The 57671-nt window shown below is 60.3% G+C and carries 42 protein-coding genes and 1 pseudogene (1 of these 43 running past the window's edge); 11 read left to right on the top strand and 32 right to left on the bottom strand.

All coding sequences use genetic code 11. The annotated features are described in order from the left end of the window. Positions 1–343 precede the first annotated feature (343 nt). From istB to QEN71_RS35650, 4 genes are all read right to left on the bottom strand, one after another. The gene (gene istB / locus QEN71_RS35665) at positions 344–1132 is read right to left on the bottom strand and encodes an IS21-like element helper ATPase IstB (protein ID WP_201662941.1); all 789 of its coding nucleotides are present in this window, start codon (positions 1130–1132) and stop codon (positions 344–346) included. Between the two features lie 6 nt (positions 1133–1138). After that, entirely contained in the window at positions 1139–2662 is a 1524-nt protein-coding gene (gene istA / locus QEN71_RS35660) for an IS21 family transposase (protein WP_201662938.1), read from the bottom strand. A gap of 351 nt (positions 2663–3013) precedes the next feature. Then, positions 3014–4327: a fumarylacetoacetase gene (gene fahA, locus QEN71_RS35655; RefSeq protein WP_201651737.1), complete on the bottom strand. Its 1314-nt coding sequence runs from the start codon at positions 4325–4327 to the stop codon at positions 3014–3016. 25 nt (positions 4328–4352) lie between these two features. After that, on the bottom strand, positions 4353–5159 hold the full coding sequence (locus QEN71_RS35650; RefSeq protein ID WP_201651739.1) for a cyclase family protein: 807 nt from the start codon (positions 5157–5159) through the stop codon (positions 4353–4355). 253 nt (positions 5160–5412) lie between these two features. Here QEN71_RS35650 and QEN71_RS35645 point away from each other — a divergent pair, with 253 nt between their 5' ends. Continuing rightward, positions 5413–6093 carry a TetR/AcrR family transcriptional regulator gene (locus QEN71_RS35645; RefSeq protein WP_201651741.1) on the top strand — a complete coding sequence of 227 codons (681 nt, stop codon included), beginning with the start codon at positions 5413–5415 and terminating at the stop codon, positions 6091–6093. A 2-nt stretch (positions 6094–6095) separates the two neighbouring features. Next, positions 6096–7178, top strand: a complete 1083-nt coding sequence (locus QEN71_RS35640; protein WP_201651743.1) for an HNH endonuclease — start codon at positions 6096–6098, stop codon at positions 7176–7178. Between the two features lie 374 nt (positions 7179–7552). Here QEN71_RS35640 and QEN71_RS35635 read toward each other — a convergent pair whose 3' ends face one another. Next, complete coding sequence (locus QEN71_RS35635) at positions 7553–8551, bottom strand: helix-turn-helix domain-containing protein (RefSeq protein ID WP_201651745.1); 999 nt, start codon at positions 8549–8551, stop codon at positions 7553–7555. A gap of 230 nt (positions 8552–8781) precedes the next feature. Between QEN71_RS35635 and QEN71_RS35630 the strand changes: the two genes are divergently transcribed. Further along, positions 8782–9558, top strand: coding sequence for an SDR family NAD(P)-dependent oxidoreductase (locus QEN71_RS35630; RefSeq protein ID WP_201651747.1), 777 nt, complete (start codon positions 8782–8784; stop codon positions 9556–9558). Positions 9559–9625: 67 nt separating this feature from the next. Then, positions 9626–11155 (top strand): amino acid permease, encoded by a 1530-nt coding sequence (locus QEN71_RS35625; RefSeq protein ID WP_201651749.1) that lies wholly within the window; start codon positions 9626–9628, stop codon positions 11153–11155. Between the two features lie 166 nt (positions 11156–11321). On the opposite strand, the gene QEN71_RS35620 is transcribed toward QEN71_RS35625, so the two are convergent. The 5 genes from QEN71_RS35620 to QEN71_RS35600 form a co-directional block, all read right to left on the bottom strand. Next, a complete protein-coding gene (locus QEN71_RS35620) occupies positions 11322–12203 on the bottom strand; it encodes an HNH endonuclease (protein ID WP_201651751.1) in 882 nt (293 codons plus the stop codon). A gap of 161 nt (positions 12204–12364) precedes the next feature. Further along, positions 12365–14263 (bottom strand): DUF4209 domain-containing protein, encoded by a 1899-nt coding sequence (locus tag QEN71_RS35615; protein WP_201651753.1) that lies wholly within the window; start codon positions 14261–14263, stop codon positions 12365–12367. Positions 14264–14484: 221 nt separating this feature from the next. Then, positions 14485–15315 (bottom strand): DUF2262 domain-containing protein, encoded by an 831-nt coding sequence (locus QEN71_RS35610; protein ID WP_201651755.1) that lies wholly within the window; start codon positions 15313–15315, stop codon positions 14485–14487. 130 nt (positions 15316–15445) lie between these two features. Beyond that, complete coding sequence (locus QEN71_RS35605) at positions 15446–15670, bottom strand: DUF6434 domain-containing protein (RefSeq protein WP_233471891.1); 225 nt, start codon at positions 15668–15670, stop codon at positions 15446–15448. A gap of 165 nt (positions 15671–15835) precedes the next feature. Continuing rightward, positions 15836–16948, bottom strand: coding sequence for a hypothetical protein (locus QEN71_RS35600; protein ID WP_201651757.1), 1113 nt, complete (start codon positions 16946–16948; stop codon positions 15836–15838). 696 nt (positions 16949–17644) lie between these two features. On the opposite strand from QEN71_RS35600, the gene QEN71_RS35595 reads away from it, so the two are divergent. Continuing rightward, complete coding sequence (locus tag QEN71_RS35595) at positions 17645–17980, top strand: hypothetical protein (protein WP_290468260.1); 336 nt, start codon at positions 17645–17647, stop codon at positions 17978–17980. Next, positions 17970–18743, top strand: coding sequence for a hypothetical protein (locus QEN71_RS35590; RefSeq protein ID WP_201651761.1), 774 nt, complete (start codon positions 17970–17972; stop codon positions 18741–18743). Before QEN71_RS35595 ends, QEN71_RS35590 begins: the two co-directional genes overlap by 11 nt. Positions 18744–18928: 185 nt before the next feature. Here QEN71_RS35590 and QEN71_RS35585 read toward each other — a convergent pair whose 3' ends face one another. The 5 genes from QEN71_RS35585 to QEN71_RS35565 form a co-directional block, all read right to left on the bottom strand. Beyond that, a complete protein-coding gene (locus tag QEN71_RS35585; protein WP_201651763.1) occupies positions 18929–19510 on the bottom strand; it encodes a hypothetical protein in 582 nt (193 codons plus the stop codon). A 653-nt stretch (positions 19511–20163) separates the two neighbouring features. Next, the gene (locus QEN71_RS35580) at positions 20164–21459 is read right to left on the bottom strand and encodes an NAD(P)/FAD-dependent oxidoreductase (RefSeq protein ID WP_201651765.1); all 1296 of its coding nucleotides are present in this window, start codon (positions 21457–21459) and stop codon (positions 20164–20166) included. 2 nt (positions 21460–21461) lie between these two features. Beyond that, positions 21462–22220: an amino acid ABC transporter ATP-binding protein gene (locus QEN71_RS35575; RefSeq protein ID WP_201651767.1), complete on the bottom strand. Its 759-nt coding sequence runs from the start codon at positions 22218–22220 to the stop codon at positions 21462–21464. Continuing rightward, positions 22217–22873, bottom strand: coding sequence for an amino acid ABC transporter permease (locus tag QEN71_RS35570; RefSeq protein ID WP_201651769.1), 657 nt, complete (start codon positions 22871–22873; stop codon positions 22217–22219). The genes QEN71_RS35575 and QEN71_RS35570 overlap by 4 nt, the downstream gene beginning before the upstream one ends. An 82-nt stretch (positions 22874–22955) precedes the next feature. Next, positions 22956–23726, bottom strand: coding sequence for an ABC transporter substrate-binding protein (locus QEN71_RS35565; protein WP_201651771.1), 771 nt, complete (start codon positions 23724–23726; stop codon positions 22956–22958). A gap of 164 nt (positions 23727–23890) precedes the next feature. Here QEN71_RS35565 and QEN71_RS35560 point away from each other — a divergent pair, with 164 nt between their 5' ends. Beyond that, a complete protein-coding gene (locus QEN71_RS35560) occupies positions 23891–24697 on the top strand; it encodes an IclR family transcriptional regulator (RefSeq protein ID WP_201651773.1) in 807 nt (268 codons plus the stop codon). Positions 24698–24847: 150 nt separating this feature from the next. Here QEN71_RS35560 and QEN71_RS35555 read toward each other — a convergent pair whose 3' ends face one another. The 6 genes from QEN71_RS35555 to QEN71_RS35530 form a co-directional block, all read right to left on the bottom strand. Beyond that, complete coding sequence (locus tag QEN71_RS35555; RefSeq protein ID WP_201651775.1) at positions 24848–25567, bottom strand: winged helix-turn-helix domain-containing protein; 720 nt, start codon at positions 25565–25567, stop codon at positions 24848–24850. A gap of 496 nt (positions 25568–26063) precedes the next feature. Then, a complete protein-coding gene (locus QEN71_RS35550) occupies positions 26064–26540 on the bottom strand; it encodes a VOC family protein (RefSeq protein WP_201651777.1) in 477 nt (158 codons plus the stop codon). A gap of 573 nt (positions 26541–27113) precedes the next feature. After that, on the bottom strand, positions 27114–33005 hold the full coding sequence (locus tag QEN71_RS35545; RefSeq protein ID WP_201651779.1) for a DEAD/DEAH box helicase: 5892 nt from the start codon (positions 33003–33005) through the stop codon (positions 27114–27116). A 26-nt stretch (positions 33006–33031) separates the two neighbouring features. After that, positions 33032–35104: a hypothetical protein gene (locus QEN71_RS35540; protein ID WP_201651781.1), complete on the bottom strand. Its 2073-nt coding sequence runs from the start codon at positions 35102–35104 to the stop codon at positions 33032–33034. Positions 35105–35114: 10 nt separating this feature from the next. After that, a complete protein-coding gene (locus QEN71_RS35535) occupies positions 35115–37658 on the bottom strand; it encodes a hypothetical protein (protein ID WP_201651783.1) in 2544 nt (847 codons plus the stop codon). Positions 37659–37679: 21 nt separating this feature from the next. Beyond that, positions 37680–38957 (bottom strand): DNA cytosine methyltransferase, encoded by a 1278-nt coding sequence (locus QEN71_RS35530; protein ID WP_201651785.1) that lies wholly within the window; start codon positions 38955–38957, stop codon positions 37680–37682. Here QEN71_RS35530 and QEN71_RS35525 point away from each other — a divergent pair. Next, positions 38956–39357, top strand: coding sequence for a very short patch repair endonuclease (locus QEN71_RS35525; protein WP_233471893.1), 402 nt, complete (start codon positions 38956–38958; stop codon positions 39355–39357). The genes QEN71_RS35530 and QEN71_RS35525 overlap by 2 nt on opposite strands. A 463-nt stretch (positions 39358–39820) precedes the next feature. On the opposite strand, the gene QEN71_RS35520 is transcribed toward QEN71_RS35525, so the two are convergent. From QEN71_RS35520 to QEN71_RS35495, 6 genes are all read right to left on the bottom strand, one after another. Continuing rightward, complete coding sequence (locus tag QEN71_RS35520; RefSeq protein ID WP_201651787.1) at positions 39821–41170, bottom strand: serine hydroxymethyltransferase; 1350 nt, start codon at positions 41168–41170, stop codon at positions 39821–39823. After that, positions 41160–41924: an aspartate/glutamate racemase family protein gene (locus tag QEN71_RS35515; RefSeq protein ID WP_201651789.1), complete on the bottom strand. Its 765-nt coding sequence runs from the start codon at positions 41922–41924 to the stop codon at positions 41160–41162. Before QEN71_RS35515 ends, QEN71_RS35520 begins: the two co-directional genes overlap by 11 nt. Before the next feature lie 52 nt (positions 41925–41976). Continuing rightward, the gene (locus QEN71_RS35510; protein ID WP_201651791.1) at positions 41977–42891 is read right to left on the bottom strand and encodes a DMT family transporter; all 915 of its coding nucleotides are present in this window, start codon (positions 42889–42891) and stop codon (positions 41977–41979) included. Between the two features lie 27 nt (positions 42892–42918). After that, positions 42919–44238 (bottom strand): peptide ligase PGM1-related protein, encoded by a 1320-nt coding sequence (locus QEN71_RS35505; protein ID WP_201651793.1) that lies wholly within the window; start codon positions 44236–44238, stop codon positions 42919–42921. 496 nt (positions 44239–44734) lie between these two features. Beyond that, a complete protein-coding gene (locus QEN71_RS35500) occupies positions 44735–48811 on the bottom strand; it encodes a KAP family P-loop NTPase fold protein (RefSeq protein WP_233471895.1) in 4077 nt (1358 codons plus the stop codon). A 551-nt stretch (positions 48812–49362) separates the two neighbouring features. Then, positions 49363–50391 carry a DNA-binding protein gene (locus QEN71_RS35495; RefSeq protein ID WP_201651797.1) on the bottom strand — a complete coding sequence of 343 codons (1029 nt, stop codon included), beginning with the start codon at positions 50389–50391 and terminating at the stop codon, positions 49363–49365. Between the two features lie 344 nt (positions 50392–50735). Here QEN71_RS35495 and QEN71_RS35490 point away from each other — a divergent pair, with 344 nt between their 5' ends. Then, positions 50736–52004 carry a tyrosine-type recombinase/integrase gene (locus QEN71_RS35490; RefSeq protein WP_201651799.1) on the top strand — a complete coding sequence of 423 codons (1269 nt, stop codon included), beginning with the start codon at positions 50736–50738 and terminating at the stop codon, positions 52002–52004. 149 nt (positions 52005–52153) lie between these two features. Here QEN71_RS35490 and QEN71_RS35485 read toward each other — a convergent pair whose 3' ends face one another. From QEN71_RS35485 to QEN71_RS35470, 5 genes and pseudogenes are all read right to left on the bottom strand, one after another. After that, positions 52154–52807 carry a PoNe immunity protein domain-containing protein gene (locus tag QEN71_RS35485; RefSeq protein WP_233471896.1) on the bottom strand — a complete coding sequence of 218 codons (654 nt, stop codon included), beginning with the start codon at positions 52805–52807 and terminating at the stop codon, positions 52154–52156. 50 nt (positions 52808–52857) lie between these two features. Continuing rightward, a pseudogene (locus QEN71_RS35480) lies at positions 52858–53040 on the bottom strand (hypothetical protein); the annotation flags it as partial. A 326-nt stretch (positions 53041–53366) separates the two neighbouring features. After that, the gene (locus QEN71_RS35475; RefSeq protein ID WP_290468259.1) at positions 53367–53756 is read right to left on the bottom strand and encodes an SMI1/KNR4 family protein; all 390 of its coding nucleotides are present in this window, start codon (positions 53754–53756) and stop codon (positions 53367–53369) included. A gap of 128 nt (positions 53757–53884) precedes the next feature. Further along, positions 53885–54280, bottom strand: coding sequence for an HNH endonuclease (locus tag QEN71_RS44845; RefSeq protein WP_201651803.1), 396 nt, complete (start codon positions 54278–54280; stop codon positions 53885–53887). Between the two features lie 45 nt (positions 54281–54325). After that, entirely contained in the window at positions 54326–55033 is a 708-nt protein-coding gene (locus tag QEN71_RS35470) for an NUDIX hydrolase (protein ID WP_223962953.1), read from the bottom strand. A 126-nt stretch (positions 55034–55159) separates the two neighbouring features. On the opposite strand from QEN71_RS35470, the gene prs reads away from it, so the two are divergent. Continuing rightward, on the top strand, positions 55160–55975 hold the full coding sequence (prs, locus tag QEN71_RS35465; protein ID WP_201651807.1) for a ribose-phosphate diphosphokinase: 816 nt from the start codon (positions 55160–55162) through the stop codon (positions 55973–55975). Positions 55976–56001: 26 nt separating this feature from the next. Continuing rightward, positions 56002–57671 carry the 5' portion of a nicotinate phosphoribosyltransferase gene (locus tag QEN71_RS35460; RefSeq protein ID WP_201651809.1) on the top strand. The gene runs 52 nt beyond the window's last position, so the window shows 1670 of its 1722 coding nt (coding positions 1–1670); the start codon lies at positions 56002–56004; the stop codon falls past the right edge of the window.

Raw genomic sequence — 57671 nt, 5'->3', positions numbered from 1 at the left:
GGGCGTTATGCGTGTGTTACCGCAGACAACGGAACAGGCTCGAAGGAGATGTTCTTCTTTCGCCATCGAGATGGAAACTGGTGTGTCTTTCCATCGGGACCGGAACGACCGGCCATGCGGATTCCAGACTATTCTTAACTAAAACCATTGCGGCTGCATCGAGGCCGGGCCAAATTAGCCGACGGCTCGACGACTATTGATTGACGCTCGAACGCCCAGACGTGGACTCCGCGCAGCTCACCTGAAAACCTCCCTTGCTGTCACGGATCGGCGTAATCGAGCCGGGGATGATCGGCGTAATGAGGCCACCTGGAATGGCCCCGAAACGCGATTTCGAAGGGACTCAAGAATGCGTTTTTTTGCCTGATTTTGCAACCACGTTTTCGCCGTTTTCGGGCATCGGTTTCGGCTTGCGGAAGCTCTCACCCTCAATGACGACACGGTAGGCGCCGTGCCGTAGCCGATCGAGCGTGGCAGCACCGAGGATGCGGTTGTCGGGGAATGCGTCGCCCCATTCGCTGAAGTCGAGATTCGACGTCAGGATAGTTGCCGCGCGCTCATACCTGGCGGCGATCAGGTCGTGGAAGTCTTCGTCGTGGGGCGCACGCAGGGGTTTGAGTGCAAAGTCATCGACGATCAGCACCGGAACGCGCACGAACTGCTGCAACTTGCGTTCATAGAGCTCAGTCGCCCGTGCTGCATGCAGCTTCTTGAGCAATTCGGTTTGCGTGATGAACAGGACATCGCGGCCCTGGCGTGCGGCGCAGTGGCCCAGGGCCTGCGCGAGATGCGACTTGCCGACGCCGGTTTGGCCGACCATCAGCACGCAGACCTTCTCGTCGATATAGCGGCCGGCGGCGAGATCATAGATGTGAGCGCGGTTGAGTTTGGGCACGCGGTCGAAGTCGAAGTTCTCGAGCGTCTTGCCTAGGGAGAAGCCAGCGCGGGCGAGCCGCACGCCGAGCTTCTTCTGCTCTCGCCGCGCGACCTCGTCGTGCAGAAGCGTGGCGAGGAACTCCGTGTAGGCAAGTTGCCCGTCGATGGCTTGACGGTTGCGTTGCTCGAGCGAGTCGAGGATGCCCGAGAGGCGCAACTGCTTGAGGATCGTGTTCAGTTCTGGACTGGGATGCATAGGCGTTCAATGGATCAGAAGGGAATGGAGGTCACGGCCGAAGCGGCCGCCGTTCAGATAGGTGTCGGCAGGCGCCGGCGTCGGCGCTGGTGCTGCGGTGGGCTGGCTGTCCAGCCCCTTGTCGAGGATCGCCTTGACAGTGCGGTACTTGGGGCTGGCGAACACGAGCGCACGCTCGCACGCAGCCTCCAGCCGTTGATCGCCGACCTTCTCGCGAAGCCTCAAGACGCCCTGCGCGCCGCGCAGGTTGACGAGCACCTTGTCGTTGAACATCGCGAGAACGAGCGCGTGGCAGGCTGGCCCGATATCCTTTGCCCGCGCCAGGCACCACTGTGGATCGTGCTCGAGCCACGCTTGCGCTTCAGGCGGCTGGTGGTCACGCACCGTGTGGCGATCGCCGGGCTTGCGCAGGCGCGGATGGGTCGCGACGAGCTCATGGCGGTGGAACACCTGCACGACCGTGTCGGTCGCCTTCAGCCACAGCTGCTTGCCAACGAGCGTGAACGGCACCGAATACAGTGCCTTCTTGTAGACGACGTGCCCGTCGGTATGGACCTTGACCTCGCACCATACGGCCAGCACTGGCGGCACATCGGGCAGTCTGGCGAGCAGTGGCTTCTCGATGGCGAAACGTGCAAGCGGCTGCTCGCGCGTCGTGCCGTGCTCGCGCGTGCCGGCCTGCTGCATCACCCAGTCGCGCAATTGACGGTTGGCGTCGGCGAGATCGCGGAATTCGCGCAGCGGCACGAAGGATCGTTTGATGTATTTGACTCCGGCCTCAACGACGCCCTTCTTCGCAGGATCGTGTGGAGGGCATGCATCGATCCGGAAGCCGTACCCCTCGGCCAGCGCGGCGTACGAGCGCTGTACCTCGGGGTCGTACATGCACGCCTTTGTGATCGCGCACTTGGCGTTGTCGATGATCACGCGTTCGACGCGGCCACCGAACCATTCGAAGGCGCGCCGGTGACAGGCCAGCCACGTCTCGACCGTCTGATCCAGCACGACCTCGGCGTATTGATGACGCGACCAGCACAGCGTCATCACGAAGAACCATGTCTTGAGCAGAACCCCGGACTCATGCGTGAGCACCGGACCGGCGCCGAAGTCGACCTGTGCGGCCTCGGCCGGTGCGAACTCCAGGATCGTCGTCGCTCTCGCGCCGCGCTCGGCCTTCAGGTGCAGCAGGAAGCGCCGCACTGCCGAATAGCTGCCCGTATAGCCGTGGTTGCGCTGAAGCGCGTTGAAGATCGTCGTGCCCTGCACGTCGGCGTCATACCAGCCGCGCACCAGATCGCGAAACGGTTCAATCGTGGAGACGCAGCTACGCGGCAGCTTCGGATTGCGTCCGAAGATCGCTGCCAGTTCGGCGTCGTCCGGCAAGGGCCGACCGGGATCGAGCCAGCCCCGAGCGAGCGCGACCTGCCTGACGGTCTTCAGCTTCCCACGCCCCATCAGGCGTGCGCTGGCAATGTCACGGTCGGAATCGCCCTGACGCATGCGCGCCAGAACCTGTCGATACTCAAACACTTCGAACCTCCTTCGACTCATCGGCCCTCCGGGCAAAAAGCCTGAAGGTACCGGGTTGTGGAAATTCGAAATGCGTTTCGGGCTGCCGCCCGACAGAACACTGAGCCCGCTACGTGGCTCGATTACGCCGATCCTGCGGTGGCTCTAATACGCCGATCATCGAGTGGCCCGATTGCGCCGATCATGCACTGGCTCGATTGCGGCGATCATCCGGTGGCTCGATTACGCCGATCCCGGAATGGCTCGAATATGCCGGTCAGTGACACTTGCTTCGGGATGTGCGAGTATTGATGTTACTCCCCGCTGAGCAGGGGTCTCGCCAGCGGGAAGTAATCAAACGGGAACTTAACGTCAGTCGCAAACCGGCGACGGCAGCACGGTACCATAGTTGGTCCCGAAACCGATGCGGGCGTATCCTTCTCGCTCACACCACCCGCGAAAGATTACGGTGTCACCGTCCTCGAGGAAACGGCGTGTCTCACCATGACCGATATCCACCGGCTTGGCTCCGCCTTCCGTCAATTCAATCAACGCACCGGCTTCGCCTTCCGACGGGCCGGAGATTGTTCCGCTCCCGATCAAATCGCCACTTTGGAGATTGCAACCGCCGATGGTGTGGTGCGCAATCATCTGCCCCAGCGTCCAGTACTGGTGTCGAAAACTGGTGCGAGTCAGGGAACGAGGCTGGAGCCCTTTCGCCAGTTGCTGCGCGCCGAGAATTGACACTTCCAGGTTGATGTCGAAAGCACCCCACGCGCGGTTGAAAGGTGAACACAGATACGCTAACGGTTGCGGCCGTGCAGCAACGCGCGACCATGCCTCGCGGTAGGGTAACAACGCCTCCGTCGTTACGATCCAAGGGGATACAGTCGTCGCGAAATTCTTGGAGAGGAAAGGCCCAAGCGGCTGCATCTCCCAAGCCTGGACATCGCGGGCCGACCAGTCGTTAAGCAGGCAAAGCCCAAAAATGTGCTCTTGTGCTTCGGCAAGCGGAATAGGCGTCCCACGAGAATTTCCTGTGCCGATTATCGCGCCGATCTCCAACTCGTAGTCAAGCCGCTGGCATGCGCCAAAGACGGGCACCGACGCCCCATTACTCACGTACTGTCCCATCGGTCGGTAGACTTGCTGACCGCTAACGTCAATCGACGACACCCGACCGTGGTAAGCGATAGGCAGCCAATCAAAATTTGCGCCAACAGTTGTCCCGAGAGGGCGACTGCAATTCAGCGCGTGGTCCAACGAAGTATAGAAGTCTGTATAGTCACCAATATTGAGAGGGACTGTGTATTCGGCTTCTCCCTGTGCCACGAGCGTTGCCCGCACTGTTGCCTCATCCGTGCAGCCTACCTCAAGAAGCGCAAAGAGCGAGTGACGTAACGCTCGCCACGCATTCGGCCCCAGATCCAACAATCCATTAAGTTTCGGCGCGGCCGCAGCCTCTATTGCTTTCGCGGCCTCTCCCCGCGAACAGTTCGTCTGCGCCAAGGCTGCGAGGTCAACAATTTGATCACCAATCGCCACGCCCCCACGCCAAGGCTCCGCGCTGTTCCGGCGGCGAAAGACGCTCAGGGGCAGGTTTTGCAAGGGGAAATCGGTGCCCACTTCATTTGCTGACGCCAACCAACTGCGTCGTGACAACTCGTGCGTGTGATTCAAATTCATGATGCTCCCGCAGCGTTAGGTTGGCTCAGACATCAGCATTGAGCGCGTCGTCAAAGATCGCAACTGCGCGGGTCCAGCCTGCGGAGCCACCCCTGATTTTATGCGGAAAGCATGAGATAAAGAAGCCGTCAGGCGGTAGCGACTCAAGGTTATGGAGCTTCTCCAGATGGCAATACCCGATATTTCGCCCTGCCTTGTGACCCTCCCAGATCAATGATGCATCGTGAGTCGCGGCAAATTGCTTAGCTGTGTGCACAAAAGGCGCGTCCCAGCTCCACGCGTCTGTTCCCGTCAAACGGACACCCCGCTCCAGCAGGTACATCGTCGCCTCTAGCCCCATACCGCAACCACTCGAAACGTAGTCGGGATGCCCGTATCGCGATCCAGCTCGCGTGTTGACCACGACGATTTCGAATGGCTTAAGTTCGTGACCGATCCGCGCAAGCTCGGCCTCGACATCCATCGCACTAACGACGTACCCGTCGTCAAACGCGGTGAAATCCAGCTTCACACCCGGCTGGAAGCACCACTCCAGGGGCACCTCATCGATGGTGATCGACCGTTCACGCTTCCCCGTCGCTTCATTCATCGTGCTGTGAAAATGGTATGGAGCATCAAGATGTGTGCCGTTGTGGGTACTTAGCCGAACGTTTTCGATCGCCCACCCTTCGCTGTCAGGCAGATCGGATGGCCGCAGTCCTGGAAAGAAGTCGGCGACGTCCTTTGCTGTGGCCTCATGAGTCAGATACTCGATTTTCGGCCCGTAGCCCGGCGGGTCGGAAATGACGTCGTTTTCCAGAAAAATTGAGAGATCGACGAATTTTCGTGCCATGTTTTGCCGCTCCTGATGTGCATGACCAACTTGAAGGCCTTGCTGCCTCGAGGATTGCCGCGTGCCGCGGCGTTGAAATCGCATGCCAGCGAGGCTCGATTTAAGGTCCGGGAGGAAGGCAAAGTCATGCTTACCCCCAGCTCATAACTGACTGTACGATCGTACAGCATAGGGTGAATGGTGTAAACTGCCGGGGGTACTGAGCGGAGCTTCATTCATCGGTACAATCGAGGCACACCAACGCGGAGACGCCATGCGGTCAAACGAAGCACCAGGAAAAGAGATCAGTCGGAAAAAGACCGCACAAACTCCACCGAAAGCTGTCGAGGTGTCCAAACGCGAGCGGATACTTGACGTAGCCGAGCGCCTTTTCGCCGAAGGTGGCTTCGATGGCGTATCGATGCGCGATATTGCATCGGCTGCCGAGGTCGGCTTGCCTCTAATCGTCTATCATTTTGAGACTAAGCTGAACTTGTACCGTGCCTTGTTCGAGCGCAGGAAAACGGTGCTCGATTCCCGGCTAACGATGCTTCACGCGCCGCTGACGAGAGGAGAAGATCTGCTGGAGCACATCGTTCGAGCGTTCGTGCTGCCGGTAATGGAAAATCAGAATACAGCAGCAGGACTGGCGTACGCGAAGCTTGTTGCGCGTGAGGCGTCCGACCCCCGCGAAGCTGAACGTGGGATCGTCAGGGACTTTTTCGATCCATTCGCCGCAGAGTTCATCAAGGCGATAAGCGAAGTGCTTCCGCGTCAAGGCTCTGGCTATGCGCATTGGGCCTATTTATTCGCGGTTGGCGCCCTGGTTATGAGCGCACTCGACGGACGAATTGAGCGCATCTCTGGGGGCAAGATAAAAGCTGGGATGTCTAAAGCCAAAACGGAGCATCTTGTGAGCTTTATCACAGCGGGAATTCGCGCCGGCGCGAAATAATCATGAGCCCGCACGGCCCACCCAGCGAGCACACTGAGACTTTTCAGTCTTCACTCGTGATGAGCGAGCCATTTCCCCCCGTTCGCCCGACCCGCCCACGCCAGGTGCGCGAACTGCTGATTGAGGCGGGACAAGACGTGTCCGCGTGGGGCCTGACAAAAGACAATCGCGTGATCGTCAGGCCGAATATGAACACGTCACGAAATACAGCGTGGGTGTTTCCGGGCAAGGACGGTGAACCTCTCGTGGCCTGCATATGGTTCAACGCGCTGACCATAACAGACGCCGGTACTTTCTATGTCGGAAACGATCGGGCGTACCGCCAGCGTCTGCTTGATCGCGATCGCGGAGAACGGCATAGCGATATACGTGGAAATCTGAAGCGGTGGACCTTTCAATCGCTGAAGCTGGATCTGGCAATTCAGTCCGCGCTGAAGCACACGCAGCCCGTTCGGGTGATCCTTGTGGATGGGGATGACGTTGATGAAGCCGAGGCCGATCGAGGCTCAGAGGTTTCGGCGCGCGCGCTGGACCCGGAAACCTGGTGGGTCCACGAATACGACGATACTAGCGGTCGATATCGCCTGGTTCGCGGTGGTTTGCCCCCGGAGCGTCGCGTCGAAGACGAGGAGTCGGGAATTGCAGACCTGGGTGATGATCCCTTGCTCCAGGAGTTTGTCCAGACGCTCGATGACACGGAGCGCGATGCTGTCATCAAGGCTCGCGTGGGGCAAGGCCCCTATCGTGATGCGCTTTTCGAGCGCTGGGGCGGCTGTTCCGTCACGAACGTCAAACTCAAAGAACTGCTCACGGCGAGCCACATCAAGCCGTGGAGCAGGTGCGAAGTTGCGAAAGAGCGTGTCAGCGTATCGAATGGCCTGCTGTTGGTACCGACGCTTGATCGTCTTTTCGACCGCGGATATATAACGTTTGACGACAATTTCAAGATCTGCATCAGTTCGAGATTGACAGACGCACAGCGCGTGCACCTCGGGATCGACCGCAACATGCAGTTGCGCATACGACATTTCGACGACCTCAAACCCTACCTTAACTGGCACCGCCAGGAAATATTCATCCCATAGCGGGCCGCCGCACGCGCGCATCTGCCTTCAGTTGACCGGCAGCAACCTCCGCCGCACCCTCACCAGTTATGTTCTGCCAGGGATCTCTCGATTCAGGGCGTTGCGGTCAGGCATCAATATAGTCAGCGTTGGCGCCGGTAGAGACCGACATGCCGCCGACGCTCGCGGTCGATAACGCACTTCAGTAATGTGAAAGCCGGGTGTCGGAACCGCGGCAGACATGCCAGATAGATGCCGCGCCAAAGAGGAGCACTGCGAGACACGATCCGGGTAGCGCAAGCGGGCGCAATGTGGGCTGGGCCGCTTTAACATTCCCTGCATTCCCTGCTGCGCCCAGATGGATCGTGACCACGCGGGTGTGCGGTGGCGCTTCGCTATGCCGCCTGTGCTCTCCACCGCCGCCAGGTATCACTCGGCAATTCGCCAAACTGCCCGCGGTACTCACTCGAGAAATTCCCGAAATGCCAGAACCCCCAACGGGTGGCGACCTCGGTTACCGATCCGGCATGACGCAACTCGCGGCGCACATGGTCGAGCCGCACGGCGCGGATGTAGGCGGAAGGCTTGACGCCGAGAGTCTCCTCGAATGCGTACTGCAAGGTCCGCCGGCTCGCGCGAAACCGCGCGCACAGATCCGCCACCGACAGCGGGCATTCCGGTGACGCTTCAACGAGATCCCTGACGCGCCGCACGAGTTGCCAGCTGCGCGCAAGCCGCGCCTGCGCATGCCGCGCTTCGACATGCCCCTGTGAATCGAAAGCTCGCACATCGTGCAGCGCATCCGCGAGACCGAAAATCACGGACTTCTCGAACGCCGCTGCGACGCCCGTGTCGTCGAGCAAGGCAGGCATGTCCGAAACGGTATCGAGGATCTGCTTCAGCACCTGTCGAAACGCCTGCAGCTGGACGGGATCGACATTCAGCACGCCAGGCCTCGCGCCCAGCAGCGTGCGGATGTCATCGAGCTGCGAGCGCGCCACGGCGTCACGAATGGCGTCGGGCTCAATCTCGAGATTCACCACGACATGCCTGTCGGGTGACAGGAACTCGAAACCGCCCTCGCCCGAAAACAGATGCAGGCCGTCGCGATGGCTCGTCTGACCGCACAGCAGCGCATGCCCCTCAAGCTCGAACGGAATGCCCACGGCGAGCCTTGAAGGCAACACCTGACCGCGCTGGTACACGGTCCGGTTCAGCCGCTCGACCAGCACCTTGACGCCGCCTGCGCCAAACAGGCTCACGGAGCCGTCAAAGACGCCGCGCGAGATCTGGCAGTAGCTCTGGTTCCAGGCGTCGAGCAGCAGCGCCTGCTCGTCGATATTGCGGCAGCTGCGGATCTGCACTGCCCGGTTTGGCTGAGAGACCGGCTCCATCGATTCTCCCGATTCCTGATGACACGCTCCATAAGGCTCCGTGCTGACCAGTGTAGACGACCAAAAAACATCGAAGGGTGCGAACCATCCGGCATGCGCCGCTGGCCGGGTCAGCGCCCGTCAGTGGGCAATTTTTACGGAGTTTTAATGTTTTTGCCAATTTTGGATAGTCGCCCGTTTTTGCCACCCCTACCTTGTCCGCAAGAAACGAACGGGAACGGGAGGCGTATATGGGCAGAACGACGGGCCGGCTGGAAGGCAGGATCGCGATCGTGTCGGGCGGCGCAACGGGTGCAGGTGGCGCAGCATCGCTACTGTTCGCGCAGGAAGGCGCGCGCGTGGCCGTGGTCGATATCAATGGGGATGCGGGCGAGGAAGTGGTCACGCGCATTCGTGCGGCGGGCGGCGTCGCGGAGCTCTTCATGGCCGACGTATCGAAGCGCGCCGCCGTGGACGCCGCCGTCGCGAGCATCGTTGCCCGCTTCGGGCGCATTGACGTGCTCTTCAATCACGCCGGCAGCATCGTGGTGAAACCGTTTCTCGATACCACCGACGACGACTACGACTGGCTGATGAACGTCAACGTGAAGAGCATGTTCATGATGACGCGCGCGGTGCTGCCGCACATGCTCGCCGCGGGCGGCGGATCGATTGTCTGCACGGCGTCGATTTCATCGGTAGCGGCGACGCCGCTCGAAGTGCTGTACTGCACCACCAAGGGCGCCTGCGCCATGTTTGCGCGTGCAATCGCCGTCGAGTACCGCGATCGTGGGATCCGCTGCAACGCCGTGTGCCCAGGCTTCATCGATACCCCGCATGGACGCCGCGAAATCAGCGCGCTCGCGAACTATGGCTTCGATGCAAGTGAGGCGGCGTTGTCGGTGCAGCAGGGCCGTCTATGCGCGCCGGAAGAAGTCGCACGCGCCGCCCTCTTTCTCGCCAGCGACGACGCGAGCTTCGTCAACGGCGCCCATCTGTTCGTCGATAACTGCTTCACGGCTGCGTGAGCCGATTTCTGTCGCGCGTTCACGCTGCTGCGCCGCTTCGACACAACCCTGTTTGAAGGATCGCGTCATGGACGTCAATACCGCAGCGCCGTCGGTTGAAGCCGCCGACAACGATGTCAAGCTGTTGCACAAGATGGGCTACGCACAGGAACTGTCCCGGCGCATGGGGGCGTTCTCGAACTTCGCGGTGTCGTTCTCCCTGATCTGCATCCTCTCCGGCGGCATCACGTCATTCCAGATGGGACTGTCGGCCGCGGGCGGCGTTTCCATCGGACTCGGCTGGCCGCTTGGCTCGCTGTTCGCGATGGTGGTCGCAGCGGCCATGGCGCAGATCGCCTCGTCGTATCCGACGGCGGGCGGGCTCTATCACTGGAGCTCGATTCTGGGCGGCAAGACCTGGGGGTGGCTGACGGCGTGGCTCAATCTGCTCGGTCTCGTATTCGTCGTCGCCGCGATCAACTACGGCACCTACGATCCCTTCTTTCGCACGCTGATCGCACCGATGTTCGGCGTGAAGCCCGATGCCCTCGGCTGGTGGGACCAGACACTCTTCCTCACGGTGATCACCGCGTCGCAGGCGTTCCTCAATCATCGCGGCATTCGCATCACAAGCCGGATCACCGACCTGTCGGGCTATCTGATCTTCGTGGTGACGATCCTGCTGGTGGCGTCGCTGCTCGTGTTCTCCCCCGTGAAAGTCGATCTGTCGCGCCTCGTCACGTTCACAAACTTCACAGGCGTTGACGGTGGCGCATGGCCGAAGCAGACCATGGCGATGGCGTTCCTGTCTGGCCTGCTGCTCACGGCCTATACGATTACCGGCTTCGACGCCTCGGCGCACACCTCGGAGGAAACGCATCAGGCCGCGCGTAACGTGCCGCGCGGCATCATCGGCTCGGTGTTCTGGTCGACGACGTTCGGCTATGTGATGGTGTGCGCGTTCGTGCTCGTGATGCCGGATATTGGCGCGGCCGTGAAACAGGGCACGGGCTTCTTCGAGGCGATCCTCGCACCGATCCCCACGCCGCTGCGCATCGCGATCGAGCTGCTGATGTTCTTCATCAACTACGTCTGTGGCCTCGCCGCCGTGACCTCCACTTCGCGCATGATGTTCGCGTTCGCACGCGACGGCGGCCTGCCCGCTTCAAGGTGGCTGCGCAAGGTCAATCCCGCCCATCGCACACCTGTCGCCGCGATCTGGACGTCTGCCGCGCTGGCCATTGCTGTGACGCTGTATGGCGACGCCTTCACGGTGCTGAGCGCCGGTAGCGCGGTCTTTCTCTTCGTGTCGTATGCGATGCCGATTGCCGCAGGTATTTTCGCCGAAGGCCGCACATGGACCGACAAGGGCCCGTTCCAGCTGGGCGTGATGTCGAAACCGTTCGCGATTGCCGCCGTATTCGGCGCACTGGTGCTTGCCTATGTCGGCATCCAGCCGCCGAACCAGAAGGTGGTGTATGTGATCGCTGGTTTGCTGGCGGTTCTGCTGACCATCTGGTACGGCGCGGGCGTGCGCAGGAACTTCGCGGGACCGCCCATCGCGAAGCTGACGAACGAGCGCGAACGCGAACTGCGCGGGATCGAGGGGCAGACCTGACGCGCCATCTGCGATTCGCCGCACACGTGTCGACACGGCAGGCGCCGGTCGGGGAGTATTTCGTGTGCGGCCGCCCTTCCTTCGTCACAGGACATGTCGGGGGATGACATGGCAGAGGCAATCATCCGGTCGGTTGAGCAGCGTTGTTTGAACAACGTTCCCCCGGTTAGAAGGGTTTGACCGGCGACCAATGTTTATCTCCGTGATCGCCTAAAACGACGTTACCGGTCCCTTCTTTTAGCTCGAGCTTCTGCATAACGCGTCGTACGTTTTCCTCTCCTTCGATGTCGCCAACTACAACGTGATACGCGGGTGACGCAGTGTTGGCATAGAGACGTATCGTCGCAACGAGAATCAATCGCTGCAAGCTACCGAAGCCTGCCGTCTCCAGGCTATATCCGATGTCCATCGGAGCCTGGTCATCCATTGATCCGCCAACAACAAACGATACATTTGTTTTCGTGCCAAGGATGTACGGGAGGCAAACAGGTCTGAAATCTCCGGGATCGAGCGAAGTCAGAATCTGTCCATATCCAATTTTCGCCAGCATCCGGCCAAAGTCATAGGGTACATGTCGAAATTTCAGGATCAGATTGTCCGGGTGCTTTTCCAGAAATCTTTCGCGACGGCCAGAATCGTCAATCACGGACATTTGCCAGTGAACGGTCAGATCGAGATCATCGGGCAGGTCGAGGAGAAATCCTGCTTTGGTCATCTTGTAAAAGACGAAGCCGGCAGGATATTCACCCACCGGGAACTTCAAGGTGTTACGGACATTCTTGCGGTCCTGGATTTCGATGTGCGTCTTGCGCTCTTTCCTCCGTCGAGTCGGAGCGTTGAACGCAGCGCGCGCGTCCCCCCAAAGGTCCCGGCTAACCCTCTGTTCGAATTTCTTCGTGATATCGGCGCATCGGGCACAACTCGCCTTGCGCAGGACGTGCACACCGCCCAGTGAATACGGGACGATATGTTCGTCCGACAGGTTGTTCGTCTCGCCGCAATAAATGCAAAATCCCCGGCTTTCGTAGTAGGTCGACCCGTGCGTCATACGCCTCGCCAATAAGTTGAGTGGGCAACTCTTCGTGTCGTTTTCTTGATCCGACCATGCGGCGCTCTTCGAGCGTCTTCCTGACTTGCTGTGCCGTTACCGCAGCGAGCGAACGGCCTTCAGCTTTTGATATGCAGGCTTTCAGCTTTGGAAGAACGCGGTTACTGGTGGCAATCGGGCGCGGTGTCCTCGTTGGTTCCGTGTACAGGGCGATCCCGATCCTTCGGCATATCGGTTGCGTATGCGGCGCTGGGGTGCGCCGACGTCGCCTGCTTTCGTTCGACTGGCCTGGACGTCAGCACGCAGTATCGCAGTAGCAGCCACCACGCGTACAAGACATCGGCCCCGAACAGACCAGAGTCGTCGAGCAGCCCGTGTGCAACCTCGTTTCGGAGATTGGTGCCCAGAGGGTCGACAAGCAGATCCTGCAATTCAAATATACCGTCCGCGCCGAAGGCCTCGAGCGCCTCCGGAGTCTCGAGCAGCGCGCCCATCGGTCTTTCGGGTTGTACGCCTCCGGGCTCAAGCATTGAGGTAGCACCACCACGCGATTCGACGATATGGCGCACCATCGCCTCAAGTTGCGGGGGAACCAGATGCCCGGCGACAAGCATGTCACCGTGAAAACCCGCTACCAGAGCGCGAAGTACGCTTTCTGCGTGAGCAGGCGGAATCCACGGACTGTGCTGGATCAGGCTGGCGAGGTCCAGCCGGTCTGGGCTATTCGCTTCAAGAATTTCCATTCTCGCCGGATTGAGTATCGCCTGTACGGTCAGGCTTCTGCCCAGGCGCGCATGGCGGAACATCCGCCATCGAAGTCCTTCGTGCTTGGGGTCGTCCACTTCGGCCTCCACGCCGGGAGCGCGCGCGACGACCCGACCTCGCGAATTGACCACATCGCTGGAAAGGCGGCTACCGAGAACAGCGACACGCGCCTGCTCGTGGACCTCGTGCTTGAGCTTTGCCACTGACGGCGGCTTTGCCATGGTGCACAGTGCGTAGACGGCCTCGTTGACAGGCTTGCCTCGAACGGCCGCAAGCGCGCGCTGAACCAGCTCAGTGGCCTCGATACTGGTCGACACGGATTTTAATTCAGCTACAGACTCCTTCTGCAGGGTCAACAGCCTCTCATGCAACTCAGCGGCCCGCTCCCGTCCCCCCGGTGCCTGACGCATCACCTCGACCGCATCTGACAAGACCGATGCCGCGACCATCGCCCCACGGCCAGGCTGCTTGCGCGCGAGTTCGGCCTCCTTGACCAGGCTTTCTGCTGAATTACGCAACGCTGCGCCCTCGCTATCCGGGTCGCCCGCGGCACGATGGCACTCAGATGCAAGATGGTAATAGTCCTTGGCTCTCCAGAAGTCGTGCATCTTCTCTGCTGCCCCTGCTGCCGCATTGGCAAACCCGGCAAATTGCCTGGCATCACCATGCTTGAACTCCAGCAGCAACCGGGTGAGCCGATACGTCAGATACAGGGGGTCAGTGCCACGGTGCCGTTGCAACATAGCCTCTATCTCAGTTAACACCCGCAGCCGTAGGTCTGCGCCACCTTTGCCGAGCCCTGCCGACAGGCGCAGCGCTCGCTCCAGGCGCTGTTGGCAGGGCGGCCACTCTTTCGGATGCTCCAACCTCAGCGCCGACGCCAGATACGCCTCCGCTGCCCCCCGGGCTGCTGGAAACAAACGCGCCTGAGTCCACAACACGTCCAAAAATCGCGCGCGAAGCTCGGGGTCAGTCAGGGACATTGCCCATCCCTGCAGGTTCTGGAGCACCTCCCTGGGGAAGTCAGCGGGGATTGCGCTACGCTGCCCATCCATCACGAACATTGGCCCAAAAGGCTCAGTAGGCTGATCGGAGCGGAGCGCCATCGTCAGGACGGCGCCGACGAAGCGCAAGCACTCGCGCTGCTCCGCAGTCCAGCGAACGTCATCGCGTTCCAGTCGCGAAACTTCATCGCGGTAGGTATCACAGACAAACCGCTCGACATCCCGGAGGAGATCGTCGAGGTTGATTGCTGCGAGCGTCTCGCTGTTGATGAGTCGCCAGTCAAGCGGCATGCGTTGTCTCCATATTAATCACCTGTTCCGGTACGCAAGTCGCGAGATTTGAATGCGCCGTCAATCGATAACAGGTGTGGTATCGCCGGCGGCTACTGCCCGCAAGAACGCATTTCTGGAAGGTATCGCGAGGGGCTGCTTTCCGAGGGAAAGCGATCGGTCCAGGGACGGGAGCGATCATCAGCCTCTGGCCAGGCTCTGCCCTGCCTTTACCGGATGAATCATCCAGCGATATAGGCTGTCGTTAATCCCTGCTCCAGACTACCCGGCACCAAAATGCTATGCCCAAAAAACAGATCCCCGTCGGTACAACAAAACTCAAGCCTGCCGTCCTTGTCAACGCTTATCGATTGCAACGAGAGTCGTTGTCGAAACTCGTCGGCCGACACCGGATCTTCGTCCTTTCCCAGCCACGTACTATTTTTCAGGTCCAGCAGGTCAGCGACTGCTCTATCGAATACACGCAATCTCCAGTTCACGGCGCTATTCCATAACTCGTAAGCGCATTTCAGTACTGGCTGTAAGGTGTCTATCGAATCTGCATGAAGGTACAGGTAGGCCCTGGTTCCGCTCCAGTGCACGTCGGCTTTGAACAACCTGATCCGCTTGTCCAGCACACAGGTTCCGAACAGTTCGTCCTCGTACGTTATCGGCAATTGGAGCTGACGGGCCCATTGTTCCAGATCGGGATCTTCGATGTCCAACGGTAAGGCCTCAAGCAAGGCTTCGGGCATTGGCAAATCTTCGTCCATCAAGAGACGCACCTGCATCCGGTACCGGCCAAATGGCCTTAGAGTGTGTTTATAAAGCTTCACATCCGCTTCGGTTGCCTGTCGTTTCAATGACAGAGGCCGATCCTGCAACGTCCCACCGACAAGGCGCCATGCCTCCAGCGTCAATTGCAGGGTCCATTGCTGATCGCCCTCGAACTTCAACGCCGCCATGCCGATCGCATCTGAGACACCTTCGATCGTCACCCGAGGCGCCACTTTCACGCGCGCGTCAAGCTGTGCCCGGCGAGCACGCATTTCTTCCCATTGATCGTCCTTCATACACCTCAGTCTTCCCCGAATTTCGTCATGCGATTGTCGACGATCCAGGTTGCCCTGTCGAACCTGTCAACCCAGCCTGAACGCCGCCCAACGCCGCGCCGTAGCCGTGGGTATCCCTGGTGCTGCAGGTTCACTTAAGGTGATTGCGTCGCCGGGACCATTCGTCGGCAACGTCGCCCATGCTCTTGGGCGCTCCATCGATTACCCATGCCATGAAATCCCGGTCGAGCCTGAAATCGACGCCACACTCGGCACTCAAAAAGCGACGCACATTCTGTGTGTTTCTGTAGCTGGCGTCGACCAATGTGGCCCGCGTAATATGGCCGCCATGCCAATCGAAGTCCATTTTTGCCATTCTCCTTTCGTTCGACCACCGGAGCCCACAGCGCTTGCCGGCCATCGAACGTGGACGGTCACCGCGGGTCGAGTCTCAGAATACCGCTGCGGTTGAAGAGCCTTCAATCTCGCCGGGAGAGTGAGGCCCCAGGGTACTGCAACTACGGCCACAAAGATGGGTATTTCAGTGACTGTCAGGCGGACGCTCGCCGGATCCTGCGGAACGGAGTTGGGCAGTCTCCATAACGGGCTCGCCACACTGGTTGCAGAACGGGAAAAAGGCAAAGTTGCGGCCGCCGCAGGCGCAGACCTTGAAAAGATTCAAGCCGCAATGGATGCAGTACGAGACCTGCTCGCCGCCAAGATGCCACGGTTTGTCGCACGAAGGGCATAACTTCTTCGGGTAGGTGCTGAGCGCCTTTTCGCAATCGACGCTCCGTGCGCGTTCCGTTTGGCTCTGTTCCAGTTCTGCGCGTTTTCGCTCGACATATCTCTGGAACGCGCGGAGCGTGTAGATCCCGGCGAAGACGGTGAGCGCGACGCCCACCAGCACGCGTACATATCCCCCGAAACTGGGCAGGTACGGGACAAGCTCGACGAAGAACGCCGTCAGCGCGAAGAGGCCAAAGCCGTACACGAACGGCCAGTACCTGCTCTTGCGAAACCGGATGAACAGCCATACGGCAACGACGAGAAGCGGGAGCGTCAACGCAAGACGCCACCCGAACACGACGAGTTCGTAATGGCGGCTCGCCGCGTCGTAGCGCTTGCCGGCGGCCTGCCTTGCCGCCGCGATCCCGGTGCGCAGCTGGTTCAGGTGCGCATCGATCGGCCGTGCCTCATCGGAGAGAGCATTCTGCTGGCTTTGCCAACCCGCGACGCTCGCCTGAAGTTCGTCGAGCCGCTGTGTCCGCGCAAGCAATTCCGGATCGTTGCGGCTATCCCCGGTAGCCTGCCTGGTCGCAATCCAGTTCCTGAAACTGTCCCGCGCCTCGATATACAGCTTGCCTGCCCGGTCGTGAGCAATGCGAGTGGTCTCGATCCGGTCGTTGAGTGCGTCCCGCTGAAGCTGGACATCACGCATCTGCGCTTCGAGCTGTGAGGTTGCCGCCTCGCTGAACTGCGAGGGATCCGGTGGACCGCCACGCGGCGCGTACATCAGATCGCGGATCACGAGTGAGCCCAACATGTTCAGGAAGATCGCGAAGGCGATCGCGATAGTCCAGGAAGCGATTTTCAGCAGGCGCGCCGGCCGCGAAAATGCCTGGCTGGTGTTCGCAGCAATCCCTTTTCTCATAAGCGGTGCCCCTTCCCTTTCATGCGGAATCTCGACGTCGCGCGTTATGACCGCGCGACGTCGCAGTGTACGGCTGTTTCGCGAGGCGTTATAGGGCGGATTGATCCGTCAGTCCGGTCATAACTGCGACGGCCCAATACGCAAGGTGACCAGAGCCAGGTATGGCATGCCTGGCGGTCAGGGCTCGGCAATCTCGCTGGCTGCATGTTGTATAGGCCGCTCATGCTGGCGAGACTGCGCGGGGTGATCGAAGGACCAGCTTGCTGCCCTGGCTCTTCGCTTTGCGCCGCTCGCCTGACGGGTGAGTCAAAGACGGGATCGAGGGCCGGTTGATCATAAGCCGACGCGTAGCAGATCAGTGATCTTCCTGTTAATGCGGTGTCCCAGGAAAACTTTGCTCGCGTTCGGTGCGGATCTGTGAAAATATCCATGTTTGCTATCCTGAATGTTCTCACCTGACGTGCCTGCGCCGGAGAAAGCGGATATGCCCGCGCGACGGTCAGCAATGTCACGGAGTCAACTCACGAAGCCCTTACGATGCCTCGCTCGAAACACAGTGGACGCTCTGGCAAGCGCCGGGTTGCCCTCTCGAAAAATGCGCTCCTCCCGCTCTCGCAAGCCCGGGTTAATGACATTTCGTTGGGATATCATCTGGCGCTTGCAGCGTGTGCCGGTACCGACGGGACGTCGCATCTCGTGAATGAGTTGACCCGCGCGGTCTACCTGACGTTCTACCTCGGCGAAATGGGCTACATGCCGGTGTCGCCCGATCTGTACCGCATGGCGGAGGCCGGTCTCGAAGCAGCCATCAGGCGCGCCGATGAAAAAGGCACGTGGCAACTCGAGCCGTCTGCCGTGGCGACGCTGGAAGTGGTTCTTCAGGTTCACGACTCGCAACTTGCGAGCGCGCGTGCGGGAGATCTCGTCAAGGCCGAACGGCGGCTGGCCCATTTCATCATGAGCGGCAAGACGGTTTCTCCGTTCGACCCGGCCGAAGCGCCGCTTGCAGTCTCTTCCAGACATGGAACATAACCTCGAACCCGTACCACCAGAAGCCATCGACTCGCCGGTGACACTGGCCCTGGCCCATCGCTATCTTGAAATCCTGTCACAGCACACCCTCGGTGAGATATTCCAGGAGGTGCCCGCGCTTTCGGGACTTTTCCTCGCTGGCGTACCCGCGGGCATCGACGATGCAGTCCATCGCGTCATGGTGGTCGGAATGGAGACCCGGGCATGGCGTGACGACAGATGCCCGTTCAAGGCCGGCGAATTGCCCACGATCGCGTCGGTGCAGGAGGCGATGTCTGTGCAGGCGCGGGTGCTCGCAGGCGGTGCCGGACGATTCCGGTTTCTCCAGTTTCTCAAACAGGTTTCAAGGTCGGCGAACAGGCGCGTCTCGACGGGCAAGGTTTCGGTGATCTGGGGGAATCTCTTCTGCGTGAGCCACCACGGCGGCAGCCCGGTCGGCGCGACGACCTTCGGGAAGATTCAGGCGCTTTCGATGCAGTTGCTCCGCGCCCAGATCGAGGTTATCCGTCCTGATGCCATTCTTTTCACGACGGGTGCGGGGTACGACTCGCACCTGCGCAGCTTCTTTCCCGACAGGACGCTTAGCGAGAGGATTGCACCGCGGCGACTCTGGAAGTTCCGGCTGGGCCGAACCGTCTGCTATCGCACCAGTCATCCCCGCTACGTCGCACATAACTGTTGGCGCGAGCACGCCATGGCGGAAGTCTTTGCTTCCTTCAATGAAGGCACGACGGCCACCGAAGCCGCAGACGCGGCAGGTTGAACGCACGAGTGAGTAGCGTGCGGTGCCGTGCCTCGTAATGCTTCGATGGCGGCGCGCGCTCACGCGCCCAGTGAAGACAACCGAAAAAACTTCCGGGCGAGACGGGTGTTGCGCCACCGGGCGACTGCCCTGCCCGGCTGATTCGCGCACCATGTCGACGGAATGCGGTTGCCGCGTGTAAGCCGTTACCGGCCGAGTATTGCGCGCACCTGCAGCCCCAGGTCACGGGCCGCGCGCTCTGACCATCCACGTGAAAAGTGCTTCACTTCAATGATGTGGGCGGACAGACGCTTCTGCCGGATGTGCGAGATCGCATCGGCGCCATGTACGACGATGACCCGTGGCCTGATCGCCTCCAGCAGAAAATCGAACGGCGCGGTGAGGCGCCTGTGTTGAGCCAGATCGCGATATTCTTCTGTCGCGGCCGAATAGATATTGGTCTCCAGCGCCTTCACCGGCCCAAGCGACGCGTTGATCCACTCGATGACTCCCCGGGAAGGACTGACCAGACGGCGACGCGTGCGCCCAGGTTTTAATGGCCGACGCTGTCGTTCCGCCTTGTACGCGTCAAACCACCGTGGCTTGTCGAAGCCGATGCCGGGTTCCCAGAAGTCCCAGAAATCCTCCACCATGGCCGATGCCGGGTTTAGCCCGACGATGAACACCTCGCTATCGAGTGGCGAGCCATCGCACACGAATGGGCGGAGGTCGGTCGGGCGCCCGATAAGGGACTCCAGCTGGTTTTCCAGTGCTGCAAGTTGGTTCAATCTGCTTCGTCTCTGTGTAGGTTATAGATGCTGACAGAACGCAGCCCGGCCGTGCGACGACAGCGTGGCGGCGCGCGCATCACGGCCCGTCGCTGTCGGTGGCCGTCGACTCGCTGCTCGGGATTATCGTGGATATCTATGCAGTCTCTCGAAAGTTTTGCGCATCCGCGACGGGTTGCTCAAGCCCTGACCGTGCCACAACAGCGATGTTGTCGGCGTGCACAGAAGCCCGCCATTCTTGTCGACAGGACTACGTTTATAGGGCTTGCGGATGACAAGGACCATGCTGTAGGACCGTCCAGTCCTGTTGCCCGATTCAGCCTGTCAGCCTGATGCGGCCGCCGTGCGCGACCCGTCTGACGCCACGGGCAGGTTTCATTTGTGGTCGTGTAGCGAACATCGCGAGAGCCTGCGTCAACAGGCATGTCGCGCCGCCGGTTTCGTGTTCACAACGGATCGACGTCAAACCGACCGCCGGACCGGCTGACTGTTAGTCTTGGGGGTTACGTTGCGCCTGCGAGATTGCTCCGAACGCGCTTTCAACGATCCCCATAAACGTGGTCCTGTCGTATGGCGTTGTTCTCAGGGTTGACGACCTGGACCGAAGGGCCTTCGACAGCGGGTTCTCTGGAGGGTGCATTTCGTCACGCACGTTATGCGATGGCGTCCATCAGCCGATACCACGCCACACCCGCCGTGATGTAAAAACGCTGCAGGCCATGAAACGGAATCGATCTGACGGGCGTCACTGCAAACGGGAACGCTGCAGCCGATCCGCTGCACATGCGCTCGGCCAGATACTTGCCGACCGTCGTGGCCATCGCGATACCGCGCCCGTTATAGCCAAGCGCGATGCTCAGCCCGGGTGCCGGCTCATGCACGTGCGGCAGAAAATCCGCGGTGATCGCAACGCGCCCAGCCCATCGATATTCATAGACGATTCCCTTCAGTTGCGGATACATCAGCTCGACCGCGCGTTCCAGATGCGCCCAGTCGCCGTTCGCCCGCGGCTCGGAGAACGGCCCTCGCCCGCCCATCAGCAGACGCCCCGCCGCATCGCGCCGGAAATACAGCAGCAGACGCCGCGAATCCGACGCGACTTCGCCTGCGCGCAGAATGTCGTCACCCAGCGCCGGTGGCAGTGGCCGCGTCGCGACGATAAAGCTGTTCGCCGCGATCACCGATTGCCGCAAGCCCGGCCACAGCGCGCCCGTATAACCGTTGGTGGCGATCACGACCCGCTGCGCTTCGACGCTGGCGCCACCCTGCGTCTCGACGCGCCAGCCGCGCTCATTACGCTTCAGGCGCGAGACAGCTGTTCGCCCATGTACGGCGACGCCAAGCGATTGCGCGGCGCGCGCCAGCCCGCGCACATAGCTCAGCGGCTGAATACTCCCCGCGCGATGATCGATCCATCCGCCGATATAGCTCTTCGTGCCGAGCCGCCGCGACACTTCCGCGCCATCGAGCAGACTGACCTTTGCGCCGCGCGCTTCCCATTGACGCGCGCGTCGCGTCACGGTTTCGAGCATCGCGGGCGACGGCGCCGGTTGAATCCAGCCGCTTCGCACCGCCGAGCATTCGATGCCGTACCTTCTGATCACATCGAAAACGTTATCCGCCGCGCCCCCGACCACCTCGACGAGACGATTGCCCGCGGTTTCGCCGAAGCGCTGCACGAGTTCGTCGGGATCGTATTTGAGCCCAGGAATCACCTGCCCGCCGTTGCGGCCCGACGCGCCCCAACCCGGCTCGGCGGCGTCGAGCACGCACACCTTCACGCCACGCTCGGCCAGATGCAAAGCCGTCGACAAACCGGTAAAACCCGCGCCGACAATCGCCACATCGAACGACGCCGATTCGCGCAGCGGCGGCGTGTCGGGCGCAGGCTGCGCCGTCGCGGCCCACAACGAATCCGGCAGCGCTGCTCCTTCTTTCACTTCGATCATGTTCAGTTCTGGTGGGCAGTGGCGTGGGCGTCGCTGGACGAAAGCAGGCGTCGCAGGAATTCCTGTGTGCGCGGATGCTGAGGTTCCGTCAGCACATCGCGCGCAGGACCTGTCTCGCAGATCGTGCCGCCATGCAGGAAGCACACGCGGTCGGCGACCTCGCGCGCAAAAGCCATCTCGTGCGTGACAACGACCATCGTCATGCCGTCGCGCGCGAGCGAGCGCATCACGTTGAGCACTTCGCCGACGAGTTCGGGATCGAGCGCGGATGTCGGTTCGTCGAACAGCAAGGCTTCGGGCTCCATTGCAAGCGCACGCGCAATCGCGACGCGCTGCTGCTGACCGCCCGACAGCTCCGACGGATACGCATTCATCCGGTGCGAAAGCCCGACCTTGTCGAGCAGCTGCCGCGCCTGTTCGCGAGCCTGCGCGACAGGCGTGTGGCGCACGTACACGGGGCCTTCCATCACGTTTTCGAGCGCGGTCCGATGCGCGAACAGATTGAAGCGCTGAAACACCATGCCCACGCGCATGCGCAACTCGTGGATGTTCTTCGCGTTCGCATCGACACGCACGCCGTCGATCGTGATCGAGCCCGCATCGTAGGTCTCGAAGCCGTTGATACAGCGCAGCACCGTCGACTTGCCCGAGCCCGACGGGCCGATCAGGCACACCACTTCGCCCGCCTTCACGCTGAGGCTCACGCCCTTGAGCACTTCCTGGTTGTGAAAGCGCTTGTGGATTCCATTGATCTCGATCATCGGCTTTTCCTCAGCGCGAGTTGCTTGCCCAGCCGGTTGACGCCGAACATCAGCGGCAGGCTGAGCACGAGGTAAAGCAGCGCGACGAGCGTGTAGACCGTCATGTTCTGGAACGTCGACGATGCGATCAGTTGCCCGGCGCGCGTGATTTCCGCGACGGTGATCGTCGACGCCACCGACGAGTCCTTCAGCAGCATCACGAGCGTATTGCCATACGGCGGCAGCGCGATCCTGAACGCCTGCGGCAACACCACGCGCCGCATGATCAGCGGGCCGCGCATGCCGATCGCGTGGGCCGCTTCGATCTGTCCGTGATCGATCGCCTCGATGCCCGCCCGGAAGTTCTCCGCCTGATACGCCGAGTACGCGATGCCGAGGCCGATTACGCCGGCCTGAAACGCGGACAGTTGCACGCCCATGTCGGGTAGCACGAAGTAGATATAAAACAGCTGGACGATGATGGGCAGCCCGCGGATCAGATTGATCACGGTGCTCCCGAACGTCGATAGTGCGCGATTGCGCGACACCTTCATCAGCGCGAGCACGAGACCGAGAACGGAACTGAGCACGAACGCACAGGCCGTGATCTCGATGGTGATGACCGCGCCTTTCAGCAGGATTGGCAGAAAGTCGATCGCGTTCTGCAAAAACATCGCGCCTCCTGATACGCCAGGCAGATCGTCCGCGCCGCAGTGCGGCGCGGACCGGTTGGAACGCTGCGATACGGCGTGCCGTTCAGCTCATGTGCCACTTCTGCAGAATCTGCTGCAGCGTGCCGTCGGCCTTCATCTTCCTGATCGCGCTGTTGAGCTGTTCGAGCGTCGCCGTGTCGCCCTTGCGCACGATGAAGCACACCTGCCCCTTCACGGCCGACTGATACTCGGGCACGAGTCGCACCTGCGTATTCGCGCCCTGCTGCAGCTGATACGCGACGATCGGCTGATCCGCGAAGCCCGCCTTGATGCGGCCGAGCGCGACGTCGCGCATGATGTCCGCGACGGAATCATAGGTGCGCACTTCCTTGAAGATGCCCTTCTTGTTGAGCGCATCGACGAACGCGGTGCCGACCTGCGCGCCGACCACCTCGCCCTTGAAGTCGTCCATCGACGTGTAATGGCCTTTATCGTCAGCCTTCACGACGAGGCCTTCGCCGTACGAATAGACGGTGTCGGAAAAGTCGACGATCTGCTGGCGGGCCGGCGTCTTCAGCATTGCGGCCGAAATGATGTCGATCTTCTGCGTGGTCAGCGACGGAATCAGCGCCGAGAACACGCTCTGCTGCACATCGACCTTGAAGCCGGACTCGCGGCCGGCGGCGGAGATGGCGTCGACCATCATTCCCTGGATCGAGTTCGTCTTGACGTCGAGGAACGTGAACGGCACGCCCGTGGCCGTTGCGCCGATCTTGTAGGTCGGCTCGGCGGCATGCGCGGCCCCCGACGCAATCGCGAAAGAAGCGGCAAGACCAGTTGCAAACAGGGTGAAGCGTTTGACGAACGTAACCATGCATATCTCCAGGCAGGGGCCGGCATGTCAGCGACGAGCGCCGGCTGATTTCGTTTTGTGACCGCCGAACCATAATAATCGAATCAAAAAAATCGCAAAGAGATTTTTGCATATCGATATGCGATACACTATGCTGCGATATCGCGTTCAGGATCGAGACGACAATGGACATTTCGCCTGCAGACGACGGTGCCCCGAATGGCCCCGACCTGCTCTTCAACCAGTCGCTGGAAAAGGGTTTGAGCGTGCTGCGCGCATTCAGCGCGAAGCGCCGCACGATGACGCTGGCTGAAGTCGCGGAAGCGGCGTCGATGTCGAAGAGCTCGGCGCAGCGGATGGTCTACACGCTCGAAAAGCTCGGCTATATCCGCAAGCATCCGTTGACGCGCCGCTATCAGCTCACGCCGCGCGTGATGCAGATTGGCTTCAACTATCTCGCCGCCGATACGCTGATCGATGTCGCGAATCCTTTCCTGTCGGAACTGACGAACATCACGGGCGAGACGACGAATCTGACCGAACCGGACGACGACGAGATGGTCTACGTGTCACGTTTCGTGTCGACGAAGTTCGTGCCGATCCACATGCCCATCGGCAGCCGCATTCCGATGTATTGCACAGGCAGCGGGCGCGCGTTCCTGAGCGCATTACCCGTCGACGAAGCGCTCGCGCGGCTCGAACAGATGAACCGGGTGGCGTTCACGCCGAACACCGTGACGGAACTCGCCACGCTCGGCGAAAGACTCGCGGAGGCGCGTCAGCAAGGCTATGCAGCCAACCGCGAGGAGCTGTTCATCGGCGACATGTCGATCGCCGCGCCCGTGGTCGGCAGTCAGGGGCGGCCTGTTGCTGCCGTGCATGTGGTTGCGCCTACGAGTAGATGGACTTTCGATGATGCGCGTCAGAAGCTCGCGCCTGCCGTTATCGACTGCGCGAGAGGTATCAGCAATTCAATACGGACCCTGGAATAGCGGTTAGCCCGTCCCGCTATTGATCGCAGGATTCTCTGGCGAGACGGGCGCCAGTTCCCGTCGAGAGCGACGATCGCAGATGCGGGAAAGCGTTGACGGCACGGTTTCCCTACGGTGGCGAATGCGTACCAGAGACGTTCGCGTAGAGCGTCACCCTGGGATGAACACATAGCCAACGCCTCGCACCGTCTGGATGTAGTGTGAGGCTGACGGGTCAGCAGACAGCACGCGACGCAGCCGCCAGATCGGGACATCGACGCTCCTCTCGAGCACCGACGTGCCTGCGCCATGTAAAAGCGCCAGGATCTTGGCACGAGGCAGTTCCTGTCTCGGATAGCGCGCGAAGACCTCAAGCAGCGAAAACTCACGCTCCTTCATCTCGACGGGCTCGCCGTTGAGGAAAAGGGTCCGCGATGTCAGGTCGAGCCTGAACGCGCCGAACGACACGGTGCGATGGGGCGTGCCTGTGACTGTCGGGAGTGCCTCCGCACGCGGCGAGACGCGCCGAATGACGGCGCGGATTCTTGCCAGCAGTTCCTGTGGGAAAAATGGCTTACCCAGACAGTCGTCGGCACCCATTTCGAAAGCCACGATGCGCTCGTTTGCGTCGGCGCGTGCGTTCAGCACGATCACCGGCATGTATTCGTGCCCGGCGCGCAACTGCGCGAGCAAGGCGAGACCATCGGGGCGTCGCAACGATACATCGAGCACAACGATCGATGGCCGAACCTCTTCGAGTAACCAGTCGAGACGCGGTGCCTCGTGCGCGATCGATACCGTCACCCCGCTATTCGTGAAGAAGACGCGAAGACCTGCGCAAAGATCCCGGTTCCCATCCAGGATCAGTACGTGAAGTGCGTTGCTGTTCATATGAGTTCATCCATCACTGTGCCGGCCACGAACGGGCTCAATGCGCATCGCCCCAATGCCCCAATGTCTGCGGTTGCATGACGCGTCCGGGATCGTTCCCGTTGCACCGCTGACGGACCGGCAATACCGGGTTAAACGGCAGCGACATGTGATCGGGTTGGGCAAGCGATAGCAAGGCGCTGACTCGCGTGAGTCAGCAGGCCGACTCGCTGAAGTCAACGAGCGTATCGGGGCGGCGTGGAAGTTTTCTTGAGGAACCGCGCAAGGCTATTGGAGGATGCGGCGACGGTTACACCGCGAAGAACATTGGCAGCGAGTTTCAGGCGTGTAGCAGCGAAACAGGCGTACGACCGTACAAAGGGACCGCCCGTTTGCTCAATTCCGTTTTGTGTACACGGCGCGTGAACAATGGAGAAGAATGAACATCTGGAGATCAGATGGCGGGCGAGCGACACGGACGAAGAAGATGTATCAGGTACCCGTGAGGCTTCTCATCTCATTGCGTATGTCCGTTGGCTTTCGCGCGCGAGGCCTGCAGTCCCAGTTCCTGGGCGAGCCCGATGAGAATTCCCTCGGGACCCCGGATGTAGCAGAGCCGATACGTGTCTGCGTATTGCACCACGTCGCCAACGAGGGTCGCGCCGTGTCTGCCGAGGCGGGCGAGCGTATCGTCGATGTCCTCGACAGTGAACATGACACGCAGGTACCCGAGCGCGTTCACCGGGGCGTTACGATGATCGGCGACCACGGGTGGCGCGAGAAACCGGGAGATCTCGAGCCGGCTATGACCGTCCGGCGTACGCATCATGGCAATCTCGACGCGCATGCCGCGCAAGCCAGTGACGCCATCTGCCCAGTCTCCTTCGATTGGGGCGCGTCCCTCAAGCTCAAGGCCAAGGTCGGTGAAGAACTCAATGGCGGCATCAATGTCGGCTACTACGATGCCGACGTTGTCCATACGCTTGACCGTCACGATGTCTCCTTTACCAGCGCGGCGGCCTCCTGGAGCATGCTCCCAATTGACCACCTATTGCCGCTCCCAGCGCGGCGGAAGGCCCACACTTCCAGTTGCTGCACCTAATGCAGCGCCAATAGCTATCGGGATTGCGAGACATCTCCCGATTTATTTCCCTTTATGCACGCACAGTTTTGACCACGCTAACACAAACAGGATGATTCGGTTGATCGATGGCATCGTGATGTCCAGCGCAGAGTCGAAACCTCCGACGACCCTGCGTCGCCGGACGCCCCCGCCTCATGCTAGACCGGTGCTGAACAAACGCCATCCTTCCGAACGAGCTACGCGGGCGAACAGGGGTATCGCAGGTTCGCTGCAGATCGCGCTTCTGCGTGCGAGATATCCGCGTGGGCAATCCATATTGATCCAGACATCGCTGGCGCGGCGCTCCCTGACTCGCTGAAGACGAAACGCCTTTTTATGCGAACCACCGGCCGGCCGCCGCGACTGCCCGAGCCGGCCGCCCACCCGCTGACATGACCGTGTTCGCCGCCACACACCGTGACGGCGATTGTCGGTCCATTCGGCTCAATCGCTGCGGCTTGCCGCGGACTGCAGATCGGCCAGTTTGCGAAGAGGGCGGCGCTCAAGGTTGAAGGTGTCAACGTACTGGGTTTCGGCCCGCCAGTCAGAGCCCAGCAACCTCCTTGTAACGTCGTCCGTATCGAGCCAGAGCGGATGAAGAACTACAACGCGACCTGTAATCGCTCCGTTCACCGTTCGGATAACAAGCGACGGCAACCCTGATTCTGGAAGACGCTCGTACGACAGTGTGCCGCGCCGCATTTCCGCTACCTCCTGGGTCAGCTCATGCGCCCGTTCCAGCCACCCGCTTATCTCGGGCAGATGCAGGTCGCGCCCGTCAAGCCCGCAACTGTAGCCAGGTGACGCCATGGCGCGCAGATAGGACAAACCGAGCCGCCAGTCCAGCAGTCCGTGGTACCTGCGATTGCCATAACGCTGAATGCAGCGATAGCAGGATGTCTGACACTGCCGCGCATGATCGCCATCCGAATCAGTTCCGAGAAAGTCCTGGAGCGGCCACGTGTGTGTGTCGGCGAGAATCGAATGAATGATGTCAATGATCCGGGGCGAGCCGGATGCCCTTTCTGTCTCGCCAAGCCTTCTGCACAGACCGGAACCATTGATCAGCGCATCGGCGATCTGAAGCATTGGCTTGCCAGCCCTGAGTCGCGGCTCCAGCGCCTCAAACTCGTCCGGGGAAACATCCAGTTCGAGGGCCGCCTTGTGGACAAGAATCTGGGTGGCGCTGATAGCGGCGGCGCGAGTCGGCAAGTGGGAATACTGACCACGACGGGCAACGCTACGCAGGGAGAGGCGCGAGTCGAATTCGTCAAGCTGAAGGTACAGCGCCTCGGTCTTTTTGCGGGCTATCAATCCAAAGCGTTGACCGAAGCCCTGAGGCGACCAGCGTGAGCCACGCTGGCTCTCACGTATCGCAGAATCGATGGCCTGCGTTCCATCGATCTTCGCATACCCGGACGTTAGCGGAACAGGCACCGCACGTTCTTCCACCAGATCCACCGAGAACTGCTCGCCTTCGCCGTCGTCCCCGGAGACTCCGTCGTTCAGTTGCATGATGGTGACATCCGCTCCCCGCCGGACGGTTACCTGTCCGCACCTGGGCCCATCGCCTTCCCGCAACACGGTAGCGACCGTTCTTGTCGCCATTCGACCCGTCTCCTCCGAATCGCTCCTCGGGTGAAAATCCGTGCGGAACGCAGCGGGCGTCACATACCGCCTGAACACGTCCGCTGCAATGGTCCCGTGACAGTCGTCGCAGGTGCGTGGTTCGACGGGCGCCTGTTCTTCATGCCTTGCCGATCCGCAGTGAGGACAAAGCGCAACATACGTCGTTGACTCGATCCACCCTGACACGGCGCGCAGTTCGACCTCTTTTCCTCTCCGAAGAGGCTCGGCGAGGTCTCCCGTAAAGCCAATGACCTTGTGTCTCTGCTTGTCCTTTACGAGGACTGCACCCGGTGCGAACTCGAATACCGCCAGGTCAAGGTCGCGATCCATCGTCGACCATTGATAGTCTGTCGATGACTTTTCCTCTTCCGCCCTCAGCCCCAGATACAGTTCCCGAACCCGCGTCGCCATCCCGTACATGGGAAGGATCCCCGCTTCGGCCAGGAAGCGGGCAAGTCCGATGCTGACTTGGGGCGCCTGGGAGCGCAGTCCGTTGATCTCGCCAACGAGATTCCCGACGGTCGCTTCACTCAGCAAGCGCTGTCTCTGGTCAGTGCTGAACGTCGCGGCGTTGACAAAGCTGTCGCGAACTTCCGTGGAGCGCTCCAGCGCAGCACGCAGGCGTTCTGGCCAGTTTGCATCTGCGTCATCGTAGTAATCCCTTGTCGTCACATATTCGCCGTGCACGTCAGGCGGCACGAGACGATCGCCGGGAAACTCCCTGCCGCTGGCCGCGCACTCCCGTCTGAGCAGTGCGAACGCTTGCCTCAGCCATGCCTTCTTTAGCAGTCTGAGCGGTATCGGATCATGGCTGACGGCGAGGAATGGCGGTGGCGGCGGGTCACCCGTAATTGCCTTCGGGTGCGCAAAATAGTACGCGTCGTGACTGCGACCGCGACAAAACGTGACGACGAACGAAAATGCCTGTCCGCGGCGCCCAGCGCGGCCGACACGCTGCTGGTAGTTGAACCGTTGGGGCGGCATGTTCGCCTGATACACGCTTTGCAAGGCCCCAATGTCAATCCCGACCTCCATCGTCGTTGTGACAGAGAGCATGTCGATTTCTGACGCGAGCTTCTGGATTTCGCTTTCGCCGTCGACGAAGATCCCCTTGAAGCGCCGCAACCTCTCCGGGAAATCGTCGGTTTGTCCCGTGAGCTCTTCAACACGCAGCCTGAACCGGTTGACGCCCTGCTGCTCGCCGCGCAGTATCCGCAACCCCAGAAAGTTCTCCTGCCACAAGTCGCTGACCACGCCTGAGGGCGCGGTGTCGAGCGGCAAGGCGCAGCGCGTGCAGAGGTTGACCCCGAGATGGAGATGTACCCGCTTGCAGTTTGCGCAGCGCCAGTAGTGATCCGTCTCCTTGGCCAGCCTGAGGTACAGACCGCCTATCTCAAACATGCCGCTCTTGTGCCCGCGGCTTGCAAACCTGTCGAGCACGCCAGTCAGACCATCAATGTAGTTGGCTTCGCCGAACACGCTTTTCGCGAAACGCACGGTTCGCCGGTTCGAGACGGAATCGCCAGTGACCCACTCAGTCATCCGCTCGTCGGCATAGCGATTGTTGCGTATCCGGTATGCGCTCGCAAAAACCCGAAGCCATGCATCGAGCCTGTCGTCCTCCTGCCCCGGTTTGTCAGATATTGACGGGTAAGCGAGCCCCGTTTCTTCGAGCGCAAAAAAGGTGTTTGCGAAGATGACGTCATCAATGAGCTCATACTGCCTGTCGAGTATCCGTCCGTTGAGTTCGTCCTTTGCGGCCTGAGCAAGGGTCGAGCGATATCGCACCTTGCCGGAGTCTGCTTCGAACAGGCGATACCACGGCTCTCCCTTGAAAGGTGTGCGCCCTGCCTCATCGAATGGGTGTATGCCCATTCGCACCAGCTCGCTAACAATAGCGCCCGTGGAGCCGTCCGAGGCCGCATACTGAAGGAGCTGGTCCAGTTTCACGCATCTGCCGCCATCGACGGGCCTGGCCTTCCCTTGCATGGCGGCGTATTGCGTTATCAACTGGTTGCGCCTGTCGACGTTTTCGTCGTTGTCGGGAATCTGACCCAAACGCGCGAAGAATTCCTCCTGCGTCATCCACTGGTCAGACGCTGCCTGAGCTGCCTGTCTGGCCGCAGTCACAAGCACCTCACGACGCAGATCGCGCAGATGCAACCGCTCGATCTCAAGCGCCTGATTGGCCGCGTCCTGCCGGCTGTCCGAAAAGACGATTCCCTTGGGCTCAGCGCCGATAGCGTGCAGCAGCTCAAAAAGCTCCGTCGCAACAAGCTGGGACGCCTTCGTCACGCCAGTGCGGAACGCGCGGATGGGGGATCGGGAGCGATTTGTGGACGGACGGTTTGAATAGTCGGTGCCGCATTTGGGGCAGCAGAAGGGTTGCGCCGACGGTCGTCCGGTGATCTTTCCTTTGGGGCCCGTGACGGCGGCTTCTTTCTGGTAATAAAGATAACCTCCGATCTTGCCGTCGGGAACATCGCCATGAGGATCGACTCGCACAACGCCCGTATCGACGTCAAGATACGCTGGCTCCCAATGGTCGTAGTCACGCTCAGGAAGCGAACATTGCTCCCGACGAGGCCAGAAGACAGCGAAATCTTCGAGCGTCATCGAGTCGTAGTATTCCGCGCTGGCGCGCTCAGGGAGGTTTTCCAGATCGGCAGATGAAGGAAGGAGCTCCGTTGCCGAACTGGAGCCAAGTTTCTGCCCCCTCTGCCCTCCGAGGAAGAGGTCTCCGCAGGCTTCGCAATACAAAAGCTCGAAGAGTCGCGCGCCACGTCGCACGCCCTTCGCTGGCCTCGCGTGCGAAATCCCCCGTTCGACTGTCAGCCCCGAGAAGCCTAGCGACCCATCGGTCAGTCCGGGTGCGCCAAAAAGCCCCTCGATATTGCGCACAAACGTGTGCACGCGGAATGACGGTGTTTCAACAGCGAGACTGACTTCCGATCTCCGGCTTTCAGGAAGCGCTCGCGTAAGCATCAGTCCACGCAATGCCAGATCAGCCAGATCAGCGTCTGCGGCCGTCGGGACAAACACCCGGGACGAGATTTCGGACGCTACCGTTGCCCGGATTCCTTCTGGACCGGTACACCCGTATGCCAGCAGCGCAGCTGCCGCCTGAGCGACGTGTTGTATGAGTTCTCCCTCCGCCACGGCATGCGGAACGGAAAGCTCCTTCGCCACTTCTGACAGCGCTGGGAGTAGCTGCCCGGATGCGCCGATACGTGCGACGAACCCCTGATCATCCGCGAACGCGCATTGCATGAGCTTCGCGAAGGGTTCCGGTGATACCGGTCCCGCAGTCCACACCGGCATGAAGGGCTCGCCTTTGACAACGCACTCACGCCAGAACGTGGCGTCCGTCGTGCCAAGGTCATCTTTGCCCGCGCTGGTGCCGAACGGCGCGAACAGATCGCGCAGATACGCCATCGATTGCTCGCCCTGCGTCCCCTCCATCGGCAGCGAGGCGGACGACGCGAGGATTCGCAACTTGTGCCGGAGTCCCGGCTGGTCGAGCCCGAGCCGTTGTATCAGCGTTTTGACCAGAAAGGCCACTTCCGTGCCGGACGAGCCACGGACCAGGTGCAGTTCATCAAAGATCAGGTAGAAATAGGCGTCTTCGCAAGACCGTAACCAGTCCTTCGTCTTTTCGAAGATGGGATCCTCCACTTCCCGCGACAACATCGCGCCGAGCATGGACGCGTTCGTCACCAGGATATCGGGAGGCGTTTTCTGCATGTCCCAACGCGACGACATTTCGCCTCCGTCGACGGAGGGGAAAATGTAGCGGGTTTCGTCGGGCCCCTCCTCCCCTGGCTTTCTGGCTTCCTTCGCGATGCGATCGTGCTGTCGGGCGGCCTGCTGGTTCTTTTCGATTCGCCTCATTGCGGCGCGCAACTCGCGAAGTCGCCTTGCGCGGCGCTCCTTCTCCTGCTTGTCACCGGCGAGTCGAGGGTGCGTTTCGTATCCCGTGACGGGTGTGGCGCTTGTGTACTGGCCGAAGAAAATCCGGTTTCCCGCGAAGCGCTCATCCATCACTTCGTGCGCTTCGGGAGAGTCAAGCGTTCTGCGCAGACGGACCATCTGGTCTTCCACCAGCGCATTCATCGGGTAGAGAACCAGCGCACGCATCGCATGTGGCCGGGTTTCGCCCGTGCGGCGCGACTGCCATTTCCCGGCTTTTTCGGTCCACCAGTCCGCCTGCAGGTAACCTTGTGCAGGCGCTTTCCACTTCACTGCTTCGTCGGCCAGCGCGGCGAGCAGCGGGAGCATGAAACTCTCGGTTTTTCCCGAGCCGGTTCCGGATGTGACAATGCCAGGTTTCCCTGGGCGGATGCCTCTGCCCAGCATCGCAACCTGATGGGTGTACGGGGCGTATGATGATTTTCTACGTATCGGCCCGTCCGCCGGCTCGCCCCTGAACAGGCCGCTCAGGGCGAGTTCAGCAAATGCGATCTTTCCCTGCGCGGACAACGGACCAAGTTCATCGCCATCTTCGGCGGCCAGTTGCTCAAGCCGCTTCGGGCTGGACGTATAGCGGAAGACGGGTTCAATCAGTGGCTCGGTCGCAAAGACGTTCACAGTTTGCAACAGACGCCGCCGTGTTTCAGCGACCACCGGATCCGCGATCCGGAAACTGGTCTCCACGTACGATACGAAAAAGTCCTTGATGCGATTAAAGCCGCCGATAGGATCAAGCATTGTCAGCCCCCAGAATTCGCAATTATTTATTGTTCAGTCGTTGAGAAAAGGTCAGCCAGGCCTTCTACGCCAGCATGTTTGCTGTCGCCGCAAACGATGATGGCTTCTGCCGCTGTGCGGGCAGCGCCCAATGCGCGTATCACATCGAGTTTTGCAACGAAGCTGCCCGTGACATATGCGCCCTGGCTCAGGTCGGAGGGAGGCTCATCCGGCGCGAACTGCATCCGCGCGCTTTTCGAGATGCCCTGGGTTGCGATTGCCGATGCGCCTTTAGTAATCGCGAGGCTGACGTCAATCACGACACCGCTGCTCCTGATGACGTGGGCCTCCTCCGCGTCTGTGTCTGCGACCGTTGCACAAACAAACAGCCGCCGCGGGAAGCCGCCCCGACGGATCCCGTCCTTCAATGCGGGATACCAGAAGCGTGCGCCAGACCGTTCGGCGTTTTCTATTACCGTCAGCATGGAGCAATCGCCCGTCCGTGTGAGATCGAACGCCTGCGCCATTGGCGTTGGGGCAGCCGTTCCGGGACGCGACCAGAGGTCCTCATATGTGATGAGGGTTGGGTCGGCGAAAATCCGCGCCGACTCCCCTCCGGAAAGGAGCGCTTCGGCGACCATCAGGAACGCGTCTCGCCCCTGTCCTGTCAACACGGGAACCTCGCCTGCAAGACACAGCGCCACGACCTGCAGCATGAGCGTCTTGCCATGGTCGGTGAGCAGCGGACAGGTTGCGAGCGACTTGCGCAGGTCCGAGGCTCGCCCTTCACGCGCATCAGGCGCGCGCAAGGACGGCTGATTGGGGCTACGGTCTCCGGAGGACGGCCTTTCGAGCGCGCCGGCGGCGAGCAACAGCCGGTCGACATTGGCCTTTGCTTCGTTCTCGCGAGTCTTTAGCACTTCGATCCGCGTGCGAAGATCCGCCATGGAGGCGTCGAGATCGCGCGCTTCGGCATGAAGCCTGTCCCGGGCGCTTTGCAGATTCTGGACTTCCTCTTTCAGTTGCGCCTGACGTCCTCGAAACTCATCATGCAACGCCTGCTCCCTGGCGGCGCGGCTGTTTGCGATCTCGACCGTGAGCGCTTCCTCGTTGCGCCGCATCTCTGCTTCTAGGAAAGCGCGTTTATCCGCTTCCCAGGCCTTGAGCGTTTGTTCAAGCGCGTTCATGCGCTCTTGACGCTGCTGTTCGACATCGCTCGCCAGTTCGGCCTCGGTCCGGGCCCGGATGGTCTTCCGCTCCTGTTCCGCCATTGAGGCGATCTGCGCATCCAGCAGATTCGCGAAACGCGGAAGCGACTGGAAAATCTTCGTGAAGGAGCGAAGCAGTTCACGATCGCCAGAGAGACGATCGGCCAGTTCGCCGCTGCGCATCATGTCGAAGACGGCCGCCGTGTCCGCAACGTCGAACGTCAGCGCGCCTCGCGTCGCGTCCGCATGGTCCCGAAGCCAGTCAATGACCACATCAGTCCGCTTGTCGCCCTGACGCGACAAGGCCCGGGCCCAGCGGTTAAGGAACGCCTCCTCAGTGGACCAGTCGACTGTTTGCTTCGGAGTGGTGTCAGCGGGAAGGTCATAAAGCCCTGAGCCCAGTGGATCCGAAACGGGCATGACAGCGTCTGGATCGAATGCGTAGACTGTCACCTTCTGGTTCGGGCTAGCGAAGAGCCTGCCACCATTCCAGCGTGTCAGGTCAACCCTCACGGCTTCAGTCTGCGAGATCTGGACCATCCACGCGCCGGGCGATCCGGTTGACGACAGGCCCTCGACGGTTAGCAGGCGGCGCAGGTCATCCAGGGTGTTCGACGGCGCTTGCGTGAAATGATGCAGCGGACGATGCTTCGACGCCTGCCACTGGTTTCGCCCTTTTGGCGCGGGAGAGGTGATCCGGAATGCAACCCAGTCGCCGACGCGCAGCGCTGGCTTTCCGCGTTGTCGAACCTCGACTTCCCCCGACTTCGGAAAGAGTTTCGTCGCATTCTCAACCGGTGACCAGCCCAGGTCGCCCTTTATGGACGTCACGGCGACGTGCGCCACGATATCGTTATGCCGCACGCAGTGGCCGGCATACCAAAGATTACCTTCATTGAAACCGGTGCTCATCCTGATCCCCTTACCCGCAGAGCGTCCCGTTCCGCCATTGCATGCGGACGCGTCCACCGGACCGACGCGCGATCGAAAGTCGATCGACCCTATCGGTCGTTTTTTTTGTCAGTTCACCTATGCAGCCAGGCAAGAGCCTGTGCAACAAGACCCTATCCTCGTGGCCAACCGGATATACGTAGGCGCCGTCGATCAGCCCCGGCGAACGGAGATGTCGACGCCTTAGCCATTCGGCGAGCGCGTCTGGAAGCCCACCCTCGCCCGCCAGTCTGACCAGCAGAGCGTCGCGCGCCTCGAACAACGGAAGCTTCATCATCGAATGAGCGGCGACAATCGCGGAGGTTCGCGAAAGATAGTGCGCTGTGCGTCCACGACACTCGACCTTGTACAGATCGTGATCGCGTCCACCGCCGTGAACGAGCCGGGTGAGCTTCACCGCTCCGGATGACGTCGCATTGCGTGTGAAGCGGCTTGAGTTCCAGTCCCAGGATGATGCTGGCGAATGCATCTCGCCAAGATGCGGTGTCTGTTCCAGCTCGAGAACGCCTGACGGCGCGCAGGCGTTGTTGATGACCGGCCAGTGCAGCCGTTCGGCGACGGCGGCGGCTGAAGCGACGACGGCGCCGTAGACCGGCGGCGACCACGCGCCTACGCCGTTTCGACGGAACACGGCGCCGCCAAGCGACTCGACAGCGATCCTGAAGTCGTCGATCAGACGCACGCAGACAGCGCCTTCAACGACAGCCAGTTGCTGCTCGCCATGCCGCATGCAGAGAATCTGCGGCGCCCTCAGCGTCCACACTCTTCCCCTCCAGCCGCTTCGCAAGCGTGGCTCAATCAGGCCGCTGTCATGAAGAACGCGCATCAGCGTCCAGGGCGTCGCGTCGATGGTCGCACGCGAGACCAGCCGCACGAGTTCGCTCTCGTCCCATCCGGAAGAACCATCGGCATAGAGCGCTTCGATGAGGCTATCGATCCGCGGATCTCCCTGCTCCCACGAGATATCCTCGTCCCGGACGAATCCCACGGCGGCGGAGGAGCGCGTATCTGCCCGCCAGTCGACCAGACGCCGCAGGTTGTCGCTTGCCGATGCTTGCATGCTGCGTGGCATCGCGTCCCTGACGAACGACACGCGGATGCGCCAGTGCGAACGGTCTTCACTCGTGGTACGCGCTGGTTCAATCAGAAACGGGCCCTCGACGGGCGTCTGGCAAACCAGCTGTCCGGGCGTGTTTGCGTCGACCCCGATCAGGCCGCTGCGCTCTGACAGCGCACGGATCGTGAAGTCCGATGTGTCAGCATCGATTTCTGGCAAGAATCCGGGGCGGCCCAGCCAGGCGCCATTGACGCGTATTCCATGACGGACGGCCGCACGAAAGATGTGATCGTCAGTGCCCGGGACAAGTCGGGTACCTTTAATGAGCGCTTCAATCCTGTCGGGGGCCTGGGGCGCTTCAGTGAAGAACCACGAGCCGCCGCGCAAAAGTGATCCGAGTCGCGGACCGATGCTCGTGACCAGTTTTTTTTCGAAGGCGACGTGAATCCTGACGGCGTTGCGCCTCAGTCGGCTTTCCGCTCTCCAGCGACCGGCGCCACACTGATAGAAAAACACGATGCCCTGGCCAGGTACGCTGGCCAGGTTCACGCTGTCCCTCACGGTCTCGTCCCGAAGCGCAGTATCGAGCGTGGGGTGAACGCGGTTCGGTTGTATCGTCGACTCGCCAACGATAAACGTGCGATCGCCGTCCTCGTCGAAAACCATGTCGAGATGCGCCAGCGTTTTGATCTTCGTTCCCGCGTTTGCGGCAACGCGCGTCAGCAGACTCCAGAATGGGTGATCCGCGATTGCACGCTTTCGCGAGAGATATGCTTTTGAGAAGTCGCCAAAGGCGGTTCTGAGGCCCCATGAGGTCTGCGGGTCCGCCTCAATGGGTCTGAACAGGGTGATAAGCCTGGATGGGTCATCCAGTGCGGCCGGATTGCGCGACACGAAGCGTTCGAGCAAACGCACGTCGGGCTTGCCTGGGAAGGACAGGCGTCGAGTGTATCCGATATGCGTCCACGTTGACGGTATCGCGGGAAGCACCAGTCGACGGAATGGCTCTCCCGCGCTGATGCGGGCGTCAAGCCAGACCACAAGGTCGCGCCACATGTGTGCGACACCCTGCAGTTGCTGGAAGGTGCCGTCGACGGCGAGCCATTTTGCAAGCTTGGCGCGATATGCGCCGTCTGACTGTCCGGAGTCAAGCAGACCGTCGATATACAGCGTTGCGACGAGATATGTAAAGAGATTGGGGCGCGCCCGCGTCGTTAGCAACGGCGAGCCGTGCTTCAAGGCGTCGAGGAAGAAATTATTTTGCAACAGCGCATTTCTGAGCTGCTCGACGACGGCCTTCTCGTTGCCAAGAGGCGCACCACACGCTTGCGCGAGCGTCCGGTCCGTTATTTCGAAGCTCCGGATTGTACTGGCGTCGCCCTCGGGCCCGATACGTAGGAAGTGGGCGACCAGCCGGTCTTCCCAATCTTCGAACGTCTTAGGCGGCACCCAGTTCATGGCTATTCGCGGCGCTGGATTTTATGCGGCAAGATCGCCACTCTGATGCTTTTTGGCCGCGATCGGTTCAAGCAGACGATCAGCCAGGAAGCGGACGACGGGAACGACCACGCCGTCGCCGATGACCTTGAACGCGCGGTAATAGACGTCGGGTAGCACGTAATTCTGCGCAAGCCCCATCAGCTTGGCCGCCTCGGTTACCGTGAGCAGCCGCGTTCTGACCGTCTTGCCCTCGACATGGATGATGCGAGGACGGGATGCGCCGCCTCGTGGCGTTCTCAGACATCCGAGCGTCGGCCCAAACGCTATCTCGGCGCGCTGCCGGTTTTTCTCGCCTTCGCGTCGCATCCGCAGATACAGGCTGCCAATATGCGGCCCATCTTCGGCCTGTGCTTTGTGCAGCCTCGCGAGATGCGCCGGCGACATCATATCGAGCAGGCGTTTCGTCTCTGCTGCAGAGTCCCAACCCACGGCGTCAAGATCAATCGATCTCAGGAGCGAATTCTTCCTGAGTTTGGGCGCAGTCCCGGCGTCCCACCAGATCCAGTCTTTTTGCGACTTGCTGGACAACGCATCGAAGGCGCGGATGAGGGGTTGCGTGTGCCACGCCTCGGTAGGACCGTCGGAGCAAAGATCTCCGTTGACCTGCTGTTCACGACGCACGGCGATCAGGAATACGCGCGGGCGCGATTGCGGCACGAAGTGCTTCGCGTCGGCGACGACTGCGCCGTAGCGATATCCAATCGCTCCCAGCGCATCACAGATCGCGGCGAAGTCACGGCCGCCATCGAGGGTCAGCAGGCCGACCACGTTCTCCAGGACGAGCAGCGTGGGATGGCGCCGGGTGCGACGCAAATTTTCCATGAGCGTCAGGAATGGCCAGAGCGCGCCGGATCGGGTCTCGGACCCGTCGTCCGCTCGCCCGATTCCTAACCCGTTACCTGCCAGCGAGAGATCCTGACAGGGAAACGAAGCCCAGGCGAGATCGACATGACCGTCCAGGTCGTCGACGGTAACCTTCCGGACATCGCGATCGTCGAAGTGATCACGCCCCCAATTCGAGATATAGGTAGTGGCCTTCAGCTCGTCGACATCATTGGCGAAAAGACATTCCCACTCTTTCCCCAATCCAGCGCGCGCCATCCCTCCACCCGCAAAAAACTCGTAGAAGGTATATTTATCGGATATCACGAACGGAGCCCCGGGTCTCTTTATTCTCGGCAGATTTTTAATCTGCCAGCGATTGTATTCGAAACTGCATCGCGCATGCTTCTTTTTATGGTTTTTTGAACGGGTCATGGATCGATCGCAAATCATGCGGTCAGTCAGGTCGACCGATACCCAGCCTGAACTGGCAGTTCGGCGAATGGTTTACGGGCTCGGATACCGATATCGGCTGCATCGCAAGGATTTACCGGGATCCCCGGATCTCGCATTTATAGGCCGACGCAAGGTCATTTTCGTGCATGGCTGCTTCTGGCATGGACACACCTGCAGGCGAGGAGCCCGTCGTCCCAAAACCAACGCCGATTACTGGAGAGAAAAGATCGCGCGCAATGTCGCCAGGGATGCATCGAATGAGTCGAAGCTGACTGTGTCTGGTTGGGACGTTCTGACGGTCTGGGAATGCGAGCTGGCGAAGCCGGAGGAGCTTTGCGCGAAACTGCGCGCGTTTCTCGCGGCGGGCGTCTCGCCATGACGTCATCGGTTTTTCAGCCAGTCGCGTTTGTGACCAGGAAGTGATTGTCGGGCGGGACGTTGAAGAAATCAGCGACGCTCGCAAATACATTTGCCGTTCTCCGGAAGACGGGACATTAACCCGAACAGGCGCTTTCAGCGTTTCACGCTGATCATTTCAGCGCGATTCGATAGTAAGCGCCTCGAATCAAGTTTTATTTGAGAAATAGATTCGAACCAATGCAGATTGGATGGAGATGTTTCGCGTCTGCCAGCCCTGTTGGCGGCTCTCACAGGGTGTTCTGTCACGGTGAACGAACAGTCGCCGCGCCGAAGCCACCGGTCGGCCCGGCGACAATCAGCGGTCCCGCGAATCGCTCTTTCAGTTCTAGGCCGGTCAGCCCCGACGAGATCTTCGAACAGATTCGCCCGGCTATGTTGTGCCTGGCACCGGTCGGCCCCCTTCGTTGTCTCAGCTGAGCGCGTCAACCGAGCGCTTGCGCGTCGGCAGCCGTCGGCGAATGCTGCGGAAGCCAACGCTCCGAAAACAGGGGCAAACCTTGCACCAGTTCCCCGAAAATGGCCTTCGCCCGGATCTGTTTGTCCGGATCTCCTGGATTATTCAGCAGCGAGCCAATGAGGGCTCCGATGCGGAGGAAGTCCGACTCATCAAGTCCTCTCGTGGTCATGGCGGCGCTACCCATTCGCACGCCGCTGCAAAGACTCGGGGGCTGTCTGTCGAACGGAATCATGTTCCTGTTTGTCGTGACGCCAACCTCCGTTAGAAGTCGCTCTGCCTGCTGCCCGGTCAGTCCGAGGTCAGTCACGTTCGCCAGCACAAGATGGGTGTCCGTACCGCCCGTGACCAGCCGTACGCCTTCTTGACGAAGACCCTCGGCAAGCGCCTGCGCGTTATCCAGAACCGCTTTCGAATACAAGGTGAACTCGGGCTCGGCCGTTTCCATGAAATGCGCAGCCCGCGCGGCAATCATGTCCATTTTGGGCGCGCCTTGAATCCCGGGGAAAATCGCCCGGTCGATCGCATGCCCCCACTCCTGCCGGCACATCAGGACTGACCCGCCGCGCGGGCCTCGCCATGTCTTGTGCGTGGAAGACGTCACGAAGTCAGCGTACGGTATGGCTGAAGGAACGACGCGCGCGGCCATCAGTCCCGCGACATGCGCAATATCTGCCCAAAGCAACGCACCGACCTCTTTGGCGATATCGGCGAACGCAGCATAGTCGATGTTGCGGGGATACGAGGAACCGCCGCAGACAATCAGTTTCGGTCTGGCTTCCTTTGCAAGACGACGAACCTCATCAATGTCGATCCGCTCCGATGTCTCGTTTAATCCGTAATGGCACACGTGATACAGGCGACCGCTCATATGAAACGCCGCACCATGGCTCAGGTGACCACCGTCCGACAGACGCATTGAGAGTATCGGGTCGCCGGCCTTCAGCACCGCCTGCAGGAGCGCGACATTCGCGATGGTTGCACTCATCGCCTGAACGTTGGCGTGTTCGCACCCGAACAATTTTTTCAGACGGGCAATAGCAAGGTTCTCGATGGCATCCACATATTCACACCCAGCGGCGAACCGCCTGTCGGGATAGCCCTCGGCATTCTTGTCCGCCAGTGCGCTTCCTTCCAGTACCCGGCTCCGTGGGGAGGAGAAATTTTCGGAAGCCACCAGGGTAATCGCACTCTCCTGTCGTCTGCACTCCGCGTCCACAAGTTGATCCAGATCGGGATCATCGGCAACCAGCCAGCCGCGCCATCCATATTCCACATCGGTGACCGGACGGCGGTTCGTTGAACGTTCACGGCTCATTCGCGATCTCCTCAGAAAATTGAATGTCAGGCTCTTCGACCCCGGTTGACAGCGACTGCCACCAACGGACGCACGCGTCAGCAAGGCATGCGTCTGAATCGACCAGGTCGACGGCCATGGTGCCGGGCGGTACCACCATAGGCAGTTCGGTGCAGCCAAGGATGATCACGTCGGGGTGTAACGCGCGACACGCGTGCAGCGCGTGCGCCAACTGTTTCCATGAACTGTCGGGATCTCCCGACTTGGCAAGTGCAATTGCGCAACCCGTCGCACGGATAGTCGCTTCTTCGACGTCCATGAGCCTGATACACAGTTTCTCGAGTGAATCGCCATACAATCGATGTTTCATGGTCGATCGGGTGCCAAGAACAATCGCACTGCGTGCACCCAGCCGTGCGGCATGCTGCGCGGTAGCCGACACCATGTCGATCAGGGGGATCTGCAGCGATGAGGCGAAGTCCCGGCGCCAGTAGTGGGCCGTGTTGCATGGAATGGCCACCGCCCCGCAGCCCGCGTCCTCGAGCTGCTCCAGACGCGAGCGGATGATCGACGGTACATCTACGGTTCCTGCCTCCATCGCGGACGAACGATCCGGGATTTCCGGGCATGAGAGCAGGACGAAAGGGATGTGTTCCTGATCGGATGTTGCTTGTGAGCGTTGCGCGAGCGTGCGAAGGAAGTACGCCGTCGCTTCGCTCCCCATCCCCCCAAGGATACCGAGGCGGCCCTCGCCGATGCTGCAATTCAATGTCATATATATGTAATCCTTAATATATATTGCGAACAAGGTGGTCCGATCGCCTATATCAGGCGCCCCCGTCGCCTGCATCCATGCGCTTGTCGGACATGCCGAGGTAGAGCGCGCTACCGACAATTACCGCGGAACCGATGGCTGCCTGTGCCGTTATGACCTCGCCCCAGATCATGTACCCAAATATGATCGCCCACACCACCCCAAAGTAGCTGAATGGAGCAAGGAGTGACGCCGTGGCATTCCTGAATGCCACCGTCAGCAAAAGCTGACCGGCACCTGCCGTGAGCCCAAGCAGGGCCATATATCCGAGATCCCTGGTGTCCGGCGTGGTCCACGAAGCAACAAGCGATACACCGCTCACGATGGTCGCGATGACCGTGAAATACAGGACAATTGCGGCCGGTTCTTCGGTACGCGACAGTTTCTTGATCTGGATGATCGAACCTGCGCCAAACATGGCGCTTAGCAGGATCAATCCGGTGCCAAGCAGGGAAGCGTGGTTGCCGGAGAGCGATGAGACCAGAATGACGCCAACAAATCCGGCCATCGACGCTACCGCTGTAGCGACGCGGAAGCGTTCAGACAGAAAGACGACGGCGAACAGACCAATAAGAATCGCTTCCGTGTACTGCAGGGTGACAGCGGTCGACAATGGCAGATGTGGCAAGCCGGCAAAGAACAGTCCCATCGAGCCGAGCGCCATAATAGCTCTCAGGAAGTGTCCGAAAAACCGGTGAAGCGTCAGCTCCCTTCGTTGGTTGTTGCGGAGCCGAAATATAAAGGCGGCAGGGATCAATCCGAACAACATTCGGAAGAACGTTATTTCGTTCGCCGGATACCTGGTCGAAACCAGCTTCGCGATCACATCCACCACCGCGAAAAGAAAAATCGCACCGCACATGAACGCGATACCACGCACCTTCTGTCTGCTCAGGGCATGAGGCAGCTGTTTCTCAGTTACCAGCATCTGGTCGGGTCTCTTGGAAGGTCGTGGTCAGCGACAGGCCAGCCGCACAAATCGCTCTTCGATGCGCTCCAGTTCGGCTCGCGATTCCGCGACGGTCAGAATCTCGATTCGCCCGGTGCTCCGCAGATCTTCGACAGAAATGACGACGCCGGTTCCTCGTGCCCGGGTGAAGCCCAGATTTTCCCGCGCCAGCAGCGCGCGCAACGACCGGAAATCCATATCGCTTGTCAGATTCGTGCGCGTAGCGGCGACCAGGGCATCGCCCCTCTCTTTCGGCACGATCCGTTCGAGTATTGCCTTGGCCGCCGTGAAACCGCCATGACGCGCATTCACCTCGTTGATCAGGATATCCCCGTCCTGACGCACTATCGCGTCAACGCTTATCGGCCCCCGATGCCCGAACCGGGCGATATCGTGCGCAAGTTTCAGCCCTTCGGCCTGAAGTTTATGCACGACCGTATCGGATAAGGTCGTAGGCCAGAACATCCCCGCGTAGGCTGGCGCAAGCCGGATGTCGGCGATCCCATTGAATACGACCGAATCGTCTTGCAGCAGATAGTGGACGCCAACGGAATGTACCGAACGGTAGTAGCTCTCCACGACAAGAAACGGAGTCTGTTCCCGACTCAGCTCCGAATACACCGTTTGCGCAACGCGTTCGTATTCCTGATCCGGCACATGATGAACCTTGTGCGTCCCCGGCGCGCTGGTTATGTCATCGCGCGTGACCAGCACGTTACCCTCGGCCCCGGAGTGCCGGTCAAGCTTCACGATGCAGGAACCGGTGAGCGGCATGAGTTCCGCCAGCGCCGGCACGAGTTGCGCCGGTGAAGCACAGGTTCGCCCGGGAGCGACCGGGACGCGCAGGCCTGCCGCCAATCCCCGGAAGACCCGCTTGTCATTGAAGAGATCTGCTGCTTCGCGGGCGGGTGTTCCCGATGCGCCAAAGCGAACCGGCATGCCGACCAGTTCACCGAAATCGAAAGCCACCTGATCTGCAATATATGGCTCTATGGACCAGTCATGCCCCTCAATACCGATTTTCTTGACGTCTTGAATAAATGAATCAGGTTTAAGAGCATCCAGACTCAACGGATGTGGGTCGTCAGATTGACCACATACATATAAAGCCTGGAGAGAATCGTGTTCGTATTGGCACATCTCCTCAACATAGCGGATATGTTCCAGATCGCCAGCGGAAGGGAGAATAATTAAATCCCGTGGAGACATCATCCAGAAATGCCGCCGCGACGCGCTCGCGCTGAATTGTCTGTACCGTTTGCTGAGGCTTTGTGGGCAGACAACCATGGCTTCCGTATCCGCGTTACCAAGGAATATCTTGGGCATCCGCACATCTCCTTCACACCTGGTTAAAGGATTGTTCCGGCGAGGTCAGAGAGAAATACGAAGACGTACCGTCTTACGGTTCGCACAATTCGAAGAGGTCCGCGATTTAATCTGGCTCAGACTCTACTCGCTCCATAAGCATAGAATTGCATTCTTTCCGTGAAATGACAGGAAGATCGCAAGAATTCGTATGGTATCCGAACCTATGCAATATGCATGATGTTTAACGCGTGCGATATGGAGGTGAAAACACGGACAAAACTGGGCGCCGCCGACCGCGTCGGCATTGGTTTGTGTAGTGTATCGGGACAATGTGGAGGTTTTCTCAAGGAATTGCGCAAGGCAAACGGGGGCCGCCTGACGCATCCTTCTGTATGCGTCAGGCGCTGGCGTGCGATCGGCGGTCAGTCTCCCTGCGCGCCGATGGAAAGGTCTGAATGTTGATGCGGAAAACCAGGGGGCACTTCCCGGCGCGGAGGCTGCTCCGTTGCTCCGCTCAGGATTGGGTGACAAGGCGTCGCAGGCGCGCGATGTCATTCGATGCGCCGAATGCTCCTTCTATGATCTGCAATTCTTCCTGGGCGAGAACGTCTGGTTTAAAAGACTTGAGCGCGGCCTGGCCCACGAGCTTCATGCAATATGCGCAGATCTGGCCTTTCACGGTGTTGCTTTTAGCCTCAGGAAAGGCGTTCATCAGCATGCGGGCAAGCTGCGACTGATTGTCCCTGCTGCCCAGGACCGCCGTAATGGCGTCGCCATCGTCGAACAGCGCCTTACCCGTCAGGTCAATTCCTGGCAGGATCACCAGCTGCGGGACTATCTCCAGAAAGAATGCTGCTCCCAGCGCCTTGGCTCGCCCGATGGCATGACGCCACGTTCGCAGCCGCTGTTCGTCGGCGATGTCGGACGCAAGCAGATATCTGGAAAGTAACGCCCTGCCCTGATCCTTTTGCACATCGAGCCATAACCCCAACCCTATGTCCTGCTCCTGTGAAGCGTTGACTGGCCCATTCACGAGTAGCATGCGCATGGTTTCAGCGATACCTGGCTCTTCCATCGTCTCCGAAACATGCAGCCATGCTCGTTTTAGCGCGGAGAACTGTGTCGGGTTTGCCGCGTCAACCGACGTTAACAGGGCGTATGCCTGCTGCGCTGTGAACTGCGGATAATCAGCGACGAAATCGACCGTTTCTGACGGCGCCGATTTCCAGACGATACTTATCGCGTCGATCAGTTTTGGGCGCCCTGCTTCCGGTACAAGCCCGCGCTGGAGCATATCTTTCATGGAGCCAAGGATGCTGACGTTTTCCGGAGATGGAAAGGTCTGGACAAACGCTCTGGCGTCGTCATATATCGATGCCGGACTGTACGGGTTCCGCTCGGAAGATTGCGCAGCCCAGTAGCCTGTCATGCATTTGTGCAAGAGCGGGTAATGACCAGCTTGCCCCTTCGCCTGGGAAAAGAGTTGCTGCACCTGTTGTCCATAAACCGAAGGGGTAGCGTTGAGGAGTACCGGTGCGACAACTGGCAGAATCGCCGACAGATATCCATTCGGATTGTTGAACCTCGCCGCGAGCTGGGTTAGCAGTGAGTTCAGGTAGTCGAGCAGCGGCGGCGTCCCCCAGGCGACAGCGGGTACTGCGCCGACAAACGCTACAAATCGTAGCCGCATGGCGTCGCCGATCTGGTCCACGCTGATGGTCTGCTGCAACGCCGAGACAATATTGCCCTGCACGGCTTTGCCCTGGTCAGTGAACCGGGACGCAAGATACCGCGCGCATGGTACCGGGAGCGCTGAAAGGAGGCGCGGTGCCCAGTTTCCCAGAATGCCTTCTTCAACCTCCCGGCCGAGGGGCAGAAGCCGGCCCGCCATGTCGCAGGCGTACCCGGCCGTTTCGTCGCCTGTGCTCCAGTGATTTATCAGGTTCGTCACCGAAGCCAGCGCGGTGTCATCCAGGGCGTGCAGTGATTCAGTAACAGCATTTGATATCGGCCCGAACGCGACATCCTGGTCAATGATGTTGTCATCGTCACTGACGTCGTCTTGCTGCAGCCTCTGTGCGAATTCACCAATGAAGGCTGACGCTTGCTGTTCATTGACGTTGCCTAGCGCTGGCACCCCGACTTCCCACGCGACCTGAACAGCGTGAACATCCCTGAGGCTGACATATGTCGGCAGCAGGCGCCACAATTCTTGCCGTGCTTCTTCCCCTGTCCGCATCAACTTCGAGGAGATCGCTTTCATCCGCGACAGTGCGGATTTCACGTCGAACGTGTAATTTTCGTCCTTCTGCAACTCGCCGGCAAGCGCGCCCAGATACCGGACCCCCAGAGCCTCCGCGACGTTCCCGCTATCCTCTGAAAGCCAGGACTCGAGGTCACGGTAAGGCAACTGGATCAGTGCGTTGCCTCCCGCCTGCACGTTACGCTCGATGAGCCAATCCTGCAGTAGCTGCTCCGCATGTGCTTCAAGGCCGCCGGCTGCCCGGGTTGACAGGGCGCACGGCACGAGCGTCCGCACCATGTCGACCGCTTCGTTGAGATTCGGCGTGCCCATGGATTCCAACTGGAGCGCAACAGGTCGTCCCGGCGTCAGCAGGTCTTCTATCAGTCGCGAGGTGACCGACTTCCTGTCAGAAGGCACCGCTTCTGACATAAGCGCCACGATGCGTTCCGGGCCAAGCTGTGAGCGCAGGTTCAGGCTGTTATCGAGGTCACGGCACAATTCCCCCAGAAGCACCGCGGCCAGTGGATCCGGCACACGGCCGATCAGGTCTGCGACTACCCGCGCCGCATTGCTGCGACGTGCGCTGGTCTCATTGACGGTTGCCTCGTACAACTGGTACAGATTGCGCGCCTGCTCCTGACTCAGCATCGACCCGTCAGTATGACGGCCCATGCCCTCAAGCACTCCCCTCGTGTCGCCTGACACGAAGGCGCCGTACACTGCGGAGATGTTCGCTCCAAGCCGACGGGTGGTCGGATCCTCCGAAAGCAGGAGAAGGCTTTGAAGCGGGTCAGCCCACCGTACGCCTCCCAGGCTGGCAATAAACTGCCGGAGCGGGCGATGCTCGGGTCTCAGTTCGATCGTTTCGGGTTGCTGTGACAGCGGCAACAGATACCGTTCTGCAAGCCGCTTGCGTGACGATTCAGGCAATCCGTCGAGCGCACGTCCCCGGACAATCACGTCTGTGAATGCGTGCAGAAACAGGGGATCTTCCTGGAGGTCACGATAGAAGTCCGGAAAGCTGACCTTCATCGCACTGAGGGCGCCCAATGAGATGGGATGCCTTGTGACAGCGCCTTCATGCAGGCCGCCTGGCCGGCTGCTGCCCACTCCCTCACGCTCCCGTCGGATCGCGATCCACCATGACTGCGCAAATGCATTGACGATCTGTAGCGCGTTTCGAGGGTCGCTAACCCCTACATGAATCATCCGGTCAATGAGCGGTGGAAACGCGATACCGCGATTTTCCAGATCGGACGAAATGTGCGTCAGGCTCTTCAACTGCCTTGTGGCGTAGTCGCGCATGTCGTTACGGGGAGGCGGAGGAATTTCAAGCCTGAACTGGAAGATCCGGTCAAGATAGCGACGGGCATCAAAATGATTGAAGACAGTTGCGGGGAGTTCTCCAGAACGGCGGCCCTTGGCCAGCGCATCGGCAACCTTCCCTTCATCGCACGATATGACGAACACGAGCCCTAGTCCGTCGGGCAGACGAGACTTCGGAATTTCCATGAACGTTCGGACTGCATCCAGTCCTAGCACCATCTCGTCTGCCGACAGGCGGTCGAGGTCATCGACGAATACCACCAGGCGTTCGCAGGTCTTCCCGACTCGACCATCCGGAGACTTGCTTGTCCCGTCCTTGTACCGCTGCAACTGGGAGAGCAGCATGTCTTCGAACTGCTCGGAGGTCGTGCTCGGCAGCGATACCCGTGTCAGCGGATGAGACGCCTTGACCTCCGAAGGCTTTACATGTTTCAGAACGTATGCGTATAGGAAGGAGATGCAGACAAAGAGCACCGCGCGCAAAAGATCGCCAGGGCGAAATATGAGGTCGCCGACGAAAAGTAATAGAAACAGCAATGCGAACGCTATGACGAGCGCGGGAAGTGGCAATGCCCACGCGCGCAACAGATCGACAGTCATGTCGCGAAATGACTTCGGCTGCTCCCTCGTCTCGCTTATCTGACGGAACAGCCTGTCCTGGAGGTTTTCTTCGGTACCACCAAGTTCCAGGAACACATGCCGTAGCAACGCTCGTTTGATGTCCTGATCGCGCCCGCCGAACCGCCACGCATTAAACGTAATACAGTGGATGCGCTGCGCGCGCGTCTGGCCACCAGTCTTCGTGGCGTCGTCGCGCAACTGGTTGGTATAAAGCTCCTTGATACTACTCTTGCCAGTCCCCCACCCCCCTAGCAGGCCAATACTGAAAGGCGGCTGGTGATCGTCCGACTCGATCAGGCTTCGCAGGGCCAGCGCGAAATGGCGATGACCAAATGCGTCCTCGTTCGCGCTTGAAATTTCCCTGTCAAGAATTGACGGCATTACATCGTCTTGCTGCATTCGATCATTCATCTTGTTTGACTTTTGATAACCGTTGCAATGTATGGCGTGTGACGCACCTTCGGTGCACGGGATGTCGGGCTGCGAAGCCCTGCGACGAGCCGCGCAGAAAGCCATCCGATTCGGCTTTCAATTCTAAGACCAAATGGTGAGCACCCGGCAGCGATCATATGAGACGCGGGCGCGGTCTGTTCTGCGAGGTCGAATCCATGGCCGGTAAATAGCGGCGAATCGGGCTGCCTTGGGACTGGCCGTCGCCAAGCGGGAATATCGCTGGTCGCGTGGTTCGCTTCTTCGCAACGCTGTTCTCCCGGTGGACCTCCCGGCGCGTCTGGGGCGCGCTGTCTGCGCGATCCATGCGCGATCGGAAATGTTCACGCAACAGGCATGGGCGCGCGGGCCGGACCGCACATGGAGGGGGGCGGCGGCTTTTTCGCTCAGTCGACATCGCCGCTGCGTCGTCGACGCCTGCGGTTCCGCACGTGACGTAAGCAGTTCACCAGGCCGTGGATGTGGATGGCCGCCGTCAGTGCGCCGGTGGGGAAAGTTCTCTAACTGCGCTTACGTCCCGATATGGTCTTGCCGGTCGTCGCCGATCCCTTGCGCGCCGAACCTGTTGTGGTTGGGCGTGCGGCTGCCGTCCTGCCACCTGCTGGTCGGGAACGCCGGAGCTCCACATCGCGCAGCGCAGCCAGCTGTTGATGGAGGGTCGCATTTGCGGCTTGAACTGCGTCGAGCCGTCCCTGCACCAGGCCGACCTGATGACGGGCATCGCCAAGCTGCGCCTGCAGCGCCTCGACTGCATGTCGGTGGTCCGCCTCGCGCCTGTCGGCCCGCTTCGTCGTTTCTTCGACCTCCTTTTGCAGCTTCGCGGCAGCACCGCGCTCGCGGTCGATTTCGAGCAGTGCGCGTTTCTCAGTCGCGCGCAGGCGCTCCTCCGCACGTTCGGCCGTCTCGCGCAGTTTCTCCAGATCCCGCGAAAACCCCTCCCGCACCTTTTCCAGCTCACGGTCGCGCGCCGTCGCCTCGGCCTTCAGGCGGCTGACCTCCGCCTCGAGCGCCTGCCGCGCGGCGTGGCCCTCGGCCTGCGCCTTCTCGATCTGGCGGACTTCGACCTGCGCGGCGAGCAGCGCCGCGGTGCGCTGCTCCAGCGCCACTTCCGTGCGTTCGAGCTCGCCGCGCGCGGCGGCCACGTGCTGTTCGGCTTCTACCCGCTGGCCTTCCACTTCGGCGCGCAGCGCCTGCAGTTCAGCCTGCGCAGACGCCGTCGCCCGTGTCCACAGCGTGGCGACCAGTTCCCCCGCGGCCGCCCCGAGATCGGCCGGCAGGTCCGGGTGTTCGATGCGCACGCGGCTCTTCTCCCGCAGTTCGGCCCAGAACTCGCCGAGCACCGCCGCGGGCGTGCCCATGCTGCCGCGCTTCACCAACTGATACAGGCGGTTGGCGGTCGGCGCCTGCCCGAAGCGGAAGAACAGCAGCGCGCACACCTCGCGATACAGCTCCCGCGTTTTGGGGAAAGCGATTTTGAGGCGCTCGATTTCGGCGGCCAGGCGGGTGTCTTCGGACAGAAGGTCGGACATGACGGGTAATTCCGGAATTTACGTTGATAATATAACGTAAAACGTTAAATATACAACGGAAAGATCGCAGTAATTTGACATTACACCCATAATGTCGAAAATTATCGCGACGCCGCCGATCCGAACGCGCGACGTTGCTTAAACTAAATTTGTATCCATTTTTAAACTAATTTTGTTCCCAGCCCCCTGGAGCAAAATCGTCGTGCTGCCGCGCCAGTAGAAGTGCACCGCCGTCCTGCTGTTCAACCACGCGCAGCGACAGCGAGCGAAGCACCACACCGCTGACCCACTGAACTCAGTTGCGCTTGTGCGACACTGGCGCGCTCCCGAAAACTTTCACCTTTATGTCCGATACCGAATCCGGTTTCGAATACGGCCACGCCGTAGCACTGCGCCCCGCGCCGCTCGAATCGATCGCGATTCCCCCGGCGCTTGACGGGCGTACCGGCGCGAACCGCGCCACGGGCGCTCGCGCGCAGATTGCCGCAGACAACGATCTCGATGCGATCCGGGCATGGCTCGCGCGCGTGGCCGACACGCCGACGACCTTCGAGTGCTATCGCAAGGAAGCCGAGCGGCTCCTGCTGTGGTCGCTGGTAGAGCTAGGCAAACCGCTCTCCTCGCTCACGCACGAGGACTGCCTGCGCTACCAACGCTTTCTCACGGATCCGCAGCCGGCCGCTACCTGGGTGGCGAACGCCGGTGCAGGCGGCGGGCGCAAACACCCGCGCGGCGACCCGCGCTGGCGACCCTTCCACGGACCGCTCTCGCCCGCCAGCATCCGGCAGGCGACGGTGATTCTTAACGTGCTGTTCTCGTGGCTTGTGCAGGCCGGGTATCTGGCCGGCAACCCGCTCGCGCTCTCGCGGCGGCGCGCGCCCAGGGCCGCCGCGCGTATCATCCGCTACCTCGAGCCCGGAGTCTGGCAGCATGTGAAGGATTTCATCGCATCAATGCCGCAGGACACCGCGCGGGCGCGGGCGCACTACCATCGAGTGCGATGGTTGTTCACGCTTCTGTATCTGGGCGGTCTGCGCATCGCCGAGGTCGGCGGCAATACGATGGGCCAGTTCTTCGTGCGGCGCGACGCCGATGGCGCGATGCGCTGGTGGCTGACGGTGCGCGGCAAGGGCGACAAGGAGCGGCTGGTGCCGGCCACGCGGGAACTGATGGCGGAACTCTCGCGCTACCGTCAGTCGCTGGGAATGACGGCCCTGCCCTCACCCGGCGAACAGACGCCACTGCTGCTGCCGATCGGGAAAACGCCAGACGCGACGGCAATGTCCGATCGCGATACGCACAGCGGTGCTCCCCACCGACCGTTGACGCGAGCCGCGGTTCACAGCATCGTCAAGACCACTTTTGCGGGTGCCGCCGCCCGGCTACGGGAGTGCGGTCCGGAAACCGAAGGACGCGCTGCACTGCTCGAAAGTGCCTCGGCGCACTGGTTGCGGCATAGTGCCGGCTCGCACATGGCCGACAATAAAGTTGATCTGCGGCACGTACGGGACAACTTCGGGCATGCGTCGTTGACGACGACCAGTATCTACCTGCATGTCGATGAGGATCGCAGGCATAAGGAGACCGATGACAGGCACCGCATTGACTGGTGAGCGCGGTTCAGGATTTAGGCCCCGGCGATGTGGGGGCCTTCACCGCGCTCCGGTACGCAGATCGCCTCCGTTCTGATGCCTGGACGTGACGGCAGGCTTAACCGAATAGACCGCGAGCGGCACGCAATTACTGTTCATGAGAAGTCAGTTCACGCTTTCCCGAAAATGCGTTTTAGAAGGCTGCGTCTACCATCGCGGTTTCCCTCCAGAAAAGGCTCTGCGAGCTCGTCGGCTTCGAGCGAAGTCGGGTCGGCTTCGCGGAGCAAGTCGCCGGGATAATGCGGTAGTCCGAGGCATAGGCTGTCGTCGAGTTGCAAAAGCCTTGACCGCCGCCACTGCTTCGACAGACCAGAACCCAAAATACGCCCCACCCTGAATAAATTCATCAAATCCGTACCAATAGGGGCGGTCGTAAATTGCCGCCACCCCTCCTTTTTTGCGGGTCGATCGAGTTCTGCATACCAGTTTTCAACAAACGAACGAAGCATGCGGGGCTGGTCCGGCGGCAGTGCGTTGACGGTAGCGAGCAACCGGGCGTATGGCTTTGGATGGCATAGCACGGTCCCGATACGTCGACCGTGATCGCGGCTCGAGATGATACGGTCGAGCAACACGTCTTCACCCTCATTGCCCATCAAGGCAGTCAAACGCTGCCATTGATCGTCAGGAATGCTGAGAGTGAGTGCCAGACCAGTGAGCCAGAAGCACACGATGTATTTGTCGAGGTTCGTGCTCCAGCTGCGGCGCGAGAGCTGTTGCTCCGCGAAAACACCCCCATCCCCAGCCGCTCGGATTGCTCCCATGCATTAAGAAGTCCCGGGAAGTACTGAGCCAACTCGCTAACTGTGTCGCCGCGTGAATACCGAACGAACATTAGTTGCCAGTACTCTTTCGCAATTTCAAAGAGATACTGTGGTCGATAGCGTGCATCACCGGACGGTTCCCCCGATTTTGCCCACATCGCCTCTATCCGCGTGTGCGAATGTTCGATCCATTGATCCCAATACGCTTGGGGGGCAAGCGCATCTCTTGTCATTTTGTCGCTCCGACTAACACGGGTGCCAGCTGAGGAATTAATTCTTCCGTTATTGTCCAGCATGCCGACCGTTACATTCCCAAAAGGGATCGGTATGTACCAGCCATTTATCCACGCGACCAGAGACCATCGCGTCCTGAACACCTTCTGCGCATTACGATTTCCACCAACGGCCTGCAAGATACGGTTCAACCCGGGTTAGCGCCCGTGAGCCAATCGTCACTCCATCTGCAACCCGTCAAGCGTCGATCCCAATCTGGATGTGCCGAACCCGTATTCGACCACCAAGGACAAGCCGCCGGATGTCGCACTGAAGGAGCCGACAGTTATTGGCTACCTTTTATCTGTTTCAAAAATTCTGGATCTATCCAGACACGTCCTTGCTCGGTCTGCTCTCGAGTAGGCTGGACACTAGCTCCAGAAAACGGCTCCAACAAGTCGAGAAACTCTGTCAGCGACCCCGCGAGCAGGATGAATGCTTCCCTTCCCGGAATCTCATGATCGCAAAAATAAATCTTCCCGGCGTCACCTCCCCGGGTGGCGAAGCAAACGTAATTCCCACCTTCGGCGTATGCAACAGGTATAAATCCAAAATCGCCTGTCTGATCGATCAGAGATTTTTCATATGGAACTTTTTCAAACGGAATTGCTTGCGTGACTCCCGAATGATTTCCCCCCGCAATGCCAAACACATTGTCCGAAAAAAAATGCCCCATTGAAGCGCTGCAGAAAGTCAAGATAATCCTTTAATAGTTCTATCCCAATAGCGGCTTGAATTGTCCGAGCTTCACTTGCGGAAGGTGGCGCAGTCGAGCCGTGTGTTTCAATCTTCATGCCCACCTCGTTATCTGAGAATTGCGGCGCCGCCCGTAAGGGGCATCGCATTGTGAATATCTTGCGGTATGAGCAGCATGGTGTTCGCATCCTCGACGTGATGCCATACGAACCCAGCAGGTGTACTTGACAAGCCGGCCATATTGTTTGCGAGAGCGGCATCGGTTTTATAGTCACCCGTGAGCCCGGGGATGCCTTGGCTTACGGAGAAATGTCCGGAAACCCTTCGATACTTCGCCCGGAGGTCAGGTGGGAAATTTTCGGCAGAGTAGTTTTTGACTGCATATTGGCTGTTTATTGGTGATCGCCCGTTGACAAGCGGCACGCCGTCGTCGCGATACCAGTGATTGCGCCCGCAACCCCCGCACCGATGCAAGGCGCCGCACCGTTTCTGGATCTTGGGCATAGACCCGTATGTAATGTCGCCAAAACTGCCGCCGCTGGCGGCGCCCTACCAGCTCGCGCGACGGTACAGGCCGAGCTGATCTACCCGAAAGAGCCTGGCTGGCCGCTGGGCGCCTCCCTGAAACTCATCCGTTGCAATGATGACGCCCGCTTCATCAACGGATTCGCCCGCCTTCACTTCGGCAACATTTTTCAATCCAAGACGCGTGCGAAAGGTTGCGCGGTTGACGATCTCGCCAAAAATCTGTTCGTAGACGTGCTGCAACTGTGTGAGCGTGAATCTCTCGGGCAACAGCCAGCAAGGTAGCGTCGAGTAGCTCGATTTGTTTCGCACGCGCGTCACCGCCTCGGCCACCTGTTCGTTGTGGTCAAACGCCAGTTCCGGTAGCGCGTCAACGTCGTAGAAAGACAGCAGGCCCGCGCATTCCGCGACAAGCTCTTCGTAGGGCACGAGGGCCACGTGCGAGATTGCCACTGTAAATCCACGCGTGGGGTCGCGCCTTCGCCCCGAGAAGGTCTTCAGCTGCTCAAGATACCTCGGCCGCAAGCCGGCCTTCTCGTGCAGAACGCGAAACGCCGTGTCCTCGACGTTCTCTTCGCGCGCGTCGTCGACGTGAACATATCCGCCGATCAGCGCGGCCTTCCCCGCCTGCGGTTCTTTCGGCCGCACGTGCGTAGCCACGTGAAGCGCGCCGTCAATGACAGTCAGCAATACGACGTCCACGCTCACATCAGGTTTTTCGAACTTGACCACTCTGCCCCCTTCTGCAGCAACTGTTTGAAAAATCCTACCACACATAGTTGCACTTCCCAACTATATAGGTTTATACTGGCGCCACGTTAGTCGCAAATACCAACTAAGTAACAGGCCACCGCTACCATGATTCGAGTCACTGCCATCTCACGCGCTGCCGGCAAACACCCGGTCGAGCTGAAAACTTTGAAGTTCCCGGGCGGCGAGATGCACGTCACCGTGGATGCGAACGTTGCCGCCGATGAACTGCTGATCACCGCGCATCTGCCCGATTCCGCAACGGTCATGACCCTGCTGTTGGTCACTGATGCGCTGCGCCGCGCGTACACCGATGCGCCGCTGTCGCTCGCCATGCCGTACGTACCGTATGCACGCCAGGACCGCGTGGCGAACCCGGGTGAAGCACTGAGCGTCAAGGTCTTCTGCGACCTCATCAACGCCCAGCGATACCGCCGCGTGACGATTCAGGATCCGCACAGCGACGTCGTTGCGGCGCTGCTCGAGCGAGTTGTCATTGAAGATCCCCTGCCGGCGCTTCGCCGGGCCGTGGCGGCGAGTGTCGCGCGCCCCGCCCTGGTTGCTCCCGACGCTGGCGCCCGCAAGCGCGTACTCACGCTTGCCAAGGCGCTCGAACTTGACGTGGTATTCGCGGACAAGACCCGCGACACGCGCACGGGGGCCATCACGGGCACGCAGATTCAGGGTGAACTTCCCGACGCGCCACTGCTGGTGGTCGACGACATCTGCGACGGTGGCCGCACGTTCACCGAACTTGCCGACGCGCTGCGCACGCGGCAGGCCGCGCAGGGCGTCCAACAGGAACTGTATCTGTACGTGACGCACGGAATCTTCAGCAAGGGCCTCGATCCGCTGCTTACCCGCTACGCCACCGTTTTCGCACGAAACAACTGGACCAGCGACAGCCGCTGCGTGCCGGTCTGAACACGAACAATGCCAGGAGAACCGCAATGAATGCTCCCGCCAGCCCCGTCATGCTCGAAACCAACGGCCTTGTTCCGTTCAACCTCGCCGATTTTTACAAGACTGGCCACCCGTCGATGTACCCGGCTGAAACGACAAAGCTCGTCGCCAACTTCACACCGCGCTCGGCGAAATATGCGCCCGTGCTGCCGGAGCTTTTCGACGGCAAGATCGTCTGGTATGGCTTGCAGGGCTTCATCAAGGAATTTTTCCTCGATGTGTTCAACCGCGAATTCTTCGGCGCAAAGACGAAGGGTCAGGCAGTTCGCAAGTACCGGCGCCGCATGGATAACGCACTGGGCAAAGGGGTCGTGTCGGTCGACAACCTCGAAGCGCTGTACGAACTGGGCTATCTCCCCCTCGAAGTGCGCGCGCTGCCCGAAGGCGCACGCGTGAACATCAAGGTGCCGCCCGTTCTTTTTATCAGCACGCACGACGACTTCCCCTGGGTCGCAACGTACATCGAAACGATCTTCAGCGCCGAAAACTGGAAGCCGTCGACTGTCGCGACCATCGCGTTCGAATTCCGCAAGCTGCTCACCTACTTCGCTAAACTCACGGGCTCGCCGGAAGAACTCATCGACTGGCTGGGCCACGACTTTTCGATGCGCGGCATGAGCGGCGTGCACGACGCGATGCGCTGCGGCGGCGGCCACGACCTGTCGTTTACGGGCACGGATACGATTCCCTCGATCGACTACCTCGAAGACTTCTACGGTGCGAACTCCGATCTGGAAGTCGTCGGCGGTTCGATCCCGGCCACCGAGCACAGCGTGATGACGCTGCGTATCCTGCTCACGCTCAAGCACATCGTGAGCGACCCGGCCAACGCGGGCAAAAGCGAAAAGGCTCTGCGACGCATAGCCGAACGTGAAGTGATCCGCGAGCTTGTAACACGCGACTATCCGGCGGGTATGCTATCCATTGTCGCGGACTCGTTCGACTACTGGAACACGATCACGGCGGTCGCACGTGACCTGAAAGACGAGATCCTCGCTCGCCAGCCGGACGAACTCGGCCGCTGCAAGATCGTGTTCCGTCCGGACTCGGGTGACCCGGTCAAGATCCTGACGGGCTACTTCGCCGACGAGCTGGTGTGTAACAGCGTCGGCACCGCGGTCGCCGGCGAAGACGGCATGTACGAAGTGAACGATGGCAGCGGCATGCGAATCACCGAAGCCGAACGCAAGGGCTCGGTCGAATGCCTGTGGGACATCTTCGGCGGCACGACGACCGACAAGGGCTTCAAGGTGCTCGACAGCCACGTGGGCCTCATCTACGGCGACTCCATCAGCCTGCCGCGCGCGCGTGACATCCTGCTGCGACTCGTGCGCAAGAACTTCGCATCGTGCAACGTCGTGTTTGGCATCGGCTCGTACACGTACAACATGATCTCGCGAGACACGTTCGGCTGGGCGATGAAGGCCATCTACGCAGAAGTCGGCGACGAGCAGATCGCAATCTACAAGGATCCAGCAACCGACGACGGCACCAAGAAGTCGGCGAAGGGCCTCCTGCGCGTCGAGAAGGTAGGCAACGACTACGTGCTGTACGAAGAACAGACGCTCGAACAGTTCGACGGCGGCGAGCTCGTACCCGTGTTCCGCAACGGCGAATTGCTCGCCGAGACTACGCTGGCCGAAATGCGCGCCCGCCT

This window comes from Paraburkholderia sabiae, assembly GCF_030412785.1.
GTDB lineage: Bacteria > Pseudomonadota > Gammaproteobacteria > Burkholderiales > Burkholderiaceae > Paraburkholderia > Paraburkholderia sabiae.
This window is presented reverse-complemented; position numbering and strand designations above follow the sequence as displayed.

Bases quoted from the DNA above. Each gene is read 5' to 3' on its own strand.
- istB (WP_201662941.1), bottom strand. From the start codon at position 1,132: ATGCATCCCAGTCCAGAACTGAACACGATCCTCAAGCAGTTGCGCCTC.
- fahA (WP_201651737.1), bottom strand. From the start codon at position 4,327: ATGAATTTGAATCACACGCACGAGTTGTCACGACGCAGTTGGTTGGCG.
- QEN71_RS35650 (WP_201651739.1), bottom strand. From the start codon at position 5,159: ATGGCACGAAAATTCGTCGATCTCTCAATTTTTCTGGAAAACGACGTC.
- QEN71_RS35645 (WP_201651741.1), top strand. From the start codon at position 5,413: ATGCGGTCAAACGAAGCACCAGGAAAAGAGATCAGTCGGAAAAAGACC.
- QEN71_RS35640 (WP_201651743.1), top strand. From the start codon at position 6,096: ATGAGCCCGCACGGCCCACCCAGCGAGCACACTGAGACTTTTCAGTCT.
- QEN71_RS35635 (WP_201651745.1), bottom strand. From the start codon at position 8,551: ATGGAGCCGGTCTCTCAGCCAAACCGGGCAGTGCAGATCCGCAGCTGC.
- QEN71_RS35630 (WP_201651747.1), top strand. From the start codon at position 8,782: ATGGGCAGAACGACGGGCCGGCTGGAAGGCAGGATCGCGATCGTGTCG.
- QEN71_RS35625 (WP_201651749.1), top strand. From the start codon at position 9,626: ATGGACGTCAATACCGCAGCGCCGTCGGTTGAAGCCGCCGACAACGAT.
- QEN71_RS35620 (WP_201651751.1), bottom strand. From the start codon at position 12,203: ATGACGCACGGGTCGACCTACTACGAAAGCCGGGGATTTTGCATTTAT.
- QEN71_RS35615 (WP_201651753.1), bottom strand. From the start codon at position 14,263: ATGCCGCTTGACTGGCGACTCATCAACAGCGAGACGCTCGCAGCAATC.
- QEN71_RS35610 (WP_201651755.1), bottom strand. From the start codon at position 15,315: ATGAAGGACGATCAATGGGAAGAAATGCGTGCTCGCCGGGCACAGCTT.
- QEN71_RS35605 (WP_233471891.1), bottom strand. From the start codon at position 15,670: ATGGCAAAAATGGACTTCGATTGGCATGGCGGCCATATTACGCGGGCC.
- QEN71_RS35600 (WP_201651757.1), bottom strand. From the start codon at position 16,948: ATGAGAAAAGGGATTGCTGCGAACACCAGCCAGGCATTTTCGCGGCCG.
- QEN71_RS35590 (WP_201651761.1), top strand. From the start codon at position 17,970: ATGGAACATAACCTCGAACCCGTACCACCAGAAGCCATCGACTCGCCG.
- QEN71_RS35580 (WP_201651765.1), bottom strand. From the start codon at position 21,459: ATGATCGAAGTGAAAGAAGGAGCAGCGCTGCCGGATTCGTTGTGGGCC.
- QEN71_RS35575 (WP_201651767.1), bottom strand. From the start codon at position 22,220: ATGATCGAGATCAATGGAATCCACAAGCGCTTTCACAACCAGGAAGTG.
- QEN71_RS35570 (WP_201651769.1), bottom strand. From the start codon at position 22,873: ATGTTTTTGCAGAACGCGATCGACTTTCTGCCAATCCTGCTGAAAGGC.
- QEN71_RS35565 (WP_201651771.1), bottom strand. From the start codon at position 23,726: ATGGTTACGTTCGTCAAACGCTTCACCCTGTTTGCAACTGGTCTTGCC.
- QEN71_RS35560 (WP_201651773.1), top strand. From the start codon at position 23,891: ATGGACATTTCGCCTGCAGACGACGGTGCCCCGAATGGCCCCGACCTG.
- QEN71_RS35555 (WP_201651775.1), bottom strand. From the start codon at position 25,567: ATGAACAGCAACGCACTTCACGTACTGATCCTGGATGGGAACCGGGAT.
- QEN71_RS35545 (WP_201651779.1), bottom strand. From the start codon at position 33,005: ATGCTTGATCCTATCGGCGGCTTTAATCGCATCAAGGACTTTTTCGTA.
- QEN71_RS35540 (WP_201651781.1), bottom strand. From the start codon at position 35,104: ATGAGCACCGGTTTCAATGAAGGTAATCTTTGGTATGCCGGCCACTGC.
- QEN71_RS35535 (WP_201651783.1), bottom strand. From the start codon at position 37,658: ATGAACTGGGTGCCGCCTAAGACGTTCGAAGATTGGGAAGACCGGCTG.
- QEN71_RS35525 (WP_233471893.1), top strand. From the start codon at position 38,956: ATGGATCGATCGCAAATCATGCGGTCAGTCAGGTCGACCGATACCCAG.
- QEN71_RS35530 (WP_201651785.1), bottom strand. From the start codon at position 38,957: ATGACCCGTTCAAAAAACCATAAAAAGAAGCATGCGCGATGCAGTTTC.
- QEN71_RS35520 (WP_201651787.1), bottom strand. From the start codon at position 41,170: ATGAGCCGTGAACGTTCAACGAACCGCCGTCCGGTCACCGATGTGGAA.
- QEN71_RS35515 (WP_201651789.1), bottom strand. From the start codon at position 41,924: ATGACATTGAATTGCAGCATCGGCGAGGGCCGCCTCGGTATCCTTGGG.
- QEN71_RS35510 (WP_201651791.1), bottom strand. From the start codon at position 42,891: ATGCTGGTAACTGAGAAACAGCTGCCTCATGCCCTGAGCAGACAGAAG.
- QEN71_RS35505 (WP_201651793.1), bottom strand. From the start codon at position 44,238: ATGCCCAAGATATTCCTTGGTAACGCGGATACGGAAGCCATGGTTGTC.
- QEN71_RS35500 (WP_233471895.1), bottom strand. From the start codon at position 48,811: ATGCAGCAAGACGATGTAATGCCGTCAATTCTTGACAGGGAAATTTCA.
- QEN71_RS35495 (WP_201651797.1), bottom strand. From the start codon at position 50,391: ATGTCCGACCTTCTGTCCGAAGACACCCGCCTGGCCGCCGAAATCGAG.
- QEN71_RS35490 (WP_201651799.1), top strand. From the start codon at position 50,736: ATGTCCGATACCGAATCCGGTTTCGAATACGGCCACGCCGTAGCACTG.
- QEN71_RS35485 (WP_233471896.1), bottom strand. From the start codon at position 52,807: ATGGGAGCAATCCGAGCGGCTGGGGATGGGGGTGTTTTCGCGGAGCAA.
- QEN71_RS35475 (WP_290468259.1), bottom strand. From the start codon at position 53,756: ATGGGGCATTTTTTTTCGGACAATGTGTTTGGCATTGCGGGGGGAAAT.
- QEN71_RS44845 (WP_201651803.1), bottom strand. From the start codon at position 54,280: ATGCCCAAGATCCAGAAACGGTGCGGCGCCTTGCATCGGTGCGGGGGT.
- prs (WP_201651807.1), top strand. From the start codon at position 55,160: ATGATTCGAGTCACTGCCATCTCACGCGCTGCCGGCAAACACCCGGTC.